General features: G+C 71.6%; 36 protein-coding genes and 3 pseudogenes (1 of these 39 only partly in view). 23 read left to right on the top strand and 16 right to left on the bottom strand.

The window, feature by feature from the left end; genetic code table 11:
- From LQ326_RS20105 to LQ326_RS20120, 4 genes are all read left to right on the top strand, one after another.
- Positions 1–247, top strand: the end of a protein-coding gene (locus LQ326_RS20105) for an SDR family NAD(P)-dependent oxidoreductase (protein ID WP_234538580.1). Its footprint begins 524 nt before the window's first position; only the last 247 of its 771 coding nucleotides appear in the window; its start codon lies off the left edge, out of view; the stop codon is at positions 245–247.
- Between the two features lie 188 nt (positions 248–435).
- Positions 436–1833, top strand: coding sequence for an ABC transporter substrate-binding protein (locus LQ326_RS20110; RefSeq protein ID WP_234538581.1), 1398 nt, complete (start codon positions 436–438; stop codon positions 1831–1833).
- 32 nt (positions 1834–1865) lie between these two features.
- Positions 1866–2762: a carbohydrate ABC transporter permease gene (locus LQ326_RS20115; RefSeq protein ID WP_234538582.1), complete on the top strand. Its 897-nt coding sequence runs from the start codon at positions 1866–1868 to the stop codon at positions 2760–2762.
- A gap of 9 nt (positions 2763–2771) precedes the next feature.
- The gene (locus LQ326_RS20120; protein WP_234538583.1) at positions 2772–3662 is read left to right on the top strand and encodes a carbohydrate ABC transporter permease; all 891 of its coding nucleotides are present in this window, start codon (positions 2772–2774) and stop codon (positions 3660–3662) included.
- Positions 3663–3760: 98 nt separating this feature from the next.
- On the opposite strand, the gene LQ326_RS20125 is transcribed toward LQ326_RS20120, so the two are convergent.
- Both LQ326_RS20125 and LQ326_RS20130 read right to left on the bottom strand, forming a co-directional pair.
- A complete protein-coding gene (locus LQ326_RS20125) occupies positions 3761–3967 on the bottom strand; it encodes a hypothetical protein (protein ID WP_234538584.1) in 207 nt (68 codons plus the stop codon).
- Positions 3968–4012: 45 nt separating this feature from the next.
- A complete protein-coding gene (locus LQ326_RS20130; protein ID WP_234538586.1) occupies positions 4013–4885 on the bottom strand; it encodes a helix-turn-helix transcriptional regulator in 873 nt (290 codons plus the stop codon).
- 190 nt (positions 4886–5075) lie between these two features.
- Between LQ326_RS20130 and LQ326_RS20135 the strand changes: the two genes are divergently transcribed.
- Positions 5076–5837 carry an SDR family oxidoreductase gene (locus LQ326_RS20135; protein WP_234538587.1) on the top strand — a complete coding sequence of 254 codons (762 nt, stop codon included), beginning with the start codon at positions 5076–5078 and terminating at the stop codon, positions 5835–5837.
- Between the two features lie 181 nt (positions 5838–6018).
- Here LQ326_RS20135 and LQ326_RS20140 read toward each other — a convergent pair whose 3' ends face one another.
- Together LQ326_RS20140 and LQ326_RS20145 are read right to left on the bottom strand one after the other, a co-directional pair.
- Positions 6019–6666: a response regulator gene (locus tag LQ326_RS20140; RefSeq protein ID WP_268207292.1), complete on the bottom strand. Its 648-nt coding sequence runs from the start codon at positions 6664–6666 to the stop codon at positions 6019–6021.
- A complete protein-coding gene (locus tag LQ326_RS20145; RefSeq protein ID WP_234538588.1) occupies positions 6663–7808 on the bottom strand; it encodes a sensor histidine kinase in 1146 nt (381 codons plus the stop codon). Before LQ326_RS20145 ends, LQ326_RS20140 begins: the two co-directional genes overlap by 4 nt.
- A 119-nt stretch (positions 7809–7927) precedes the next feature.
- Here LQ326_RS20145 and LQ326_RS20150 point away from each other — a divergent pair, with 119 nt between their 5' ends.
- The 5 genes and pseudogenes from LQ326_RS20150 (at position 7928) to LQ326_RS20170 (ending at position 11348) form a co-directional block, all read left to right on the top strand.
- Positions 7928–8089: a hypothetical protein gene (locus LQ326_RS20150; protein WP_234538589.1), complete on the top strand. Its 162-nt coding sequence runs from the start codon at positions 7928–7930 to the stop codon at positions 8087–8089.
- A gap of 80 nt (positions 8090–8169) precedes the next feature.
- Positions 8170–9072 carry an ABC transporter ATP-binding protein gene (locus LQ326_RS20155; RefSeq protein ID WP_234538590.1) on the top strand — a complete coding sequence of 301 codons (903 nt, stop codon included), beginning with the start codon at positions 8170–8172 and terminating at the stop codon, positions 9070–9072.
- Positions 9069–10055, top strand: a complete 987-nt coding sequence (locus tag LQ326_RS20160) for an ABC-2 membrane transporter-related protein (protein WP_234538591.1) — start codon at positions 9069–9071, stop codon at positions 10053–10055. The genes LQ326_RS20155 and LQ326_RS20160 overlap by 4 nt, the downstream gene beginning before the upstream one ends.
- Positions 10056–10165: 110 nt before the next feature.
- Positions 10166–10401 (top strand): annotated as a pseudogene (locus LQ326_RS20165) (fic family toxin-antitoxin system, toxin component); the annotation flags it as partial.
- Positions 10402–10607: 206 nt separating this feature from the next.
- A complete protein-coding gene (locus LQ326_RS20170; RefSeq protein ID WP_234538592.1) occupies positions 10608–11348 on the top strand; it encodes a class I SAM-dependent methyltransferase in 741 nt (246 codons plus the stop codon).
- Positions 11349–11789: 441 nt separating this feature from the next.
- Here the strand turns inward: LQ326_RS20170 and LQ326_RS20175 are convergent, their stop codons facing one another.
- From LQ326_RS20175 to LQ326_RS20200, 6 genes are all read right to left on the bottom strand, one after another.
- Entirely contained in the window at positions 11790–12383 is a 594-nt protein-coding gene (locus LQ326_RS20175) for a helix-turn-helix domain-containing protein (protein WP_234538593.1), read from the bottom strand.
- A gap of 77 nt (positions 12384–12460) precedes the next feature.
- A complete protein-coding gene (locus tag LQ326_RS20180) occupies positions 12461–14401 on the bottom strand; it encodes an ABC transporter ATP-binding protein (RefSeq protein ID WP_234538594.1) in 1941 nt (646 codons plus the stop codon).
- A complete protein-coding gene (locus LQ326_RS20185; RefSeq protein WP_234538595.1) occupies positions 14398–15291 on the bottom strand; it encodes an ABC transporter permease in 894 nt (297 codons plus the stop codon). Before LQ326_RS20185 ends, LQ326_RS20180 begins: the two co-directional genes overlap by 4 nt.
- Positions 15288–16325 (bottom strand): ABC transporter permease, encoded by a 1038-nt coding sequence (locus tag LQ326_RS20190; RefSeq protein WP_234538597.1) that lies wholly within the window; start codon positions 16323–16325, stop codon positions 15288–15290. Before LQ326_RS20190 ends, LQ326_RS20185 begins: the two co-directional genes overlap by 4 nt.
- Positions 16322–18391, bottom strand: a complete 2070-nt coding sequence (locus LQ326_RS20195) for an alpha/beta hydrolase family protein (protein ID WP_234538599.1) — start codon at positions 18389–18391, stop codon at positions 16322–16324. The genes LQ326_RS20190 and LQ326_RS20195 overlap by 4 nt, the downstream gene beginning before the upstream one ends.
- Complete coding sequence (locus LQ326_RS20200; RefSeq protein WP_234538601.1) at positions 18388–20100, bottom strand: ABC transporter substrate-binding protein; 1713 nt, start codon at positions 20098–20100, stop codon at positions 18388–18390. Before LQ326_RS20200 ends, LQ326_RS20195 begins: the two co-directional genes overlap by 4 nt.
- Before the next feature lie 624 nt (positions 20101–20724).
- Here LQ326_RS20200 and LQ326_RS20205 point away from each other — a divergent pair.
- Genes LQ326_RS20205 through LQ326_RS20215 form a run of 3 tightly spaced genes read left to right on the top strand, consistent with a single transcriptional unit; the run spans position 20725 to position 26373 of the window.
- Positions 20725–24000 carry a carboxyl transferase domain-containing protein gene (locus LQ326_RS20205; RefSeq protein ID WP_234538602.1) on the top strand — a complete coding sequence of 1092 codons (3276 nt, stop codon included), beginning with the start codon at positions 20725–20727 and terminating at the stop codon, positions 23998–24000.
- A 22-nt stretch (positions 24001–24022) separates the two neighbouring features.
- Positions 24023–25747, top strand: a complete 1725-nt coding sequence (locus LQ326_RS20210) for a class I adenylate-forming enzyme family protein (RefSeq protein WP_234538603.1) — start codon at positions 24023–24025, stop codon at positions 25745–25747.
- The gene (locus LQ326_RS20215; RefSeq protein ID WP_234538604.1) at positions 25744–26373 is read left to right on the top strand and encodes a TetR/AcrR family transcriptional regulator; all 630 of its coding nucleotides are present in this window, start codon (positions 25744–25746) and stop codon (positions 26371–26373) included. Before LQ326_RS20210 ends, LQ326_RS20215 begins: the two co-directional genes overlap by 4 nt.
- 270 nt (positions 26374–26643) lie before the next feature.
- Here the strand turns inward: LQ326_RS20215 and LQ326_RS20220 are convergent, their stop codons facing one another.
- On the bottom strand, positions 26644–27951 hold the full coding sequence (locus tag LQ326_RS20220; RefSeq protein ID WP_308401966.1) for an MFS transporter: 1308 nt from the start codon (positions 27949–27951) through the stop codon (positions 26644–26646).
- A gap of 490 nt (positions 27952–28441) precedes the next feature.
- Between LQ326_RS20220 and LQ326_RS20225 the strand changes: the two genes are divergently transcribed.
- A complete protein-coding gene (locus LQ326_RS20225; protein ID WP_234538606.1) occupies positions 28442–29170 on the top strand; it encodes a FadR/GntR family transcriptional regulator in 729 nt (242 codons plus the stop codon).
- A gap of 236 nt (positions 29171–29406) precedes the next feature.
- Positions 29407–30564 (top strand): DUF3103 family protein, encoded by a 1158-nt coding sequence (locus LQ326_RS20230; RefSeq protein WP_234538607.1) that lies wholly within the window; start codon positions 29407–29409, stop codon positions 30562–30564.
- Positions 30565–31183: 619 nt separating this feature from the next.
- Here the strand turns inward: LQ326_RS20230 and LQ326_RS20235 are convergent.
- A complete protein-coding gene (locus LQ326_RS20235; protein ID WP_234538608.1) occupies positions 31184–31978 on the bottom strand; it encodes an SGNH/GDSL hydrolase family protein in 795 nt (264 codons plus the stop codon).
- Positions 31979–33201: 1223 nt separating this feature from the next.
- Between LQ326_RS20235 and LQ326_RS20240 the strand changes: the two are divergent.
- Positions 33202–33915, top strand: a pseudogene (locus LQ326_RS20240) (helix-turn-helix domain-containing protein); the annotation flags it as partial.
- A 100-nt stretch (positions 33916–34015) separates the two neighbouring features.
- Here LQ326_RS20240 and LQ326_RS20245 read toward each other — a convergent pair.
- Both LQ326_RS20245 and LQ326_RS20250 read right to left on the bottom strand, forming a co-directional pair.
- Positions 34016–36073: an ATP-binding protein gene (locus LQ326_RS20245; RefSeq protein ID WP_234538609.1), complete on the bottom strand. Its 2058-nt coding sequence runs from the start codon at positions 36071–36073 to the stop codon at positions 34016–34018.
- 190 nt (positions 36074–36263) lie between these two features.
- The gene (locus LQ326_RS20250) at positions 36264–36767 is read right to left on the bottom strand and encodes a MarR family winged helix-turn-helix transcriptional regulator (protein ID WP_234538611.1); all 504 of its coding nucleotides are present in this window, start codon (positions 36765–36767) and stop codon (positions 36264–36266) included.
- Between the two features lie 214 nt (positions 36768–36981).
- Here LQ326_RS20250 and LQ326_RS20255 point away from each other — a divergent pair, with 214 nt between their 5' ends.
- The 6 genes from LQ326_RS20255 to LQ326_RS20280 all read left to right on the top strand — a co-directional run bounded on the left by LQ326_RS20255 (position 36982) and on the right by LQ326_RS20280 (position 40556).
- Complete coding sequence (locus LQ326_RS20255) at positions 36982–37449, top strand: cupin domain-containing protein (RefSeq protein WP_234538613.1); 468 nt, start codon at positions 36982–36984, stop codon at positions 37447–37449.
- Between the two features lie 49 nt (positions 37450–37498).
- Complete coding sequence (locus tag LQ326_RS20260; protein WP_234538614.1) at positions 37499–37699, top strand: hypothetical protein; 201 nt, start codon at positions 37499–37501, stop codon at positions 37697–37699.
- 97 nt (positions 37700–37796) lie between these two features.
- Positions 37797–38741 (top strand): NADP-dependent oxidoreductase, encoded by a 945-nt coding sequence (locus LQ326_RS20265; RefSeq protein ID WP_234538616.1) that lies wholly within the window; start codon positions 37797–37799, stop codon positions 38739–38741.
- 446 nt (positions 38742–39187) lie between these two features.
- Entirely contained in the window at positions 39188–39595 is a 408-nt protein-coding gene (locus tag LQ326_RS20270) for a hypothetical protein (protein WP_234538617.1), read from the top strand.
- A gap of 119 nt (positions 39596–39714) precedes the next feature.
- The gene (locus LQ326_RS20275; RefSeq protein ID WP_234538618.1) at positions 39715–40101 is read left to right on the top strand and encodes a hypothetical protein; all 387 of its coding nucleotides are present in this window, start codon (positions 39715–39717) and stop codon (positions 40099–40101) included.
- A gap of 65 nt (positions 40102–40166) precedes the next feature.
- Complete coding sequence (locus tag LQ326_RS20280) at positions 40167–40556, top strand: hypothetical protein (protein ID WP_234538619.1); 390 nt, start codon at positions 40167–40169, stop codon at positions 40554–40556.
- 143 nt (positions 40557–40699) lie between these two features.
- Here the strand turns inward: LQ326_RS20280 and LQ326_RS20285 are convergent, their stop codons facing one another.
- Together LQ326_RS20285 and LQ326_RS20290 are read right to left on the bottom strand one after the other, a co-directional pair.
- Positions 40700–41869 (bottom strand): hypothetical protein, encoded by a 1170-nt coding sequence (locus LQ326_RS20285; RefSeq protein WP_234538620.1) that lies wholly within the window; start codon positions 41867–41869, stop codon positions 40700–40702.
- Positions 41870–41951: 82 nt separating this feature from the next.
- The gene (locus LQ326_RS20290) at positions 41952–42401 is read right to left on the bottom strand and encodes a hypothetical protein (protein WP_234538621.1); all 450 of its coding nucleotides are present in this window, start codon (positions 42399–42401) and stop codon (positions 41952–41954) included.
- Positions 42402–42779: 378 nt separating this feature from the next.
- Between LQ326_RS20290 and LQ326_RS20295 the strand changes: the two are divergent.
- A pseudogene (locus tag LQ326_RS20295) lies at positions 42780–43000 on the top strand (hypothetical protein); the annotation flags it as partial.

Below are 43000 nucleotides of genomic sequence, written 5' to 3' on the forward strand. Positions count from 1 at the left end.
CGTCTCGCCCGGAACCGTCCACACGGGCTTCGTGGACGGCATGCTCGCGAAATTCCCGGACCCGGCCAAGGAGAAGGCCGCGCTCGACGCGCGCCAGGCCACCGGCCGCATGGTCACGCCGCAGGAGGTCGCGGACGCCGTCGCCTACCTGGCCAGTCCCCGGTCAGGATCGACCACCGGCACCGCCCTGGAGGTCGACGGCGGCATCACACACCTGCGCCCGCGTTCCGTCCAGCAGACCGGCTGAGGGCCCCGGAGAGGCTCTCAGCCGGCGTCGCCGGGGAGTACGCGGAGGCGGCCTGGGGCGGGCCGCCGAGAAACGGGACTCCAGAGCCTTGTGTAAACGTCACATGTATGATGTTATCTCCGGCATCAAGGCTCTGGCCTGCGGATAGCCGGAAACAAGACGATCGACCGAGGGAAGCAACAATGGAGATGGTTCACTCGAATGCTCACGGACGGCGTCCGCGCCGAGCCGGCCGGGTGCGGGGCGCGGCGCTCACCGCCACCGCTGTCATCGGCGCCCTGACCCTGGCCGCCTGCAGCGGGGGGCAGAGCGTCGGCGGCAACTCGAGCGTCGCCGACAGCGGCAGCAAGTACGGGTTCAAAGCCGCGTCGCAGGACAGCAAGGCCCAGGTCACGGTGTGGGTCGACTCGACCCGCGAGCCGATCGCCAAGGCCTACAACAAGGCCCATCCGCACGCCCAGGTCAAGATCGTGACCTATGACGGCAACGCCAACGGCTCCAACACGTTCAAGACGAAGACACAGCTCTTCGACCGTGCGGGTTCGGGCTGGCCCGACGTCGCCTTCACCACCGACAACAACTCGGCCTCGTGGGGCTCCTTCGGCGGCACCGGCGACCTGGCCGCGGTCAACAAGGGTCTGGTCCCGCAGACCACCCTGGACAACTTCGCCAAGGGCTCGCTCGACGTCTGCACCGTCAAAGGTGTGACGTACTGCTTCCGCAACGACCTGGCGCAGAACGTGCTCTGGTACAACAAGAAGCTCATGGACAAGTTCGGCTACCAGGTCCCGACCACCTGGGAGCAGTACCAGCAGCTCGCCGGCAAGGTCGCGGCCGAGCACCCCGGCTACCTCGTCGGCACTGCCGGCGACGCCTGGACGCCCGAGATCTACATGTGGGCCGCGCAGTGCCCGGCCAACGACGTCACCGGCGCGAAAACGATCAAGGCCGACACCTCCGACCCGAAGTGCGTCCGGGCCGCGAAGATGCTCGACCGCCTCATCGCCGACAAGACGATGTCCACGCTGTCGCTGTTCGGCTCCGACTTCGTCAAGAACGAGGCCGACAAGGTGCTCATGCTTCCCGGTCCGTCCTGGTACGGCGGCTCGGTCTTCCAGGGCACGCTGAAGACCCCGGCCGGCCAGATCGCCGCCGCTTCCCCGCTCAAGTGGGCCGACGACGACCAGACCGTCACCGGTGACGTCGGCGGTGGCGCGTGGTGGATCTCCTCGCACAGCAAGAACCTCAAGGCGGCCGCCGACTTCGCCACCTGGGTCACCGGCCAGGCCAAGTACGGCTCGGCTCTGGCGCCCACCTACCCTGCCTACGTCCCCGCCGCGCGGACCTGGGCGAGCGAGACGCAGAAGAGCGGCTACTACGCCGATGACATCGTGGCCCCGTTGAGCCAGGCGGCCGGCCAGGTGTGGTCCGGCTGGGGCTCGGCGCAGTTCAGCCAGGAGGCCATCTGGGCCAAGGTCGTCCAGGCGGGCATGGCACAGGGCAAGACCGTCGTGTCCCAGCTCCCCGCCTGGCAGACGGAGATCGAGAATCAGGCCAGGACCTTCGGCTACGAGGTCACGAAGTGACCGTCCTTTCCACGGGAAGAGCGAAACCAGCCATGACCGCGACTGCCGGAAACCGGACCCGTGCCGGTTTCCGGCAGGTCCGGGCCGGACACCTCTTCGTCCTGCCCTACGTCGTCCTGCTCGCGCTCTTCGGCGTCGTCCCGGTCTGCTACTCGGTCTACCTGGCGTTCACCGACGCCGGCGGAGGGTTCGCCGGCTTCTCGAACTTCACCCGCACCGCCACCGACTACCGCTTCCTGCCGGCCCTCGGACATGTGGCGGTCTACCTCGTCATCTGGCTGGCCATGCTCAGCGTGCTGGTCGTCTCGCTGACCCTCGTCGTGCACCAGCTGGCATCCCGCCGGACCAAGGCCGTGATCCGCCTGGCCTACTACATTCCCGGCGCGCTCGCCGGAGCCTCCAGCGTGCTGCTGTGGCTCTTCGTGCTCGACCCCACCGTGAGCCCGGTCGCCCCCCTGCTGAAGGCGATGGGCAGCGACCACTTCACCGACGTCATCACACCGGGCCACCTGCCGGTGATCTTCGCGATCATCGCCTTCTGGACCGGCGCGGGCGGATGGATCCTCGTGCTCTACGGCGCGCTGAACACCATTCCCGCCGACGTGATCGTCGCCGCCAAGATGGACGGAGCGGGCCGGATCCGCACGGCCCTGTCGATCCAGCTGCCGATGATCCGCAAGTCGATCACGTACATGCTGATCCTGGCGTTCGCGGCCGGCACCCAGCTCTTCGTCGAACCCCAGCTGATCTCCCAGGCCAGCTTCGGTGTCGTGCCCAACGACTACAGCGTGAACCAGCTCGCCTACCAGTTCGCCTTCACCCAGAACGACTTCAACGGCTCGGCAGCGATCGCACTCGACCTCCTGGTCATCGCGCTGGTCAGCACCAGCCTCTTCGTGACGCGCGGACGACTCTTCGACACCGACTAGGAAACCAGCATGTCCACCCCTGCATCCGTGACCGCCCAGCGCTGGGCGTGGCGCTCCCTGACCTCGGTGATCCTGATCGTCTTCGGGATCTTTTTCCTGGTCCCCGTCGTCTGGCTCCTCCTCGCCGGCGCCAAGACCGACCACGAACTGGTCAGCGCCAACCCGTTCTCCCCCGGCAGTCTCCAGGCCCTGCGCCACAACTGGGGCGCGCTGATGTCCTTCCAGGGCGGCGCGGTCAAGACGTGGATGAAGAACTCGGTGCTGTACGCGCTGCTCGCCCTCGTCATCACCCTGGCGGTGAGCATCCCCGCCGGCTACGCGCTGGCGAAGCTGCGCTTCAAGGGCCGGCGCCTGCTGCTGATCACCACCCTCGTGGTGATGCTGATGCCCACCTCGGCGCTCGTCCTGCCGATCTTCCTGGAGGTGAACTACGTTCACCTGGTCAACACCCCGCTCTCGGTGGTGCTGCCGTTCTCGTTCTTCCCCTTCGGCGTCTACCTGGCCTACATCTACTTCGCCGAGGCCGTGCCCGGTGAACTCCTCGAAGCGGCCAAGATCGACGGGTGCAGCGAGGTCGGGATCTTCACCAGGATCGCGCTGCCGCTCGCGATGCCGGTCGTGGCGCTGGTGGGCTTCTTCAGCTTCGTACAGAACTGGAACAACTTCTTCCTGCCCTACGTGATGCTGCCGGGCAGCAACGCCTATCCGATGCAGGTCGGCCTGTCCCAGATGCTGACCTCGACGCCGAACTTCAATCCCGTCGTGGGCGCGAACGCGGAGGTGTCACCACCGGAACTGGTGCTCGCGACGCTCATCTCCGCCGCACCGGTGCTCGTCATCTTCCTGCTCGCGCAGCGCTACGTCGTGGGAGGCCTCACCGCCGGCGCGACCAAGGGGTGACCGCCGCTCTCTTGCACCGGCTCCTGCGGCAACCGCGCCGGGGTCGCACGGCACGCTCACAGCGATGATCCTGGGCGCCGGTGACAGGCCGCCCAGGATCATCGGCCGTGCGGGCGGCGGCCGCTGTGCGCCGCGGCTGCTGCACCCGCGTCGAGCGGGACGACGGCACCGCACGGTCCGAGGTCCGCGGTCGGCACTTCAAGGGAGTCCTGGACGCAGCCGGCGACGCGATCGGCGAAGGCGCGGAGAGAGCAGATCCGCGGAACGGATGACCGGGCGCCGAGGCAGTCCTCGATGGTGGTCATCGTCTCGCGGTCGTCCTGGCTGTGGCGCCGGACGGCCAGCGTTCGTCAGGGTGTCTTCGGGTGGGGGGTGTGTGCCGGCCTGCTGGGCGCCGTGTCGGCGGGTTCGGTGTGTGAGAGCGCGGTGAGGAGTTGCAGTTTCTGGTCGCTGTCGCTGTCCTTGTCGGGGTAGTAGACGACGAGGATGACGTCGTCGACGGGGAGTTTGTCGCGGTGGAGCCGCAGCTCACCGACGACGGGGTGGTGGACGGTGGTGGTTCCTCCGTCGAGGTTACGGACGTCGTGCCGGGCCCACAGGGTGCGGAACCGCTGGCTGGACAGTGCGAGCTCGCCGACGAGTTCGACGAACCGGGCGTTGTCGGTGTCATCCCCGATGGTGGTGCGCAGAGCGGCAACGAAGTCGGCGGTGGCTTTCGCCCAGTCCTGGTGGAAGGCTTGTTCCTCCGGGTCGAGGAGGAGGGAACGAAGCCGGTTCTCGCCGGGTCGCAGACGGGGGGAGAGGGCGACGGCCATGGGATTGGAGGCCAGGACGTCGAAGGCGCGCCCTTCGACGAACGCGGGGATCTGCAGATGGGCGAGGAGTTGGTGCACCCGTGCCGGCACGTGCTCGGGTCGCTTGCGGCGCGGTGCCCTGGGGCGTGCTGCCGCGAGGCCGAGCAGATAGGTCCGCTCGACGTCGTCGAGGTTCAGGACGCGCGCGAGGGAATCCAGGACCTGAGGTGAGGGGTTCCTGTCGCGGCCCCGTTCCAGGCGCAGGTAGTAGTCGGGGCTGATTCCGGCGAGCAGGGCGACTTCCTCACGGCGCAGGCCGGGTACCCGGCGGTTGCCGCCGGGCGGGAGCCCCGCCTGTGCCGGGGAGACCAGCTCACGCCGGGCGCGGAGGTAGCTGCCCAGCTGGTTGTCCGATTCCGCATCCTTCACCACACCACCGTAATGCGGCGCGTGCCTCCCATCGGGGGCCCTGGCAGGGCCAGGGAAGACGGGGGCACTGCCACACTCCGCGGAGCCGGCCAAGACTGGCGGTCTCACTGTTTCAAAAGGACAGAGATCATCGCTGGACGGCGCCGTGGGCTTGAAGGCCGCGGGTGCTGCGCAATGAAGGGAAGACCTCGTGGATCTCTCCAACCGCACCGTTTTCATCGTCGGCGGAACCTCCGGCATCGGCCGGGAACTGGCCCGGCGGTTCGCTGCAGCGGGCAGCACCGTGGCCGTCGGCGGTCGCAGCGCAGGGGCGCTTTCGGAACTCTCCGACGACGGCATCGGCGCCTTCGGCATCGATGTCACCGACGGTGCCTCCGTCGCACGTGCCCGCGACGCCGTGCTCGCCCGGTACCCCGAGCTGGACACCGTGGTGACCATGTCGGGCGTCATGCTCCTGGAGGACCTGCGCGACCCCGCGCACTTCGAGGCGGCGCAGACGACGATCGACACCAACCTGCTCGGCACCATCCGGATCATCGACGCCTTCACCCCTCACCTGGTCCAGCGGGGCGCCGGCACCTTCATCACCGTCACTTCCGGGATCGCCTTCCTGCCGTTCCCGCCCATGCCCAGCTACGCCGCCTCGAAGGCCGCGGTGCACGCCTACTCCGAGGCACTGCGCGCGCAGCTCGACGGCACCGGTGTCGGCGTCGTCGAGCTCGTCCCCCCGGCCGTCGCCACAACAGGCCGGGGAAAGATGAACCCGCACGCGCTGCCGCTCGACGACTTCGCCACCGAGGTCATGCACCTGCTCTCGGAGAACCCCACCCCTCACGAAATCCTCGTGAAGGGCGTCCTCATGCACCGCTGGGCCGAGCGCGACGGCACCTACGACGACCTTGTCGCACAGCGCTCCCAGGCCCTGGCCATGCTCCCCAGCCGCCAAAGCTGACATCTCCCTCACCCCTTGGCCGTCGCCCCGGTTGTAGCAGGGCCGGTGCTCTGCGGCGGCTGTCGCCCGGGGCGAGCAGGCTGGTGAGTTCGAAGATCGCTTCCGGGGTAGGGCTTGAAGCAGCGGCGAACGGCGTCCTCTGTATGAGCGCCCCCTGCCCCGCCCAGGCAGCCCGCCCCCCTCAATCCATGAGCCGGCTCTCCCAGGCCCAGGCGGCGATCTCCACACGGTTGCGTACGGTCAGCTTGCTCTGGATGGTCGCCAGGTGGCTCTTGACCGTGCTGACGGAGATGAAGAGCTCGGCCGCGATCTCCTGGTTGGTACGGCCCCTGGCGATCGCGCGGATGACCTGGGTCTCCCTGTCCGAGAGCGCGCGGGCGGGCCCGGGGGCCCGGGACGCCGCCGGTGCCAGTCGCCGCAGGAGGCGCACGGTGATCGACGGCGAGATCAGGGCCTCCCCCGTGCGGGCGGCGCGGACGGCCTCGACCAGCAGGGTGGGGCCCACGTCCTTGAGGATGAAGCCGAGCGCACCGGCGTGCAGGGCCCCGTAGACGTACTCGTCGAGGTCGAAGGTGGTGACGATGACCACGCGGAGAGGGTCGGCGACGTCCGGGCCGGCCAGGGCTCGGGTGACCTCGATCCCGTCCAGGAGGGGCATCCTGATGTCGACCAGGCACACGTCGGGGCGCAGCCGCCGGGCCAGGGCGATCGCCTCGGCGCCGTCCGCCGCCTCCCCGACGACGGTGATGTCGGACTGGTCCTCGAGGATGAGCCGCAGGCCGCCGCGGACCATCGCCTGATCGTCGGCGAGCAGAACCTTCGTGGTCAACGCGACTCTCCAGAGGGGACGGGCAGGGTGGCGACCACCGCCCAGCCGACGCCGTGCCCGGGGCCGGCACGGAGCGTACCGCCGAGAGCCTCGACGCGCTCGCGCATTCCGATCAGGCCGAATCCGCCGTCCTGCCGGTGCCGGGCGGGACCGGGCGCCGCGTCGTTGGTGATCTCGACCGTGACCTCGTCCGGTTCCTGAGTGACGCTGACGGTCGCCGAGCGGGCGTGAGCGGCGTGGCGCAAGATGTTCGTCAGCGACTCCTGCACGATCCGGTACACGGTGGTGGTCACCTCGGGCGGCCACGGCATCTGCTCGTCGGGCAGGCACAGCCGTACCGCCGGGCCGTGCCCGTCGAAACGGCGTACCAGTTCCGCGAGTTGTTCGGGCCCCGGAGAGGTGGTGGCCCCGTCGTCGGCGTCGCGCAGCAGGCCGACCACGCGACGCATGGAGGCCAGAGCCTCGGTGCCGGCCTCCTCGATGCCGGCCAGCGAGCGGTCCAGCTTCTCCGAGTGCCCCCGGCCCACGATGCGCGCGCCCTGGGCCTGCAGCACCATGCCGGTGATGTGGTGGGCGACCACGTCGTGCAATTCCCTTGCCAGAGCGAGGCGTTCGTCGCGGCGTACCGCCTCGGTGCCGACATGGCGGCGGTAGTCGAGGAAACGCAGCCACAACCCGACTCCGCACGCGACGCACCACCCCTCGATGCCGACCCGGAACGGGGTGCCCGTGACGCCGGCGCCCGGATCCGCGGTGAGGAAACCGACCGCCATGATCACGGTGCCGGCGGTCGCGGTGACGGCGGCGGCCCGGGTCGGCAGCGTCCTGATCGCGGAGCCGCCGAGCACGAGCAGCGCGAGGATCGCCGCCGCGCCGGGTTCACCGGGCAGGTCCCACACCCTGGCGACCACAGCGGCGGCGCCGGACACGACCAGGCCGACCGACACCGCCCAGCCGCGCCGGCGCTCCCGCAACAGCGCGACGGCGCCCATCGTCGCCCCGACGGCGAAGTCGAACGCCCAACTGCGACCCTGCCGGGTGTACTGGACGGCCGTGAAGGCGAGCACCAGCGCGAACAGCGCGCCCAGCCCGGCGTTGACCGTGATCCTGTGCCGCACGGCCGATCGATCCACTGCGTTCACAGCGGTCAGGCTACGTGCCCCCGTCCGGCCGACGAACCAGCCGAAAGTACGGGTCTCCCGGGCGTGAGGTGTGCTTTTGGCCGGTGCATCGGACCTCTGGGAAAACACATGCTGAACCCATGCCTGATGTCACTTCTCTCGCCCTGTTCGCCGCCTCCGAACCGACGCACACCGAGCGCAGCCCGCTGCTGTACGCGTGGTGGCTCCTGAACCTCGTCGTCCTCGGACTCGTCGTCTACAGCATCGTCCATTTCGTGAAGAAGCGGCGCAGTCGCGGCTGACGCGACCGCTCCATGCCCGGGCGCACCCCCCGCACGTCACGAATTCCACGCACTTCACGAAACCTCGAACGAGGGATGTCATGACTCCAGTACTGGAAGCCCGGAACCTGGGCAGGAGGTACGGCGGCCGTCAAGCACTCACTGACTGCAACCTGAGCATCCCGCAGGGGCGGGTGATCGGCCTGGTCGGCCCCAACGGCGCCGGCAAGTCGACGCTGCTGAACCTCGCCTGCGGCCTGATCACCCCGAGCACGGGCACGATCGAGGTGCTCGGCTCGCGCCCCGCGGCGAACCCCGCACACCTGGCGAAGGTCGGCTTCGTCGCGCAGGACACGCCGGTGTACGCGGAGCTGTCCGTCGCGGACCATCTGAAGATGGGCGCCAAGCTGAACCCGGCCTGGGACGCGCGGCTGGCCCAGCGGAGGATCGAACAGATCGGCCTGGACCCCCGCCAGAAGGCGGGCCGGCTCTCCGGCGGCCGGCGCGCCCAACTCGCCCTGACCCTCGCCGCGGCCAAACGGCCCGAGCTGCTGATCTTCGACGAGCCCGCCGCGGCGCTCGACCCGCTGGCCCGGCGCGGGTTCCTGGAGAACCTGATGGAGTTCGTCACCGACCTCGCGGCCGGCGCCATCCTCTCCTCGCACGCGCTCGACGACGTCGAGCGGGTCTGCGACTACCTGATCGTGCTGGCGGAGTCCCGGGTCCAACTCGCCGGTGACGTGCGGGACCTGCTGGCGAACCATCGCCGGCTGACCGGCTCCCGGGAGGCCCTGAGCAAGCTGCCGTCGGGGCTCGACATCATCCGGGCCGACCAGACCGGACACGAGGGCACCGTGATCGTCCGCACCGACGGCCGGCGGCTCGACGAGGGGCCCTGGACCGCCGAGAACCTCGAACTGGACGAGCTGGTTCTGGCATACATGACCCGGGCGAGCGCCGTCGGCTCCGTCCCGGCCGCAACGGCACAGGAGGCGCACCGATGATCTGGATGACTTGGCGTCAGTTCCGCACCCAGGCGCTGGTGGGCGTCGGCGCGCTGCTGTTGCTCGCCGTCTACCTGGTGATCCTCGGTCTGCAGATCCGGCACTCGTACGACGACCTGCACGCCCAGTGTGCCGGCGGCGGCTGCGCCGGCGTGCTCAGCTCGCTCACCGACGACTACGGCTTCCGTGTCGACCTGATCGGCTACCTGCTGATCGCGGTTCCCGGGCTCATCGGGATCTTCTGGGGAGCGCCGCTGATCACCCGCGAGCTGGAGGCGGGCACGCACCGGGTCGTGTGGAACCAGAGCGTGACCCGCGGGCGGTGGCTGGCGGTGAAGCTCGGCGTGCTCGGCCTGGCCAGCATGGCCGTGGCAGGGCTGTACAGCCTGCTGCTGACCTGGGCCGCGAGCCGCGTCGACCTCGTCGCCGCCAACCGGTTCTCGCCGCTGGTGTTCGACGCCCGCAACATCGCGCCCGTGGGATACGCCGCTTTCGCCTTCGTCCTCGGCACGACCCTGGGGCTGTTCGTCCGCCGCACGGTTCCCGCCATGGCGCTGACCCTGGTCGTCTTCGCCGTCCTGCAGGTCGTCGTGCCCGACATGATCAGGACGAACTACGCCGAGCCCGTCCGCGCGAACGTCCCGGTCACCGCCGACATCGTCCGCAGCATGACGAAGATCGGCAGGTACGGCGACATCGGGGGCCTGACCGTGCCCGGTGGGCCGTGGGTGGTGTCCACCAGTGCGCTGCTCGACTCCAGCGGCAAGGAGGTCGGCCACACCACGTGGTACCAGAACTGCGCGAAGCAGTCGCTGGACGACATGCCGGTCTGTCTGGCCAAGGGCCACATCCACGTCCAGGTCACCGAGCAGCCCGCGGACCGCTACTGGAAGTTCCAGTGGATCGAGACCGCCCTGTTCACCGCCCTGGCCGCGGCGCTCGCGGCCCTGTGCTTCTGGCGGATCCGGGGCAGGCTCACCTGAACGCACACCGGGCCCCGGCCTCGTGAAGTCAGCGGCCGGCCGGTTCCCGACCGCCCGCGTGCGGTACAGCTGCGCGTACCGACCGTCGGCGGCCGGCAGCACGCGGCCTGATGGATCTGAGCATCGACGTGCCCTGGATCCCGCAGGCCGCCGAAGCCGCCGGGGTGAACGATCCGGCTCCTGACGACTATGGCGTCCCAGTCTCGGCGGTGGCCCGCGCCGGGCCGAACTGTTCGAGCGGGCCATCTACGACGGTCCCTACGCCAAGGCTGCCGCCCTGGTACATACGCTGGGCCGGTGCCGCTGGCTGGAGCGCTCCGACTACGCTGCACGAGGTCCCCCAGGAGACAGAGCAGTTGGTGGCGGAACACCAGGGGCCGGACGACGTCGAGGAGGCCGAGGAGCCGCCGGCGAAGCAGTGATACCGGAATCCGAAGACCCGCCGCTCCTTGGGCGGCGGATCATGTCCGAGCCAGGGCCGGACCGAGGCGAGGGCCGGCCAGTGCCCCAATCGTGTTGACCGGCCCCGGCAGGCAGTGCTGGAGTCGGCACGTGGACAGCATCCCCGCCAACCGGCGGCTCTGGAACCGGATCAGCAGCGCCTACCAGCACGAGCACGACCCGCGAATCGGCGCCACACCCCGGCTGTGGGGCATGTACTCCATCCCCGACGCGCACCTGCACGCCCTGGGCGACGTCACCGGCAAGCGCGTCCTCGAACTCGGCTGCGGCGCCGGCCAGTGGTCCAGGGCGCTCGCCGCCGAGGGCGCCACCGTGGTCGGACTCGACCTGTCCGAAGCCCAACTCGCCGCGGCGGCCCGCGCGATGGGAGCGGCCCGCTACCCGCTGGTGCAAGGCGCGGCCGAACAACTCCCCTTCGCCGCCGAGAGTTTCGACCTGGTGTTCTGCGACTTCGGTGGGCTCAGCTGGGCGCCCCCGCACCTGGCCGTCCCGCAGGCCGCACGCGTCCTGGGCCGCGGCGGGCGCCTGGTCTTCAACGTCGCCAGCCCATGGTTCGAAGCGTGTTACGACGAAGCCGCCGGCCGCGTGACCACGACGCTGCAGCAGGACTACTTCGGGCTGGACACCATCTCCGAAGGCGACGGCGCGACCAGCTATCAGCTCACCTACGGCGACTGGGTCAGGGTCCTGCGCGGCGCGGGTCTCGTCATCGACGACCTGATCGAGCCGCGGCCCGGACGCGGAACACCCAACGGCTACAACGAAACCGACCCACCCGACTGGGCACACCGCTGGCCGGCGGAACTGCTCTGGGTAACCCACAAACCGTAGGTTCCGCCGAGCCGAGACCTGAAGGCATCCCCTCGCCGGACGAGCCCCAACCAGGTGCTGGATCCGCGCCGGGAACGACCTTCGCGCCCCATGGCGTCTGTCCACAGGGTCGGTTTCCCGTGCCGGGCGAGAAGTTCGGCGAAGAACCGCGCGAGGAACCGCTCGCCGCCCGGCGCGGTCAGCTCGAAGCCCCCGAAGCGGTGGATCCCGTCGATCTGCCGGGCGCGGACGAGCTTCCGGGTCGTCGACGCCGGCCGACTGCGGCAGGGGGTCGTGCTGGGCGGCGACGAACGTACACACAGCTCGTCCAGCCGGCCTCTCACCCGTATCGCCGTTGTTCCGCCCGGATCGCCCGCCCTCGCGATCTGCGCGGTCACATACGGGACTTGCCCACCCGAGCCGGTGACAGGCCGATGCCTGTTCGCGTACCGGCTCGGCGGGTCAGTCCGGGTAGGCGATCAGGGTCTGGGTGAGGGCGGCCCGGATGCCGGTGGAGTAGTGGTGCTCCTCGTCGGAGGCGAAGCGGGCGCAGTCGCCTTCCTCCAGACGGTGGGTGTGCTCGCCGACGACCAGGTTCACCGTGCCGCGCAGTACCACCACGTACTCGGTGGAGCCGGCTCCGTGGGTACTGCGGTGGCTGCGGGCGTGCGGCGGCAGGGCGGAGCGGTACATCTCGAACCTGGCCCGCTCGTGGGAGGAGAAGAGCAGCTGTACCAGGGTCTCGTCGGCCGGGCCGGGGCCGAAGCCGGCGCCCCGGACGATCTCCGGCTCGGTCAGGCGGGCCCGCAGTATCTCGTCGACGGGTGAGTCCAAGGCGTGCGCGATCCGGGCGAGCACCTCGACGGTCGGGTTGGCGACGGCGCGTTCGATCTGGGAGATCAGGGCCTTGCTGGTGCCGGTCCGGGCGGACAGCTCGCGCACGCTCCAGCCCCTGGCCAGCCGCAGCCGCTTGACGTTGGCGGCCAGCGTGCCGCGCGGCCCTGCGGCCACGGTGTCCGGCACGGCCCGTTCCTGACCGTTCGTCGTACTGTCCACGCTGCCGCTCCCCGGTGTTTCCGCATCGTGCCCTGCCGCGACGGCTGACGCCGCGGCAGGAAGGCTATCCGGTCCGCTCATCCCTCCGTCCTCCGCGACGTGCCGGAGTCGCCGGGCAGGGCCGGCGATCCCGGGAGCGCGGCGAGCAGTTGGCGGGTGTACGGGGCCTCGGGGTGGTCCAGCACCCGGTCGGTGCGGCCGCGCTCCACGATGCGTCCGCGGTGCATCACATACAGCTGGTCGGTGGCCTGCCGGGCGACGGCCAGGTCGTGGGTGACCAGCAGCAGGGACAGGCCCAGTTCCTGGCGCAGCCGGGCCAGCAGGGTGAGGATCTGCGCCTGGACGGAGACGTCCAGGGCGGAGACGGACTCGTCGCACACCAGCAGCCTCGGCCGTACGGCCAGGGCCCTGGCGATGGCGACGCGCTGCCGCTCGCCGCCGGAGAGCGCGGCGGGCCGGCGTGCGGCGTAGGCGGCGGGCAGGCCGACGGACTCCAGCAGCTCTTCGGCCGTCGGCACCGGCGTCGTGGTGCTGTCTCCGCGCCGCCGGGCGGCGGGGGAGGCCGCGGCCTCGCGGAGCGCGGAGCCGACGGTGTGGACGGGGTTGAGGGAGGAGTAGGGGTCCTGGAAGACGATCTGCACGGCGGAGGCGAGGGCGAGGCGGCTTCCTCGGGCCGGGCGGCCCGGGGCGAGCAGCAGCGGCTCGGTGTCACGGCCGCCGGTGTCCTCCCGGGCAGCGTCCGGAGCGATGACGATCCGGCCGCCGTCCAGCTGCTCCAGGCCGGTCACCAGCCGGGCCAGGGTCGACTTGCCGGAGCCGGACTCGCCGACCAGGCCCACGGCGCCGCCCTCGGGAACCTCCAGGTCGACGCCGTGCAGGACCTCGTGTCCGCCGTACGACTTGCGGGCGCCGCGCACCTGCAGCAGGGGACGGGCCGTCCGCTCGGAGACGGTGACCGCCACTGTCCTACGGGTCGCGGCGGCGACGTCCGCGGCGACCGCGGGCATCCGCCGGCAGGCGGTCAGCCGCCCACCGGGTCCGGTGCTGTCGCCGACGGGGTGCGGGACGGGCTCCGCGGTACGGCAGTCCGCCTCGGCCCAGGCGCAGCGGGCGGCGAAGGGGCAGCCCGTGGCGGGCGCCGCCGGGCCGGCGGCGGGGCGGGTGGCGGGCAGCGTCTCGTAGCGTTCGCGCACCGACGGCTCGGCGGCCAGCAGCGCGGCCGTGTAGGGGTGGGCAGGGTGGGTTTCGATGTCCCTGGCGGGGCCGGACTCCAGCATGGTGCCCGCGTACATCACATACAGCCGGTCGCAGGCCGAGAAGGCGACCCGTAGATCGTGGGTGATGAGCAGCAGTCCCATGCCGCGGGCCTGCTGGAGCCGGCGGATGAGGGCCAGCACCTCGCCCTGGTGGTGGGCGTCGACGGCGGTGGTGGGCTCGTCGGCGATGAGCAGGCGCGGACCGGGGGCGAGCGCCGCGGCGAGGGCGGCGCGCTGGCGCATGCCGCCGGACAGCTCGTGCGGGTAGCGGTCGGCGGTCCCGGGGGCCAGGCCGACCTCGGCGAGCCGTTCGGTCACGGCGAGCGCCGCGCCGCGCCGGCTGGTACCCGGGGCGCCGGCCCGGATGCCGTCGGCGATCTGCCGGCCGCAGGTGCGGAGCGGGTGCAGCATGGTGAACGGGTCCTGCATCAGCAGGGACACGGTGCGGCCGCGGTGACCTTCGGGTGCCCTGCCGTAGAGGCCGCCGGGGCGGCCGGACCGGCTGTCGATGATCTCCCGGCCGTCCGCGACGACGCTGCCGAAGGCGCGTACGGTGCCGGGCAGCAGCGCGGCGACGGCGCGGGCGGTGAGCGACTTGCCGCTCCCGGACTCGCCGACGATGCCGACGCTTTCACCGGGCTGTACGTCCAGGTCCAGGCCGTGTACGAGCGGGCGGGGCGGCACGGAGGCGGTCTCCAGCCGCAGGGCCCGGACCGCCAGCAGCGGCCTGGAGGGCGCCGGCTTCGGCGCTGCGGCGGTCACCGGGTCCTCGCCCGCAGGTCGAGGGCGTCCTGGGCGCGGTCACCGAGGAGGTTGACGGCGGTCGCGGCGGTGACGACCAGCAGGGCGGGCAGCAGGGTGGCCGCCGGGTTGTCGTACATCAGTGTCTGGTTCTCCGAGAGCATCCGGCCCCAGTCGGCGGCGCCCGGGGGCACGCCGATGCCGAGGAAGGAGAGCGAGCTGAGGGCCACCAGCGCGAAGCTGAAGTTGACCAGCGCGTTGGCGAGGGCCTGTGGCAGGACGTTGGGCCAGATGTGCCCGAACAGGATGCGGCGGCGGCTGAGGCCGAGGGCCTCGGCGGCCTCCACGTACGGCAGGTGCCGCTGGGCGAGTACGGCGGAGCGGACCAGCCGGGTGTCGGTGGGGCTGGAGAGCACGGCGAGTACGAGGACGGCGGCCGGGTAGCCGCCGCCGAGCACGCCGACGACGACCACCGTGACCAGCAGGGCGGGCAGCGACAGCACCAGGTCGGCCCAGCGGCCCACCAGGGCGTCCGCCCAGCCGCCCCGGTAGCCCGCCCACAGGCCGAGCAGGTTGCCGAGGGCCATGGAGCCGACGGCGATCAGGGTCGGTCCGACCAGGGCGCTGCGGGTGCCGACCACCGCGGTCTGCAGGATGTCGCGGCCGAGGTCGTCGGTGCCCAGGGGGTGGCCGGCGCCGGGCCCGCTGACGCCGAGCAGCAGGTCCTGCCGCGCCCAGTGCGGGAAGACCAGCCCGCCCAGGGCGGCGGCGGCGAACAGCACGGCGACGACGGCCAGGCAGACGCCGCCCAGCAGTCCTGGCCGGGGCAGCCGGCGGCGTCCGGCGGCGCCGGCGGGCCGGACGGGAACGGCCGGGCCGCGGTCCGCTGCGGGTTCGGCTGGGACGGTCATCGGGTGCCTCCGGTCCGGATGCGCGGGTCGATGAGCGGGGTGAGCAGATCCACCACGAGGTTGACGGTGATGACCGCGGAGGCGGCCAGCAGGGCGACGGCCTGCACCACCGGTACGTCCTTGTAGGTCACCGAGTCCACCAGCAGCCGCCCCAGCCCCGGCAGCGCGAAGGTCGCCTCGACCATGACCGTTCCGGCGACCAGGTACGCCAGCACCAGGCCCGCGCCGGTCGCGATGGGCAGCAGCGCGCCGCGCAGCACATGCCGCAGCAGTACCTCGCGCGGTGGCACGCCCCGGGCGAGCGCGAAGGCGGTGTGGTCGGCGTCGAGCTCGCGGAGCACCGCCGCGCGGGTCAGCTTGAGCAGCAGCCCGGTCACCGACAAGGCCAGGGCGACGCAGGGCAGCACGAGATGGCGCAGCCGGTCGAGGGTGCCGCCGTCCCCGGCGCCGAAGGCGGGCAGCCAGTCGGCGCGCAGCGCGAAGAGGTGGACCAGCAGCAGCCCGGAGGCGAAGGCGGGCGCGCTCAGGCCGATCACCCCGAGGCCCTGGACGATCCGGTCGGTGGCGCGGCCGCGCCGCAGTGCGGCCAGCGTCCCGAAGGGAATCCCGGCGAGGAGCGCCAGGACGAAACCGCCGAGGGCCAGTTGCAGGGTCAGGCCGATGCGGTCGCCGACGGCCTGGGTGACCGGTGCCCCGGTACGGACGGACACGCCGAGGTCACCGTGGAGGGCGGCGGCGAGCCAGTGCCAGTACTGGACGAGGAACGGATCGTCGAGGTGGTGGGCGGAGCGGACCGCGGCCAGCGCCTGCGGGGTGGCCGAGCGGGTGCCGAGCAGGGTACGGGCCAGGTCGCCGGGGGCCAGGGCGAGCAGGGCGAAGACGGCGAGGGAGACGACCAGCAGCAGTGCGACGGCCGCCGCGAGCCGGCGGGCGGCGTAGGCGGCGAGCGGATGGCCGGCCCGGCGGGCGGGGCCCGGCGACGGTGCGGCAGAGGTCTGCGGGGACTGCCCGGTGGCGGGGGACGTCGTCGTCATGAGGTGCCGCCCGCGGTGTCGGGGTCCGGTACGAGGTGGCGGTCCAGCCAGTCGGCGGTCCGGGCGCAGGCGTCGAGCAGGTGATCCGGTTCGGTGAACTCGTGGCCCTCGCGCGGGTAGAGGACCAGCTCCACGTCGCGGTGCCCGGCGAGGAGCCGGGCCCGGTAGAGGGCGCGGGCCTGCTCGACGGGGGTCACCCGGTCGGCGCAGCCGTGCAGGATCAACGTCGGCGTCGGGGCCGGGTCGCGTTCACGGGCGGGGGAGGGCGCGGTGGGGGCGGTGGTGTCCGGCCCGTCGGTGCGGCCGCCGCCGGTGATGCGGTAGGCGTCGTCGTAGCCGCCGCCGATGGCGCTGGTGACGGCGAAGGAGGGCCAGTCGGTGGGCGCGGAGACGACCACGGCCGCCGCGAAGAGACCGCCGCGCGCCGCGGCGAGGGCGGCGAGGTAGCCGCCGTAGCTGTGCCCGAGGACGGCGATCCGGCCGGGTGCGGCCAGACCGCGGTCCAGCAGGGCGCGGGCTCCGCCGAACACCTCGTCCAGGTCGGCGCCGCCGAGGTCGCCGACCACGGCGCGGGCGTGTCCCTGCCCGCGGCCCGCGCTGCCCCGGGGGTTGGGCAGCAGCACCCGGTAGCCGGCCCGGGCCAGCGCCAGCGGCAGGCCGAGCACGTCGCCGGGGGCGAAACCGGCGGACCACAGCCACGCCGGGCCGCCGTGCAGCAGGACGGCGGCGGGTGCCGGGCCGGTGAGGTCGGCGCGGTGCAGCAGCAGGCCCGTGACCCGGCTGCCGTCCGATGCCTGCCAGCCGACCGGTTCGGTGGTGACGCCCTCGTCCAGCACCTGCTGTCCGGCGTTGAACGCGGTCACCGGAGCCCAGAAGGGCTCTGGCCGCGGGGTGGCGCCCGGTTCCGGGACGGGGTGGGGGGCCGGGGCGGGGCCGGCGGGACGCGGGGGCTCCTCGGTGGCCGTGCCGACGTCGGCGGTGACCGCCTCGGGCGGGGTCCCGGGGGCGTGCAGGACGGAGGCGGCGACCCGGCCGGCCGCGCAGGTGCGGATCTGCGGCCGGTACCCGGCGCCGCTGAGGGTGGCCTCGCCGTGCCACAGCTCCTCGTGGTGCACCTCGTCGGCGCCCAGCCGCAGCCGGCCCACTCGTGAGCCGGTGCCGTCCCAGCCCGCGTACCACAGGGTGCGCGGGTCGCTCCAGTGCAGCGAGGTGATGTCGTCGAGCGGAGGCACCGGCACCGGGGCGCCGGTGTCCAGGTCGGTGAGCCGGAGCACGCCGGAGACGATCGACAGGCCCTCGGCCCAGGCGGCGTGACGGCCGTCGGGGGAGAGCGCCGGATGGTCCGGCTGGATGCCGGGGTCCGACGGGGACAGCTCGCGCACCGAGCCGGCGGCGAGGTCCAGCAGGACCACCCGGGCCCGGTAGAACCCGGCCGGCCAGGGGTCCCGGGAGACCACGGCGAGGGCGTGGCGCCCGCCGTTCCAGTGTGCCGCCCATACGGTGAGTCCGGCGGGGCCGACCGGCTCGGCCGGCCGGCCGGAGGTCAGGGAGATCCGCCACAGCCGGCGTATCCCGGTGCCGGGACGCTGCACGGCCGGGTCGGCCGGGCCGGCCGACCCCTCGACGGGCAGGCCGAGGTTCATGCCGTCGCGGTCCGCGCCGGGCTCGGCGACGCGCAGCAGGGCGGCTGTCCCGTCGGCGGCGACCAGGACGTCCTCGATCTCGCCGGGGAAGCGGTCCAGGATCCGCGCCGGGCTGCCGCCGGCAGCGGTGGCGAGGGCGAGGGCGCTGCCGCGCTCGTCACCGTCCTCCTGGACCACCAGCAGCCGGCGGGAGTCCGGCAGCCAGCGCGGCAGTCGGCGGGCGGCCGAACCGCCGCCTGCCAACGGCACACAGCCGTCGCCGGACGCGAGGTGGACGTCCGCCCGGGGCGGCCCGTCCGGTCCGGGGAGGACGGCGGAGACGGCCGTGGTCCGGCCGTCGGGCGACGGCTGGGCCTCGATGACCTGGGTGAGGTCCATCAGCCGGCGCCGGGCGGCGACCACGGCCGCGGAGGCGGTGCTCACGAGCCGGCCGGGTACAGGCGGGTGGCCCAGGGGCCGATGAAGAAGAACGTGCCGAAGTCCTTCACACCGACCACGGAGCTCAGCGCGGTGGCGCTCTGGCCCCACCACAGCGAGTGGTAGGGCAGGTCGGCGCCGGCCCGTTGGAGGGCGTCGGCCAGGTCCTTGCCCCGGGCGGCGGGGGAGACGGAGGCCCGTTCCTCGGTGATGTCCTTGTGCACGGCCTGGTTGCGGTAGTGCGCGATGTTGGTGGATCCGATGGCGGCGGAGTCCAGGTACGGCTCCACCAGTTCGGCCGGGTCGCCGGTGGTGGGGTAGTACCAGAGGAAGTGCAGTCCGCGGTCGGGCTCGCTCAGCTCGGATATCCACTTCTCCAGGGGGACCTCCTTGACGTTCAGGGTGATCCCCAGCGGTACCAGGGCCTCCTTCAGGGCCAGGGCCGCGCGGCCCAACTGGGATCCGCTCGCGGGGTAGTGCAGCTCCTCGGTGAAGCCGTCCTTGGCGGTGGAGGAGGCGAGCAGCGTGCGGGCCCGGTCGATGTCGTACTCGTACTGCGGGACGGCCGTGTAGGCCTGCCTGACCTCGGCGTCGGTCAGCAGGCCGGTCCACTGCCCCCGGGTGACCAGGGCCGAGGCGACCTCGCCCTTGCCGCGCAGGATGGAGCGGACATAGCCCTGGCGGTCGGTGGCGTGGGCGACGGCCTGCCGTACCTTCGGGTCGTTCCAGGGGGCCTTGGAAGTGTTGAAGGCCAGCGCCACCACCGAGTGGTCCGAGGCGTAGTGCACCTCGGTGTCCTTGATCCGCTCCCACTGCGAGGCCCGGTCCGCGGGGAGGTTGACCGCGCCGTCCAGCTCGCCGGAGCGCATCGCCAGCAGCCGCGTGTTGTCGTCGGCGACGAAGGTCAGCCGGAGCTTCTTCACCCGGACATGCCCGCCCCACCACTTCTCGTTGCGCTCGAACTCGACATGGTCGTCGGGGGCGAAGGAGGTCACCCTGAACGGCCCGGTGCCCATCAGCAGCGCGGACGCCGTGCCCAGCTTGCCCTTGTGCCGGGCGGCGTAGGCCTTGCTTCCGATGAGCAGGGTGCTGGGGGTGGGCGTCCACTGGAACATCGCGTACGGGTTCTTGAGCCGGATGGTCACCTGGTGGGGGCCGGTGGCCCGCACGGACTTCACGGTGGAGTAGGCGTAGGCGAGCTGGGAGGCGTTGGCGGGGTCGAGGTGGTACTCGACGGAGTCCACGACATCGGCGGCGGTGAGCGGTGTGCCGTCCCAGAAGGTGACGTTCTGGCGCAGTTCGTAGACGTAGGTGAGCGGGTCCGGGTGGGTCCAGGAGGTGGCCAGGCCGGCTCCGAGGGCACCGTCCGGGCTGACCGACAGCAGTGACTCCTGGGCCAGCAGTACGGCGATGTAGTTGAGGATGCCGGCCTCGTGGCTGACGTCCAGGGTGGACAGCGAGCCGGGGAGAGCGATGGTGAGCTGCTCGATGTCGCCGCCCGCGTCCACCGGCGCGGAGCCGGCGGCCTTGGAGTCGCCGTCGGCCGGGGTGGCGGAGGAGCAGGCGGTGAGCAGGGCACCGAGGGGGACCGCGGCGGCGCCGAGCCCGAGCAGTCCGAGGACGCCACGGCGGCCGGCGCCCGGGGCCAGGGGATCCGTGACGGTGTTTCCGGAGGCCGGTGCGGCGGCGCGGGAACGGTTGGTGCCTGAGGCCATGGCACTGCTCCTTGCTCGGGAGTTGGGTACGGCAGAGAACGCGATGTCTTCTGCTCGTTCCCGTTTGGGCAGGAACGGTACGCATGGTCGGCCTGCGGGGCAACGGGCGTTCCACCCCTCGGGACGAGGCCGCCCCCGGCCGGCCGATGTCGCCCGCCGTGCGGGGCGGGGCGCCCACGTCCGTGGCTGTGTGCGGGCCGCGCGCCAACGAGCCGGGTCGGGAACGGACTTGCTGCGGTAGCCGGGTCGGAACGAGCGGCACCGTGGACACCGGGTCGGCCTCCGGCAACGGCGGGCGGTCGCGTACCGCGTTGGTGCCGCCGCCCGGCCGCGCCCAGACGTCGTGCCCCCTGCCCTGGCGGCAGATCCCGCCACCGGCGCACCCCCTCCGCGCGGTGCGGCAGCCGCCCGGCTCGGCTGACGCTCTCGGTGGGGCCGGCGGCCGAACGAGGCCGGCCCGGACGGCGGGGAGTCTCTGCCCGGCCTTCGACCAGGAACCGTCACGCGTCTTCCCGACGGCACGCCGACAGCCCTGCGTACCTGTTCGGGCAGGAGCGGTGACGTCCCCGCGGCGACGTGCTATACAGAGCGCTGACAGTGACGTCAGTGTCAGTGAGGAGCGGCATGGCCAGGATCCTGGTGGCGAACCGGGGAGAGATAGCGGTCCGGATCATCCGGGCGATCCATCTCCTGGGCGATACGGCGGTCGCCGTCCACGCGCCGGACGACGCCCGCGCCCTGCACGTCCTGCGCGCCGACCTCGCCCTGCCGCTGCCCGGGACCGGACCCGGCGCGTACCTCGACATCGAGGCCGTGGTCGCGGCGGCGGCCTCGTGCGGCGCCGACCTGGTCCATCCCGGATACGGCTTCCTCAGCGAGAACGCCGGTTTCGCGCGGGCGTGTGAGCAAGCCGGGATCGGGTTCATCGGGCCGACGCCCGAGGTGCTCGCCCGGCTCGGCGACAAGGTGACGGCCCGCCGCGTCGCCGAACAGGCCGGGATTCCGGTGCCTCCCGGATCGTCCGGCCCCACCACGGCCGAGGAGGCGCGGGCCTTCTTCGGGACGCACGGCCCGCTGATGGTCAAGGCGCTGTCGGGCGGCGGCGGCCGGGGCATGCGCGAGGTGCACGACGCCGGACAGATCGAGGAGGCGTTCGACCGCTGCGCCTCAGAGGCCCGCGCCGCCTTCGGAGACGGCGCGCTCTACGTGGAGAAACTGCTCCCCGCCGCCCGGCACATCGAGGTACAGATAGTCGCCGACACCCACGGTGGCGTCAGTCACCTGTGGGAGCGCGACTGCAGCGTCCAGCGCCGCCATCAGAAACTGATCGAGGTCGCCCCGAGCCCCTCGCTCGCCCCGCGCACCCGACGGCGGATCATCGACGCCGCGACACGTCTGGCGGCCGCTGTGGGCTACCACGGCATCGGCACGGTCGAATTCCTCCTCGACGGGGACGAGTTCTGGTTCATGGAGGCCAATCCGCGCCTGCAGGTCGAGCACACGATCACCGAGGCGATCACCGGAGTCGACCTGGTGAGTACCCAGATCCGCCTCGCCCGGGGAGCCCGTCTGGCCGACTGCGGTCTGGCCGAACCTCCGGCCGCCCGCGGTTTCGCCCTCCAGGCCCGTCTCCACGCGGAGAAGCTGGACCACTCCGGAGACCCCTACCCCGCGACGGGCACGATCACCGGCTTCGCCCTGCCCTCCGGGCCGGGGGTACGCGTCGACACCGCCGGCTATGCCGGATGGACCGTCGGCCCCCGGTACGACCCCCTCCTCGCCAAGATCATCACCCTCGGGAACGACTTCGAGGACGCCGCGCGCCGCGCCGCCATGGCGGTCACCGAGTGCGGCATCGACGGTGTCGAGACGAACCGGGCGCTGCTGCACGCGATCCTCACCGACCCCGACTTCCTGACCGGCACATGGGACACCTCCTACCTTCCGGCCCGTCTCGCCGGCTTCGCCGCACACCTCTCGCCCCCCGCCCCGTTCGCCGCGGCCCCCGGCGACCCGGCACCGGCCGGACCGGTCGCGCCCGACGCGTCATTGGTCCTGCCGGAGGGAACCGACGCGGTGCGGGCGCCGATGGCCGGCGTGGTCGTCTCCGTCTCCGCCGAGGCCGGCACGGACGTGCCGGACGCCGCCCCGCTGCTGGTGCTCGAAGCGATGAAGATGGAGCACGTGCTCCGTGCGGACGGCGACCTGCACGTGCTGCGGCTCCTGGCCGCTCCCGGCGACGTCGTGGCGGCCGGCACACCCCTCGTGCTGGTCAAGGCGACAGAGGGGGCGGCACCTGCCGCAGGTCCCGCTGCGGGCGAGTCCCGTGCCCGCGAACAGGACGTGGACGAGGACTGGTCGGCCGAGGTCGAGGAGATCGCACGGCGCGAGGCGTTCGCCCGCGCCCTGGGCGGTCCGGAGAAGATCGCCCGCCAGCACGGCACCGGCCGCATGACCGCCCGGGAACGGATCGCCGCGCTGGCCGACCCCGGGAGCTTCGCCGAGATCGGCGCGCTGGCGGGTTTCGCCGCGCGTGACGAGCGCGGCGCGGCCCTGTCGGTGGCCCCGACCAACTTCGTCGCGGGCACCGCGCACCTCGACGGACGCAAGGTGGTGCTCGGTGTCGACGACTTCACGGTGCGCGGCGGTGCGGGCGACGCGGCGATCCACGCCAAGCAGATCTACCTCGAGGAATACGCGCATCAGATGCGGCTGCCGATGGTTCGGCTGCTCGACGGCCAGAGCGGCGGCGGCAGCGTCAAGATGGCCCTCGACGCCGGCTACACCTACGTCCCGATCAATCCGGCGTGGGACGCGGTGGTCGACAACCTGTCGGTGGTCCCCGTCGTGGCCGCCTCCCTGGGGCCGACGGTCGGTCTCGGCGCGGCACGGCTGGTCATGTCCCACCTGGCGGTCATGGTCGACGGCGTCGGTCAGCTCTTCACGGCCGGGCCGCCGCTGGTGCGCAGCGCCACCGGCGAGATCCTCACCAAGGACGAACTGGGTGGAACCCAGGTGCACCGCTCCAGCGGAGCCGTCGAGCGGGTGGTCGAGTCCGAGGACGCCGCGTTCGAGGTGATCAGGGCCTTCCTGTCGTATCTTCCCCGGAGCGTGTACGAAGGGCCTCCCGTGCTGGCGGGGACCGACCCGGCCGATCGCCGCGAGGACCGTCTGCTGTCGGCGATTCCGCACAACAAGCGCCGCCCGTACGCCATCGGACCGGTCCTCGACGCGATCTTCGACGCGGGCTCGGTGTTCACCTACGCCGAATACGGCGGGGGCACCGTCACCGCACTCGCCCGCCTCGACGGCCATCCGGTCGGCGTGATCGCGGCCGACCCCTACGAGGGCGCGACCATGTCGGTCGAGGGCGCGCTCGCGGTCACGCGGCTGGTCGACCTGTGCGAGACCTTCCACCTGCCCGTCGTGAGCCTCACCGACCAGGCGGGCATGACCATCGGACTGGCCGCCGAACGACGAGGCACCATCCGGTACGGCGCACGCGCCATCAGCGCCGTCTACCAGGCCCGGGTACCGCAGGCCGAACTCATCGTGCGCCGCGTCTACGGCGTCGGCGGCGCCGGCATCGTCAACCGCCACCGGGCCATGCGCAGTTGGGCCTGGCCGTCCGGCGACTGGGGGTCACTGCCCGTGCAGGGCGGTGTCGAGGCGGCCTTCCGCGCACACATCGAGGCAGCCGACGACCCCGCCGCCGAGGCCGACCGCCTGCGCACCGAACTCGCCAACGTGGGATCACCGTTCCGCACCGCGGAGAGGTTCGGCGTCCAGGACGTCATCGATCCCAGGGACAGCCGGCCGCTGTTGTGCGACTGGGTGCGCGACGCGTACCGGCTGATCCCCACGCTCCTCGGCCGGCCGGCCTTCGGCACCCGCCCCTGAGATCCCCACGAGAGGAATCACGGTGGACAACGACGCACTGCTCGCCCTCCTGCAGGCCGACGGCGACATCATCACCGAGCGCCTCGACCACTGGGCCCGCACCCGCGCGGACCGGGTGTTCCTGCACTACGGCGAGGACCAGATCACCCACACCTACGCCGAATTCGGCCGGATCAGCGATCACATCGCGGGCAACCTGGCCGCGCACGGTATCGCCAAGGGCGACCGGGTCAGCGTGCTGACCACGAACTCGTACGTCGCCGCTCTGCTGATGTTCGGCATCTGGAAAGCCGGAGCCGTCTACTGCCCGGTGAACTTCGCATTCACCGGCCGGCTTCTCGCCTACCAGCTCAACGACACCGCACCCTCGCTGCTCGTCACCGACGCCCGGCTGCTGCCCGCGGTCAACGACGTGGCGGACCAACTGCAGGCACCGCCACCGCTGGTGGTGTACGCACCGCCCCAGAGCGCCCATGACCATGTCGCCGACGTCGCGGCACTCCATCCACGTCTGCGCGCACTGCCCTGGGCGTCGCTGACCGCCGAGGCCGAACGCCCCGACGTCCGGGTCGGCTTCGACGACCCGGCCAACATCGTGTACACGTCGGGAACCACCGGGCCGGCCAAGGGCGTGGTGCAGCCCTACCGGTGGATGGCCCAGTACACCTTCGGTCTGCGGATGCCGCTGACCGCCGACGACGTCATCTACAGCGACCTGCCCATGTACCACGTGGGCGGCGCGATCGCGAACGTGGCGCGAGCCGCGTGGACGGGATGCGAGGTGGCCCTCTGGGACCGGTTCAGCCCCGATGACTTCTGGAGACGGATCTCCTCCCGCGGCGCCACCACCGCGATCCTGCTCGACGTGATGATCCCCTGGCTGATGCAGCGGGAACCCACCGCGGACGACCGCGCGAACACCCTCAACAAGGTCTACCTGCAACCCCTCCCGCTCCACCACGCCGAGGTCGCCCGCCGATTCGGATTCGACTTCGTCTTCGCCGGATTCGGCCAGACGGAATCCGGTGCCGTGGTGAGCGCGTTCATCGAGGAGACGGCGGAGGGCCGCGGAACCCCGGCCCACCTCTACCGCGGCCTCTCACACCGCGAGATCAAAGAGGTGGCGGCACAGCGCGGACAGACCGTCCTTGCCGGCGGCACGGTCACCCGCAAGGGATTCATGGGCCGGCCTGTGCCGTTCTTCGAGGTCGCGGTCCTCGACGAACACGACCGCGAATGCGGTGTCGAGGAGCCCGGACAACTGGCGGTCCGGCCCCGGCTGCCCGGGCTGACGATGCTCGAGTACCTGGGCAGACCGGAGGCGACGGCCGCCGCGTGGCGCAACCTCTGGCTGCACACCGGGGATGCCGCGGTGCGCGGCGAGGACGGTCTGCTCTACTTCGTGGACCGGCTCGGCGACCGCATCCGGGTCCGCGGCGAGAACCTCTCGTCGTACCAGGTCGAAGACGTGATCAACCAGCTCTCCGGGGTCCGGTACTGCGCCGTGTTCGCGGTCCCGTCCGAGGAGGGCGACGAGGACGACGTCGTCGCCTTCGTCGTCCCGGCCGAAGGCACCCGGCTCACCGTCCAGGACGTGCACGACCACGCGCGCGCGGCGATGCCCAAGTACATGCGGCCACGTATCGTACGCATGGTGAACGACCTACCCCGCACCCCGACCAACAAGATCGAGAAGTACAGGCTGCGCCGGCAGATCCTCGACGAACTCGGGCACGGCACGTCATGACGGAAGAGGCGGCCTGGGCACGGGCGCGCACCTCACGGGAGGGAAAGGACCACGAGACCCGGACCAGGCTCCTGAGCTGCGCGGAAGAGGTCTTCGCCGCGCACGGGTACACGCGGGCCACCATCGCCGACATCACCCAGGCGGCGCATGTCTCCCGTGCCTCGTTCTATCTGTACTTCACCTCCAAGGCGGACGTCTTCACGTCCGTGGCGTCGGCGGTGCGCGACGAGTTCCTCGCCGCGCACGAGGTGCCCGGCGTCGACGAGGACGATCCGGTGGCCCTCGGCCGGGCGTCCAGCGCCGCCTTCCTCACCGCCTATTCCCAGCACCTCGATCTGCTCACGGTCATCGAGCACCAGGCCCTCGCGGACCCCGCGATCGCGGCGGTCTGGACGGAGATCCAGGAGCGGCCGCGGCGGCGGATGATCCGCTACGTGGAGCGGCTCACCGCTGCCGGGCAGGCCGATCCGGCGGCGGACGCCGAAGCGGTCGCCGATGCCGTTCTCGGTATGTTCGCGCGGTTCGCACGGCACCGGATCACCGATCCGGCGCACTTCGAGAACACCGTGGACACGCTCAATGCCATGTACCTGCGCCTGCTCGGCATCGACACCCGCGAAGTCTGAACACCCTGCGCGGCCCGGGGGCCGCGTCGGCCGGGTGCCGGGGTACCTCGACGACGAGGACGGCAGCAGTGGCGACGCCCGCGATGCCCCGGCTCGTACGCCGGGGACGGCGGATAGGGGAGTGCGAGCTGCGCGGCAGGCGGGCGGTCCATGTACCCGGCTTTCGGGCAGTCGTCGACGTCCGGACACTCTTCGACGGTCCGGTTGCGCAGTTTGCAGGGGAGACCTTCTCCGGACTACTTGTTCGTCCGGCGACCCTTGCGTCGTCCTTCAGCTCTCTGCGTGCGCTGGTTGTGGCTCGTAGGTCTGCGGAAGGTCGCGCTCGCGGCGCATCGGGCTGGTGGCGAGGACGAGCCAGCTGGGCGCGACGACACCCGTCGTGATCCACATGGCCGGGCGATATCCGACGACGTCGCCGAGCATGCCGCCGAGCAGGGACCCGAGCGGGATGGTGCTGTGGTTGATCATCATGGCCGTCGCCACGACCCGGCCGAGCATGTGCGGCGGGCAGTAGGCCTGCCGGAAGCTGCCGACCACGACGTTGGCCACGGAAATGCCGATCCCGACGACGAAAGCCCCCACTGCGAAGAGCAACAGCCCCGGCCCTGCCGTGGTCATCGGCAGGAGCAGCGCGAACGGCGCGGTGGCGACCTGTAGGAGAAGAAGCCCGCGCGCGGTCCCGAACCGTCGGCTGACCCTCGTGGCCACCGCCGCGCCCACGATGCCACCGGTGCTGCCGCTGGTCAGCAGCAGACCGACCATGGCCGGGTTCAGCCCGACGGTGCGGACCAGGAAGACGACCTGGACTGCCTGGTAACCCATCAGCGCCATATTGATCACGGCGCCCCAGGTGACCATCGGCCGCAGGTACCGGTCCCGGCCCACGAAGCGGAGCCCGTCACTGATCTGCCGGCGGAGCGGGACGTGTTCCTCGTCCCGGTCGCGGTGCTGCTCGATCACGCTGATCCGCTTCAGGCAGACCGCGGACACCAGGAACGTCATCGCGTCGGCCACGAGCGCGGTGGCCGCGCCGAACGACTGCGCGAGCAGCCCCGCCGCCCCCGGCCCCGCGACCTGGGTGGCGGCCTCGCTGCCCTGCAGCTTGGCGTTGCCCTCCAGCAGGTCGCGGCCGTCGAGCACGATCCGGATGTACGAGTGGTAGGCGGTGTTGAAGCACACCGCCGCGGTGCCGCATATCAGGGCGACGACGACCAGGTGCTGAAACGTGAGCGCGTCGAGCCACGCGGCAAGGGGAATGCTCACCAGCGCCGCGACTGCCACCAGATCGCACGCGATCATCAGTGGCCGTTTGCGCATCCGGTCCACCCATGCGCCTACGGGCAGTCCCACCAGCAGCCAGGGCAGCCAAACCGCCGCGGCGAGCAGGCCGACGGCGGTGGAGCCGGCGTCCAGCATGTCGACCGCGATCAGCGGCAACGCGACCACGGTGATGCTGTTTCCCAGTCCGCTCACGGTCTCGCCTGTCCAGAGCAGGCGGAAATCCGGTTGGGTGAATACTCCCCAGCGGGTTCGCGGCCGGTCCGGCGGCTCATTCATCGGGTCCACACCGGGCATCATGCCGTGAGCTCTCCAACCTGTTGTACCGGTGGGGCGGTTGGGGGTCCGTACACAGCGGGCCGAGGAACACCCTCCGGTGTGGTCCGCTTACCGGCAGGAGCGGTGGCGCACGCGTCTGGCACCTCGTCCACCACTTCCTGGACGCCATGGTGTCCAGCGACGAGGCCGGCACTGCCGGCAAGGCCGTTGGCGTCGGCAGCACGGCGCCCGCGATGCCGCTCGTCCCCCAGGACCGCGCCCTCCACGGAGCCGCCCTGTGACCGGACCCGGCGCGCCGGATCCCCGGCTGCGAGGCGGCAGTTTGCCACCACGCTCCGCCCGCCCCGCGGAACCTGACCAACTGCTGTGCCCCCAGAGGTAATTGACGTGGTGGTTCAGGGGCTGCTTCACTGAGGCAGTGGCTGAGCCACTAGACCAAGAAGTCGCCGAACCAGTGGGCCGCTGGACCAGTGAGCCACTGAACCGCTGACCGAAGCCTGGGAGATCCTCCGTGGCCGTCGAGAGCATTCCGCGCCGAACCGTGGTCGACCTGCTTGAAGCACGGCTGCGTGAGGACATCCTCAGCGGCACGCACGGCCCTGGATCCCTGCTGCCCCCCGAGAGGGAACTGGCTGCCGGATACGGGGTCACCCGTACGACGTTGAAGCACGCGCTGATGCGGTTGGAGCAGGCGGGTCTGCTGAGCACCCGGCACGGCATCGGCACACGTGTCCTGGACTACCTGCGGACCGGTGGCGCCGACCTGCTTCCGATGCTGGCGGCACAAGACCCCAGATGGCTGCGGGAGGTCTTCGAGGTACGTCGGCACGTCGGCACCCTGATCGCCGGCCGCGCGGCCGGCCGGCGCACGGACCGGCAGGCTCGGCGGCTGGAGCACCTGCTGCGTCAGGTCGCGGACGGACCGGACGCCGACGCCGTCCAGCTCGCCGACGTGGAAGTGCATCGCGAACTGGCGCGGGCCACGGGCAACCGGGTCTACCTGCTCCTCACGAACACGCTGTTCAACGCCTATCTCCCGGTACGGGCCGCGCTGCGGGCGCCGTTCGAGGACGCGGCGCGGGCGGCGGACCGCCTCGCGCCGGTGGTACGGGCCGTGGCCGGCCGGGACGTCGCGGAGGCGCGGCGCGCGGCGGAGGCGTATCTGGCCGACACCGAGAAGCTCATGCTCGGCTCGATGAGCGGTCCGCGCGGCCGGCCGCGAGCCGGCAGCCCCCGGTAGCCGCGCTCCCCGGCCGCGACTCCGGGTACACCGGTCCCGGCGAGGCGAGGCGAGGCGTGCGCGGCTGACCGGCCCGGCCTCGATGGCCCCGATCATTCGTACGCTGATGCCCGTTCACCCTACGTACCCCGGTATGTCATGTCCGGGACAAGGTCGAGCGAATCGGATCCGGGCCATCCCCCTATGACGGCCGTCCGTCCACCGTGGGCGCGGCGGCGACCGACAACACAAGGAGCATGGTGAGCAGATCAAGCAAGAGACGCGGCGTCCTCATCGGCGTGATGCTGTCCGCGGTCATCGGCGGCTCCGTCCAGCCGGCGATCGCAGCGCCGCCGCGGGACGCGGGGGACCAGGCCGCGACGTTCCGGAAATCTCCGGTGGGGTCGGCCGAACAGGAGATCGCACGAGCGCTGTCCGCCTCGCTGCGCGACCCGCAGTGGCGCAAGCAGGTCCGTGCGGCCGCGCTCGGCACCGAAGAGGTGGACCTCCAGGCGCTGGCCGGCCGGACCGCCTCCCCGGAGGGCAGGAACCTGTACGCCTCCGTCTCGGCCGCGGACCGTCGCATCGCGGGCCTGAAGGGCCTGCCCGCATCGACCGGCTCCCTGCTGCGCCTCCGGCTGGCCGCGCCGTCCATGCGGTCGCACCTGGACGCGGCGGCCACCCCCTGGATCGCCGTCGCCGCGGCCGACGACGACGCGAAGAACCTCACGGCGTACGACAGCCGAGGCCACGCCCACGCCGTCGGCACCGCCCACGTCCCCGGCCGCCCGCTGTACATCCTGGACATCGACGTCACCAAGGCCCACCGGGCCGGCCTGAAGGTGCTGCAGAAGGCCTTCGCCGACAAGGGCCTGACCTCCCTCCGGTCGAAGGCGGCGAACAGCGCCCAAGCCGCGAGCGCGGCGGGCTGGTGGGCGACCAAGGTCACGGCCGTCGAGGTGAACGACGACCAGGAGCCCTGGTTCAAGGGCGCCGCCGAGATGTTCTCGCTGGTGACCGGCTTCGGCCAGGACGGCAAGGCGCGGGTCGACTCGGTGGACATGCCGTACCTGGACTACGACGGCACCGTCTACTACCCGAACCAGATCCTGGTCAACTGGTCCAACTACAAGTACAACCTGGCCGACGTCGTCATGATGGAGGACGACGACGGCACCAACTACCGTGCGCTGGCGCAGGCGATCACCACGGCGCTGCTCACCGTGACCGACCAAGGCGCCTACATCCCGTTGGTGAACGCGGTCCTGAGCGCGATCCCCGACAGCTGGTTCACCGACGACCCCGACTACGTGGAGTCCTGGTACACCCTCGCCCAGAACTCCACGGGCCGGCTGAACGGCGCCTCGGGCAACGGCTGGATGACCGTCGAGCCCTACTTCGTCGAGGGGTTCTAGACCTCGCACCTGAGCGCGGACCGGCCCCGAGCGTCGAAGAACGCGCCGGTCCGCGCCGAGGAGGCGGCCCGCCTGACGTATGAGACCGCACGTGGCATGCGGCTTGGCGAAGACCTCGCGGAGCCCCCGGCTCATTGTTGGGCAGGCCGCGGTGAAGGTCTTCTTTCCCGGCCGGGGTGAGCATGGGGGCGTGGTGTTCGCTCTTGCCGACGTCCAGGCTGGGACAGATGCCGATGTCGCCGGTGTCGATCACGTGCTGTGTCCTCCGGTGGCACTCGCCCGGCTGCCACGGCACTGATCGCCACATCCACATGGCGAAAGGCCTCCGACCTGTGGACAGGCCGGAGGTCATGCCTCTGACCAGCGGTCCGGCAGTGCCTTCGGAGATGGTGACACCACCCCGGGCCATGCGCTCGACAAGGGGAGGTGGTCATGTCAAGTCCGAAGGCCAGTAACCCCGTTGCGGGGCCGCGAAGACGGTAATGGGGGGAGCCGGTCCCGTCCACCGAGGCCCACCGGCTGTCCGCCGGGCGGGCGCGACGGTGTGGCGGCCTGGAGTGCGGTGTTTCACGCGCAGGCATCCGGGCCGCCCGGATGCCTGCGCGTGGCTGCGGGCCGGTCAGCTGTTGGCGTTGAGGAGGGGGTAGTAGCCGGAGGCGTGGCCGGTGGCGGTGGGGTGGTAGGACTCCCAGGTCGGTGAGATGACGATGGAGTGCAGCCAGCCGTCGCCCGAGCACAGTTCGTGCCCGTTGAAGGTGGTGCGGACGTCACCGAAGGCGAAGCCGTGCGCGGCGGCCCTGCTCTGGATGACGCTGTCGAGGGTGTCAGAGGCCTCGTCGATCTTGCGGTGCTTGGTGTCGCTGAGCCCGACGCAGAAGACGTTGAGCGTGTAGAGGTGCGGGTAACCCAGCACGACGACCTTGGCGTTGGGGGCCTTGGCCCGGATCGCGTCGTAGGTGGCGTCGAGGCGTGCGGGCAGGGTGTTCTGCGCGTAACTCTCGGCCTGGTTGACCCGGTTGACGCAGTCGGAGTCCGAATCCGTGGCGCAGGCCGTCATGACGTCGGCGAAGCCCGCGTCATTGCCGCCGATGGTGACCGAGACCAGGGTGGTGGCGGAGTTCAGCGGGCCGAGCTGCGAGTTCGTCACGTCCGTGGTGACCGCGCCGGAGCAGGCCGTGTCCGCGAAGGACGACGGGGCGTGCGCGTTCTTCCAGAGGTAGGGGTAGGAGCTGAAGCTGCGGTGGCAACTGCCGCTCGCGCTGTCGTAGTTGCCTGCGCCGTTGCCGGCGGAGTACGAGTCGCCCAGCGCGACGTAGACCGGGCCGGCGGCCTCGGCCGGAGCGGCCAGACCCAGGCTGACGAGTACTGCGGCGCCCAGGATTGCGAGCACGGACAGCGACTTGGTCGATCTCACGGGACCTCCAGAAGCGGGATGTCGGATTCCAGCGGGCGGTGCACGAGAAGATGCGCTTAAGTGACGTGGGCATGACAGGTCAACCCTCTTGGCACTCCGCGTTCGCACCCTGGTCTCAAGGAGTGGAACCAGGGGTGGGTACAGGGAGAGGGCTGCCGCGAGAGGGTGGTGATGCCCCGGTGGGGCCGGTGGGGCGGGGTGGGTGCCATGGCCGACGCGGCCGGCGGGACCGTCAGCGCATGCCGGTGCTGTACGTGGTCGGCGTTCCGGTCACGCCCTTGGGGGCGGGAGTTGAGGTATGCGCGCCGCCGGCGTCATAGGTGAATGTCCTGGCGCGGTCGGGTGACCTGCGGTGTGCCTCGCCGTGCTCGGTGCGGACGCGGCCGTCGACGGTCGCGCCGGAGTCGCGGGTGCCGTGCGCGCCGTGGATGCCGCGTGCGCGACGGCGGTGGGACGGCGGCCTGTGTGAGGTGCTCTCGACGCGTTGCGGCTGCCGGGAGTTGCGCTCGAGTGCCCTGTGGCGGTCACGCCGTCGGGGGAGTTGGTGGCGGTGGGGCGGGGCTCGGCGGACGTCGGGCGGTTGCCCGGCGAGGACCCGCCCGGGGAGGCGGTGGAGTGTGGCGTGGGGCCGGTGCGAGTGGTGAGGGGTGTGGGTGCGGTTGCCGTTGTCGTTGTCGGGCCGGACGCTGTGGCGATCGGTCCCGTGCGTCTCGCAGTGCTGGACTTCTTGATCCGCATGCGTTCCTCCTGTGGGGGGATGCGGGTCAGAGGGGAGACTGGGTGCAGCACGAGCCCACCGGTGGGTGGGTCGGACGTGTTCCTGACAATTTCACTACTGAAGTATCGTGAGCGAAGGGGGTGTCGGCAAGGCATCGGCCACAGAATTTACGCGCGTAACACCTTGCTCTCCAGCGCATCTCCGGCGGCCTCGACCGCCGCTGCGGGCGCACTCGTCACCGGGTGCCAGGGGTGCCAGGGGTGCCAGGGGGTGCGAGGCGGGTGCGTGGCAGCGTCTGCGCAAGTCCCTGCCGGCCGAGCTGCACGCACTCGGCGCCCGGACGGGTCGAGGGCGGTGATCGACGGTTCTCGCGTGCGTGCCACGAAGGGCGGCCCCAAACCGGACCGAGGCCGGTCGACCGTGCCCGATCAGGCTCCAGGCATCGTCGGGTGTCGTGGGCCCGGGTGAACACGCCCGCCGAGTGGTTGGGACACCTTGATCGTCCGTGCCCCGCCGGCCCGCGGTGCTGGACAGCATCCGTCGGGCGCACGCGCGCGGCGCGCGCCTGGCCGGGTTCTGCAGCGGCGCCTTCACCCTGGCCGAGGCCGGAGGCCTCGACGGCCGCCGGGCCCACAGCCCACTGGCAGTGGGCGGACTCCTTCCGCGCCCGCTTCCCCGCCGTCCACCTCGAACCGGACGTGCTGTTCGTGGACGACGGCGACATCCTCACCGCCGCCGGAAGCGCGGCCGCACTCGACCTCGGGCTGCACGTGGTCCGCCGCGACCACGGCGCCGAGATCGCCGACTCCGTCAGCCGGCGACTGGTCTTCGCGGCCCACCGCGACGGCGGACAGCGGCAGTTCGTCGAGCGTCCCATGCCCGACCTCCCCGACGAGTCCCTGGCGCCGGTCCTGGCCTGGGCGCAGGAACGGCTCGACCCGCCACTCACGATCGCGGACCTCGCGGCGCGGGCGGAGGTCAGCACGGCGACCCTGCACCGCCGCTTCCGGACACAGCTGGGAACAACCCGCTGGTGTGGCTCACGGGCGAGCGTCTCGCCCTGGCCTGCCGGTTGATCGAGCGGGGCGAGTCACGCTTCGAGGTGGCCGCGCGGCGCAGCGGCCTGGGCACCGCTGCCAACCTGCGCACACTGATGCGGCGCGAGACGGGCATCACCCCGTCCGCGTACCAGCCCCGGTTCGGACCCGACGTGAACTGACGCCGGGCACCTCCATGCCGGCAAGGCAGCCGAAGGGGCACGCGATCGAGTCCGCCGAAAACGAACCCGCGCTCAACGCAAGTGGTGCGGCAGCGGCGCCTCAGTCCTCCGGTGGCGAGTTCGGCCGGGTCGGTGTGGACGGCGTGGCCGGTTGTCGCAGCAGTTGTTCGATGAGGCGTTCCTTGGCGAGGGCGAGGTGGCGCCGGTAGGTGCCGTAGGGCACCCCGAGCCGTCGGGCGGCGGCCTTGTGGGTACGGGAGGCCGTGATGTAGGCGGCGGTGACAGCCTCGTGGGCTCTCACGCCCGCGGGGTCGGTCTGTATCGCGTCGAGGGCGGTGATGATGGCGCCGCGCAGGTCCGCGGCCGGGTCGGGTGAACCCGGCGTGACGAGATGGGAGTTCAGCAGGACGCTGGTGGCGAATTCGCGGGGGGTGCGCCAGGTGCGCAGCGCTTCGACCACGCCGTCCGCGAACGCCGCGCGCGGCAGCCGGCCGCCTGCGGCACTCGTGGTGGCAGTCGCGGGCCACGTCGCCACGGGTGCGGCCGCGGCGCGAGCCCGGTGCTGCACCCACTGTTCCACCGTCTGCCGTCGCCAGTCCCGGCCGAAGATGTGGTGTTGCCTCCCGCCGACGTCCACGGCCGCGAGCTCCGGCATTCCGGCCTTGGCGAGGTAGCGCCCCCACCGGTCGGCGTCCTCGAAGACGGTGAAGGTCACCGCGCGTCCGTGGGCACGCATCTCCTCGCCGATGGCGCGCCGGCTGATGAGCTCCATCAGGGGTGAGGGCCGCTGCTGCCCGCCGGGTTGCACCGCGAAACGGCGGATGCCCAGGTGCTGGCCCGGCCGCAGGGAAGCGACCGCCTCCACGAGGTTCCAGACCGCTGCGATCACCGGGTCCGCCGCGAGGTCCTCGGGCCGTGGCGCATCCAGCCGCAGGCCGGCCATGAACGACACGGGTGCGGGCGAGCCCGCGTGGCGGTGGACGCGGAAGGCCTCCGGCTGGTGCCGCACCCAGTGCGCGACCGCGGCCGCCGACGCCGGGCCTTCCGCTTCCTCGGCCATGCGCAGCACGCCGGGCACGTCTTCGGGCCGGAGCGGAGTGTCTTCGATGTGCGGGTGCGTCCGGTAGTTGTAAAGGCTGTCCGGGCCGCCGTGGTTGCGGAACAGGAACATCCACTCCGCGACCCGCAGCAGCGCGTCGTCCTCGGCCGCGCCGCGCACGGCCCGCAGGCCCGCGAGTGATACGCGGACGCGGACGTCGTCGTATCGTGCGGGGTCCCGCCAGCGCAGGTCGGCCTCGAGGGTGGCCCGCACGGCGTCGTGCGGGTGCAGCCCTTCGGGCGTGGCCTCGATGTAGGGCAGCTGACGCAGCCAGGCGAACACCGTGTCGGTGTCCTCGTCGCCCAGCACCGCGCGCAGCAGGGGCTCGCGGGTGACGTAGGCCTGCGCGACGACCTCGAGGGCTCGCCGGTGGACGGCGCTGGGCAGGTCCCCCACCAGCCGCTCGACCAGGGTCGTCAGGACGTCGCCGGTCGGCTCCCACGGCGCGCCGGGTTCGGCCGGTGGCACGGAGGCGGCCAGCGAGAGGGCGAGCGGGCTGCCTCCCGCGAAGGCGACGAAGGCGTCGCACTGCTCGGCGGGGACGCCCCGAACGGCGAGCAGGGCGCGGGACTGGGCGGCGTCCAGCGGCCGCACGGGCAGTGCCGTGAAGAGCTGCGCCCATCCAGGATCCAGCGACCATTCGGCGTCAGGGGCGATCCTGCTGGCCACCATGACGATCGCGCGGTCGGCGAGCCGCAGCAGGAAGGTCTCGCGCAGCCACGCTTCGAGTGGCTGACACTGCTCGAAGGTGTCGATGAGCAGCACGGTGCCGGGTTCGGCGCACGCCGGGGCCGCGGCCTCCTCCAGCCGGCGCGGGTCGGCGTCGAGGAACCGTCCGTCCACCCGCACCACGTGGCGGCCGGAGAGTTCGGCCTGCCGGGCGGCCCAGCGCAGCAGCGAGGACTTGCCGATGCCGCCGGGACCGTGGAGGTAGGCCACGGGCGGCGCGTCCGGGGCGCCCGACAGCATCCGGTCGAGCACCGCCCGCTCCGGTTCCCGGCCCACCAGCGCATCGGCCCGTGCCGCGGCCAGCCGGTCCGCCAGTCCCGCCGCTCCCAATCCGCGCTCCTCTGCTTCTGTGCCGTCTCCACGCCCTGGACACCGCCGGCCTGTTCACAGCTGCGCCGCCGGGCTGCTCCTCATGGTCGCGCCGCTCAGCCCGGCTTCACCGGCGAGCGCCGCGGCCGGCCCGGTATCCGGCCGCCGCCTGACCCGCCGCGGTCTGCGGACTCCGACGTGTCCCGAGTCCTCATGCTCCACCTCTGCGGCGGCGGGACCCGGCCGAGCGAGGCGGCGTCGAGCGCATGTGGTCGCGCACCGGCGCCAGCAGACCGGCGAGAGCCCTGACGTCGTCGCGTGAAAGCGGCTCGAACAGGAGGCCGCTGACCACCTCGACGTGCCCCGGCAACACCTTCGCAAGCAGCTCACGCCCGGCGTCGGTGATGGTGACGGTGATGCTTCGCTCGTCCTCCAGCGAGGGAGCCCGGACGACCAAGCCCTCCTTTTCGAGCAGACCTGCCTGGTACGTCAGGCCACTGCGGCTGTAGACGACGCCGTCGGCCAGGTCCGTCATGCGCTGACTGCCCGTCGGCGAGTCTCCAAGGCGGGCCAGCAGCTGGAACTGCACATAACTGAGATCGCCGCTCTCGCGCAGCTGCTGCTCGACCGCGTGCCGGAGCAGGCTGGTCACTTCGATGAGGTCGAAGTAGGCGCCGAGCTGTACGGGGTCGAGTGACGGCGGTTGATCAGGCATGACCGGAGTCTACTGCTTCGAATTCGAAGAGTGTGGTGGGGCGGACCGGACGGACGCGCGTCTCCCGGGCCCGATGCCGTGACCTCCTGAGCGCACGGTGTGGGCAGCGTTGGGCCCGACTGAGCACCGCAGAAGACGGAGATCGGGCAGTGGTGCGGCGCAGGGTTGCGAGCAGGAGGACGGCGCCGCCGCCCGCGAATCCCGAGGACCGGTCATGACCATCCCCTATCTCGCGCAACGCGAGGACCAGCAGCAGCTCGAGTGGATCGGCGGGAGTGTCTTCAGCGTCCTGCTCGACGCCGAGGCGACCGGTGGGCAGCTGACCGTCGGCCGCTTCGATGTCAGCAAGGGCGAGGCGCCGCCGTTCCACGTGCACAACAACGAGGACGAGGTCTTCCTGCTCCTGTCCGGTTCGGCGCTGGTGTGGGCCGACGACGAGGAGCACGAGTTGCGGGAGGGCGGCATCGTCTTCCTGCCCCGGCGCATCCCGCACGGTTACCGCATCACCTCCGAGAAGGCGGACCTGCTGCTCGTCTCGACCCCCGGTGGACTGGAGAAGATGTTCCGCCACGCGGGCCGTGACCTTCGTGAGCCGCGCCCGGAGGGTTTCGAGATCCCCGCGCAGCTGCTCGCCGAAGCCGCGGAACTCTCGGGCAACGTCGTCCTCGGCCCTCCCCGGTGACGGCACCGGGGCCCGGCCGCAGGGAAGAACTTCCGGCCACGGCGCCGGGATGAGCACCGCCGCGTGGAGTCCGGTGTCCTTGGCCGTCGTGAGCGCGGGTGCCGGCTGTCCGCGTCCGACTCGCCTGCTCGCGGACCGGGTCGCCGAGGCCGTGTGCCGGTCGCCGGCGGCCGGCGGTGCGCGCGCCCAGGCGGAGGTGGTGGACCTGCACCGGCTGGCGGCCGACCTCGCCCGCTCACACCGGCAGTGACCGACCACCACTTGCTTCGAATTCGAAGCAGGGGTAGTCTCCTCACAGTTGCTTCGAATTCGAAGTAGCTCGGATCGCAGTGAAGGTGAGAACCGCCATGAAGGCAGTGCGTTTCCACGAGTACGGTGACCCCGGCGTCCTGCGCCACGAGGACGTGGAGCTTCCCGTCCCCGGGGCCGGTGAGGTCCGCATCCGGGTCGCCGCGACGTCGTTCAACTCCGTCGACGGCAACATCCGCGGCGGCTTCATGCGCGGCCCCATCCCGGTGGTGCTGCCGCACACGCCCGGCATCGACGTCGCCGGCACCGTCGACGCGCTCGGCGAAGACATCCACGGCCTCGCGGTCGGCGACCAGGTCATTGGCTTCCTGCCGATGGACAAGCCGGGCGCCGCCGCCGAGTACGTCCTCGCCCCGGCCGGGATCCTCACGGCAGCACCGAAGAACGTCCCGCTGGCCGATGCCGCCGCGCTGCCGCTGGTGGGTCTGACCGCCTACCAGGCGCTGTTCGACCACGGCAAGCTGACCGCCGGGCAACGCGTGCTGGTCAACGGCGCGGGCGGCGCCGTCGGCGGCTATGCCGTGCAGCTGGCCAAGAACGCCGGCGCCCACGTGATCGCCACGGCCAGCCCGCGCAGCAGCGAGGCGGTCACATCCGCCGGCGCCGACGAGGTCATCGACCACACCACCACCAGCCTGACCGACGCGGTGACCGAGCCGGTCGACGTCGCACTCAACCTCGCACCGGTCGATCCGGCCGAGCTGGCCGCACTGCTCACCCTGGTCCGACCCGGCGGTGTCGTCGTCAACACCACGGTGTGGATGCCCGCCCCCAGCGACGAGGAACGCGGCGTGCGCGGCATCGACCTGTTCGTCAACAGCGACGCCGGCCAGCTGGCGCAGCTGGTCGCGCAGACCGACCGCGGCGAGCTGCGCGTCGACATCGGCGAGCGGGTGCCGCTGGCCGAACTGCCGGCGCTGCACGCACGAGCCGCCGAAGGCACGGTGCACGGCAAGGTCATCGTCGTCCCGTCCACCGCCTGACCCCGGAAGACAGGGACCATGTCACTCGGTCCGGATCCCGAAAGAGCCGCGGCGCCGGCCCCGATGGCCGCCGCGATGGCGGACACCGCACCACCGGCCGTAGGCGACGCCGCGGCGCGCGCCCTGTAGGAGTCGATCAACGGCGCCGCGGGAACCGCCCAGCCGATCCCCGCCGACGTCAAGACCGGCGAGCACTACGCGACCGCCGGCGACGGCGCGCAGATCCAGATGCGCTGGTACGCCAAGGACGGCGCCGCCCCGGGCCCGGCGGTGACCACGTCGACGGTGTGGACTCCGGTCGAGCCCCCACGCAGCAGGCGGGCGAGGGCGAACCCGAGCGGCTGGACGGCAAGCCTTTCGACCGTGGTCGAAATGTGTGACTGGTGCGGGCCGTCCGCTGCAGACTCGGTGAGCGGAGTCAACCTGTGCGAACCGAGGGGGAGTACATGCGCAAGGAAAACCGGTCAGGCGGGGGCACGAACACCAGGAAGGCCGGCGTATTGCTGGCGGCCACCGCGCTCACCGTGGGTGTCGCGGTGGCGACCGCGCCCTCCGCGGCTGCCGCCAGTCCGTGCTGGGCCAGCGGCACCCAATGGTGGTGCAACAACGTCTCCGGCGCACCGGTGTACGGCACGGTCGGCGACAACCACATCTACCCCGACCCCAATACCGTCGTCGGCTACATGTACTCCAACCCGAGCTGGTTCTACTGCAAGGAAGACGACCAGGCCTGGGTGGGCGGGCCGCATTCCACCCGCTGGGAGATGACCGTCGCGGACAATGGCCAGCTCGGCTTCATGAAGGACACGGCGATCTCGAGCGAGACCGACCCGCTCCCGAACTGCTACGGGTGATCCGCCCGGCGCGCCGACCGGGTTCCTCGCAGGCTGCTTGCAGCGCCGGAACACCGCCGACGCTCCCGGCCAGTTGACCAACCCCGCCCACTCCTGCAGCGCTTCTGGAGTCTGCTCACATGCGTATACGCAAGAACCTTGCTGCCCTGGTCAGCGCCGCGGCGTTGGCGCTGACCCTCCAGACCACCACCGCGCCCGGCGCCTCGGCAGCCTCCGGCTGCTGGTACAGCGGCAGCCACTGGTGGTGCAACAACCTCGCGGGTGCGCCGGTCTACGGCTACAAGGATCTCGCGCGCTTCTACCCCGACTCCAGCCGCGTCGTCGGCTACATGTACTCCAACCCCAGTTGGTTCGACTGCCGGTACGACGGAGGCCAGCCCGACGAGTACGTGGGTGGACCACATCCCTACCGCTGGGAGTGGACCGAGGCCGACAACGGCCAGTGGGGCTGGATGAAGGACACCGCCATCGGCAGCGAGACCAACCCGCTTCCGGCCTGTTGGTAGACGGCCGACCGTACCCAGCGACACACGGGGAGAGACTGAAATCCGGCAAGCGTGCCCTGGCGGCCGTGGCAACCGCCGCGCTCTCCGCCGCCCTCACACTGACAGCGGCGCCGTCCTCGTCCGCAGCCTCCGGCTGCTGGTACTCCGGCAGCGAATGGTGGTGCAACAACGTGCAGGGTGCCGCCGTCTACGAGCCCTCGGAGACCAACGGACACCCGCACGCTGATGTCGTCGTCGGCTACATGTTCGAACCCGAGCTGGTTCCGCTGCCGCCGCGACGACGGCCCCTGCATCGGCGGACCGCACCCCGACCGCTGGGTGTTCACCGAGGCCGACAACGGCGAATGGGGCTGCATGAAGGGCACGTCCATCTACAGCGAGACGGACCCGTTGCCCACGTGCTGACGGTGATCAGGACGCTCGGCGGCGCAGCCACGCCGGGCCACTTGAGCTGACGCTTGTCCGGCCGTTCCGCAACCGTCTTTCCAAGGGACGTCCCCGGCCCCGGCCGCTCCGCCTCCCTCCGGATGTACGACCGTTCGTGGCGGCGCACGCCCGGAAGGGGATGCGGGCAGCGGCCGGGGTGGTGGAGGCCGTCTCAGCAGACGGGGACGTCGGGCAGCTTGTTGTCCGGATAGCTGATGTAGATGTTGGTGATGTAGCCGCCGTACAGGGGGAGATACGCCCACCAGTCGTTCGTGTACTGCCCGATGGTGACCTCCTCGCCCTGCTTCTGGCAGCCGATCAGCGCCTCGACCCCGGCGGGCAGCCGGGTGAGCACCTGCGAGCTGGTGGTCGTGTCGGCGCGTACCTGCACGTGGGAGCCCCACGTGCCGTACCAGGAGCCGGAGCGTGGGACGGAGCCGGGGACGTTCAGCGACCGTACCAACGTGTCGAGGGCGCTGTACGCGGCGCCGAACGAGGTGTCCTGCGGGTGCAGGGTGAAGACGGCGACGATCGACCGGTCACCCGCCCCCACGGTCCCCGTGGTGTGCAGTGCGGGCCGGGTGAGGTCGACCCCCGCGTCCGGGGCGGCCGCGGTCCGTCCGGCGGCGGCCGAGGCGGTCGTGCCGGCGCAGTCGCCGCTCTCGCCGAAGCCGGACCAGCCCTGTTTGACCGCCCAGGGCTGCTGGAAGGATGCCGGGATGCCGAAGCGCTGGTCGAAACCGTCGATGCCGCATCGTGTGGAGGCGCGCAGGTCACCCATGATGATGTCCCGCAGTGCGGTGGGGGCGCTCTCCAGGATCCAGCGGTAGATGCGCACGGTGTCGGCCGCCGACAGGGCCGTGTAACCCCAGTAACCGGGGTAGTCCGGCGGGGGGTCGGCGGTGTCCGTCAGGCCCAGGCGGGGGATCATCCGGTCGATGATCGCCGAGCCGCCGTCCTGGGACCAGTAGTAGTCCGCCGCGGAGTCGTCGCTGGAGCGCAGCATGCTGTCGAGGCGGGCCCGGTCGTCCGACGGCAGGCCGTAGCCGGGGCCGTGGTCCCACAGGTGGTCGAGAGCGATCAGGAGCTTCACCACCGAGGCGGAACGGAACTGCATGTGGATGTTCGACTGCTCGGTGAATACGCCGGTCTGGCGGTCGTACACGGCGATTCCGGCTGTGACGCCGGGCGGTATGGTCACCCTGGCCGTGCGCGGGGTGGCGGTGGGGGAGGTGTCGGCGCGGGCCGGTGCAGCCGTGGCGAACAAGGCGGCCAGCAGGACCGACCAGGCCGCCATGAGCGCGAACCGGCCTCGCGGTCTGGGCGAAGATCTGGACGACATTTACGACTCCCTGTTCAGACGGGGCCGATGGGGAACGCGTCGGGGCCGGCCACGGCACGAGGGGCCGGCCCCCATGCGTGCGTCAGCAGTTGCGGACGGACCAGACGGGGTCCCAGTTCTGGGTGCCCACCTGCGGCGGGGAGAAGGCGCGCAGCACATTCCCGTTGGCGTCGTAGAGGTAGGAAGTGACCGACCCCGTCTGCTTGTTGAGGTAGTAGCCGTCGCCGTACCAGTTGGAGAGGTAGTAGCGGTTGCAGTTGTAGAGGTAGAAGATCTTCCACTTCGACACGGTCTGGTCCCACACCTCGAGGCAGAGGTTCCCCGCCCCGCAGGTGAACGTCTGGTCGTCGGCGCGGTAGCTGACGTCGGTGGCCGGAGAGATCGTCGGAGAGACGGCGGCCACGGTTTGTGCGTGGTCACTGGTACGGGGGCCGGGGGCGATTGCCGCCTGTGCCGGTCCGGTGGTGAGGACGGCCATCAGCGTGCAGACCACCACACCGATGCTGCCGAGCAGCGAGCGCTTCGCGCGCATGGATGAGACCTCCGTCGGGACGACAGCGGGACGTCTGACAGCGGCACCGATCGTGCCCTGACGGCGACGATCGCCGATCGCGCGGGCCCGGTAGAAGCCTTTCGAACCTCCTCGAAAGGCCGGTGTCCCCGTGCGCGCTCACACCGCCCCCACCGACGGTCAACACGCCCAGGCAGCAGACCTGTTGTGGCACGGAGCGATCGACAGGACCCCACTGGTACGGCCCACGGCCGCCGTTGACGCCCTCTGCGCCGACAGTCACCGTGGTCCGGTCACCCACGATGAACAAGCGTGACCAGAACACGGTCGTCCGACCGTGGGCAACCACTACACGTGCATGCGCCGACATCGCCATGCCGGACGGGAGACTGCCGAACCATGCGTACGAAGCGCTCGCTTCTCGGACTGTGCGCCGCCCTCACGATGGTGCCGGCGCTCTTCGCCGCCCAAACCGCGCAGGCCGCTTCGGCCTCGCACGGCACCTCGCACGGTCACGTCATGACCATGCCCGCAGCGCCGGAGGCGGCGGCTCACCCGGCGACGCTCCTGGCCGTCGCCCCGTCCGCCTCACCGGCCGTCCGCACGGCCTACGCCGGTGC

This window comes from Streptomyces shenzhenensis, from assembly GCF_021462265.1.
Lineage (GTDB): Bacteria > Actinomycetota > Actinomycetes > Streptomycetales > Streptomycetaceae > Streptomyces > Streptomyces shenzhenensis.

Bases quoted from the DNA above. Each gene is read 5' to 3' on its own strand.
- LQ326_RS20120 (WP_234538583.1), top strand. From the start codon at position 2,772: ATGTCCACCCCTGCATCCGTGACCGCCCAGCGCTGGGCGTGGCGCTCC.
- LQ326_RS20290 (WP_234538621.1), bottom strand. From the start codon at position 42,401: ATGCGCGCGAAGCGCTCGCTGCTCGGCAGCATCGGTGTGGTGGTCTGC.
- LQ326_RS20160 (WP_234538591.1), top strand. From the start codon at position 9,069: ATGATCTGGATGACTTGGCGTCAGTTCCGCACCCAGGCGCTGGTGGGC.
- LQ326_RS20125 (WP_234538584.1), bottom strand. From the start codon at position 3,967: ATGACCACCATCGAGGACTGCCTCGGCGCCCGGTCATCCGTTCCGCGG.
- LQ326_RS20255 (WP_234538613.1), top strand. From the start codon at position 36,982: ATGACCATCCCCTATCTCGCGCAACGCGAGGACCAGCAGCAGCTCGAG.
- LQ326_RS20270 (WP_234538617.1), top strand. From the start codon at position 39,188: ATGCGCAAGGAAAACCGGTCAGGCGGGGGCACGAACACCAGGAAGGCC.
- LQ326_RS20150 (WP_234538589.1), top strand. From the start codon at position 7,928: ATGCCTGATGTCACTTCTCTCGCCCTGTTCGCCGCCTCCGAACCGACG.
- LQ326_RS20205 (WP_234538602.1), top strand. From the start codon at position 20,725: ATGGCCAGGATCCTGGTGGCGAACCGGGGAGAGATAGCGGTCCGGATC.
- LQ326_RS20185 (WP_234538595.1), bottom strand. From the start codon at position 15,291: ATGACCGTCCCAGCCGAACCCGCAGCGGACCGCGGCCCGGCCGTTCCC.
- LQ326_RS20200 (WP_234538601.1), bottom strand. From the start codon at position 20,100: ATGGCCTCAGGCACCAACCGTTCCCGCGCCGCCGCACCGGCCTCCGGA.
- LQ326_RS20215 (WP_234538604.1), top strand. From the start codon at position 25,744: ATGACGGAAGAGGCGGCCTGGGCACGGGCGCGCACCTCACGGGAGGGA.
- LQ326_RS20115 (WP_234538582.1), top strand. From the start codon at position 1,866: ATGACCGCGACTGCCGGAAACCGGACCCGTGCCGGTTTCCGGCAGGTC.
- LQ326_RS20230 (WP_234538607.1), top strand. From the start codon at position 29,407: ATGGTGAGCAGATCAAGCAAGAGACGCGGCGTCCTCATCGGCGTGATG.
- LQ326_RS20250 (WP_234538611.1), bottom strand. From the start codon at position 36,767: ATGCCTGATCAACCGCCGTCACTCGACCCCGTACAGCTCGGCGCCTAC.
- LQ326_RS20275 (WP_234538618.1), top strand. From the start codon at position 39,715: ATGCGTATACGCAAGAACCTTGCTGCCCTGGTCAGCGCCGCGGCGTTG.
- LQ326_RS20260 (WP_234538614.1), top strand. From the start codon at position 37,499: ATGAGCACCGCCGCGTGGAGTCCGGTGTCCTTGGCCGTCGTGAGCGCG.
- LQ326_RS20190 (WP_234538597.1), bottom strand. From the start codon at position 16,325: ATGACGACGACGTCCCCCGCCACCGGGCAGTCCCCGCAGACCTCTGCC.
- LQ326_RS20110 (WP_234538581.1), top strand. From the start codon at position 436: ATGGTTCACTCGAATGCTCACGGACGGCGTCCGCGCCGAGCCGGCCGG.
- LQ326_RS20285 (WP_234538620.1), bottom strand. From the start codon at position 41,869: ATGTCGTCCAGATCTTCGCCCAGACCGCGAGGCCGGTTCGCGCTCATG.
- LQ326_RS20220 (WP_308401966.1), bottom strand. From the start codon at position 27,951: ATGATGCCCGGTGTGGACCCGATGAATGAGCCGCCGGACCGGCCGCGA.
- LQ326_RS20155 (WP_234538590.1), top strand. From the start codon at position 8,170: ATGACTCCAGTACTGGAAGCCCGGAACCTGGGCAGGAGGTACGGCGGC.
- LQ326_RS20265 (WP_234538616.1), top strand. From the start codon at position 37,797: ATGAAGGCAGTGCGTTTCCACGAGTACGGTGACCCCGGCGTCCTGCGC.